Here is a 55,059-nt window from a genome sequence, read left to right as displayed (position 1 = left end):
GAGCGGTAGTTCAGTTGGTTAGAATACCGGCCTGTCACGCCGGGGGTCGCGGGTTCGAGTCCCGTCCGCTCCGCCAACTTACATGAAGCCTCGTCAGAAATGACGGGGCTTTTTTGTATTTCTAGCTCCCGAAAGTACTGCGTACTTTGGGTCGCTTCGAATGGCTACCCTGTATGGCAGGGCGTCTTGTACTGCCGCATTCTTCCTTAACAGCCCAGTTCGGCATCAGATAAGCGGTTGTCTGAGCGCCTTGGATACATTGAAGGACTGGAACTCTGGCAACGACCAACCCTTTTGTTCACATATTCTTTAAACCATGGACTGAGTATCGTCTCATTTTATGGCCTTGAAACCTCGAGAGCGCCGGTCAGAGTGACCGTTTCAACGGATATTGGGTGAAGAAGATACTGGAAGGTGTGGTATCTAAACTGAACATGCAGTTTGTCCCTTTGCTCGTTTAACTAAGCAAATATTATTGCGATGTTCTAACTGATTGCTGGGTGTTAAACCGAGCGGCGCACTACTAAACCAAGACTACCTACACCAGGATAAGCATTAGGCATCTTCAGCGCTGTCCCAGGCGGTTGTATGTCAGTTACGTGCGGCGTTGGTGCTTGATAGACTAATCGGCCATTAAACAGCTTTTGGGGCCGCTCTGCTCGGGGCTAGTCAGCAGCTGTGAGAGACAACTTATGCCGTCAATTGGGCACCCGCTGGGCGCAGTAAGCTGCATGTAATGATAAACAGACCTTTGTGGCTGAAAAAGCCGCAAACAAGCGGTTTTCATTAAAAAAGTGCTTTACCTTTAGGGGGGCTTTTTGCATAATGCCCTCCGTCAACAGGGGTGTAGTTCCAATTGGTAGAACAGCGGTCTCCAAAACCGATGGTTGCGGGTTCGAGTCCTGCCACCCCTGCCACATACCAGAAAGGCCGTTCAGAAATGAACGGCCTTTCGTCTTTTCAGCGTTTGCTAACTCTTTGCTTGCCGTGCTCAACTGCACTTTGTTAGTGCGTTATTCCTCCAGCAGGCTTCTTAGCATCCAGGCATTTTTTTCATGGATACTGACTCTTTGGGTGAGCAAATCCACTGAAGCTTCATCGCCACTTTCTGCTGCCAGTGGAATGAGGGTTCTGGCGCTGCGGATAAGGATCTCCTGGCCTTCTATCAGGCTGGCAATCATCTCTCTGGCATTCAGGCCGCCAGTGTCTTCCTGGATGTCGGTTACTGCGGCAAAGGCGCTGTACGAACCAATGGCTTTTACCCCCAAGGCCCGAACCCGTTCGGCAATACTGTCCACAGCAAGGGCAAGTTCGGTATACTGCTGCTCGAATAACAGATGCAGGCTGGTGAACATAGGGCCGGTCACATTCCAGTGAAAGCTGTGGGTCTTGAGATACAGGCCATAGCTGTCCGCCAGTAGTTTATACAGACCTTTGGCGATGGCGAGGCGATTTTGTTGGTCGATACCGTTGTTGATCATAATAGTCTCCTCCTGTTTTTGATTTAATCAGAATAATGAATCAATCTTGCTGTTTGAAATTGAAATAATAGATTGGAATGTTCGATTCGATAAATAGGAAGGGCAATGGAAAAAGCGGCATATCTGGATGCTATGGGCATAGTCCGTTGGCGTGAGGCTGGCAAGTCTGCGCCATTGTCGCCTGAGTTGGTGCAGGCTCTGAAAAAGATGCTCGAGCATCCCTTATTTGCTGAACTTACGTTTACCGACCTTAACTGCCAGGGAGCGGAAGCATCCATTCTACTTACGCCAGCAACAGGTGATGCTGTTTCATTGCCGATTGAGGCGCTCGACACTGCACAAGGCAAGCGTGCGCTCTGGCGTGCGCTGGGCCGCTGTGGAGTTCTGTGATGAAGATTGAGACATTGCAACAGCAAGACGCGCCCAAAATGGCGCTCATTGAGTCTGAGGCACATTCCCATCCGATGTCTGAAGGCTCGCTGGCCGATTGCTTTGGTCCGCTATACCGCTGCAACGGACTCTTTCACGATGACACGCTGCAGGGATTTACCATAGTGCAGCAGATTGTGGATGAAGCAACTCTGTTTGATATCTGTGTATTGCCCTCGGCACAGGGCAAGGGCCTGGGCAAGTTGCTGCTGCAGCAGGTGATAGCCGATGCGAAATGCCATGGCGCACAGGTACTGATGCTTGAGGTTCGGGCCTCCAACATGGCAGCGATTGGCCTGTATCAGCGGTTGGGATTTATCGAGATTGGTCGGCGTAAGGGCTATTACCCCACGGCTGACGGCCGCGAAGATGCGGTACTGATGGATTTAAGGCTTGAGCAAGGCTAAGCCTGTTCTGCACGGATAACCCAATAAAAAACGGCGCTAATGCGCCGTTTTTCAGTTTTAAAGCAGGCTTAATGGCAAACCTGCTTATTTGACTTCCTTGCCCTGGGCCTGCAGATCGGCATGGTAGCTAGAGCGTACCAGCGGACCACAGGCGGCGTGGCTGAAGCCCAAATCTTCGGCAATGGCTTTCAGCTCATCGAATTCCTGTGGGCTTACGTACCGCTCTACCGGCAGGTGGAACTTGGAAGGCTGCAGGTACTGGCCCAGTGTCAGCATGTTCACGTCGTGGGCACGCAGATCTTTAAGTACCTGAATGATTTCTTCGTTGGTTTCACCCAGACCCATCATCAAACCTGATTTGGTTGGAATATTGGGGTGACGCTCTTTAAAGCGCTTGAGCAAATCCAGCGACCATTGGTAGTTGGCGCCCGGGCGAGCCTTGCGGTAGTGCGCCGGCGCGGTTTCCAGATTATGGTTGAACACATCCGGTGGATTGGTGCTCAGGATATCCAGCGCGACATCGATGCGGCCACGGAAATCGGGCACCAGGGTTTCAATCTGAATGTGCGGATTCAGAGCTCGGATTTCGCGGATACAGTCGGCAAAGTGCTGGGCGCCACCGTCACGCAGGTCATCGCGGTCAACCGAGGTGATCACCACGTATTTGAGCTTCATATCGCGGATGGTTTTGGCCAGTTTGACCGGCTCATCGGCGTCAGGTTTGAGTGGGCGGCCATGGGCTACGTCGCAGAATGGACAGCGGCGGGTACAAATTGCACCCAATATCATAAAGGTCGCGGTACCGTGATTGAAGCATTCTGCCAGGTTGGGGCAGGAGGCTTCTTCACACACAGAGTGCAGGCCGTTGCTGCGCAGAGCCTGTTTGATTTCGGTGATGCGCTGATTGGAGGCTGGCAGTTTAACTCGCAGCCAATCTGGCTTTCTGAGCATGGTTTCACGCTCGGAAGGCATGATTTTTACCGGAATTCGGGCGACTTTGTCTGCGTCACGCAGTTTGACGCCCGGCTGCAATCTTTCGGGTCTGTTCATTTTATTCTGCTAATCCTTGGTGATGTACCAGGTGCTCGTAGCCAAGAAGCTGACTGAAGCTTGTCGTCAGTTTTTCTCCGGCTTCGGTTACCGTCTGTGGACCGCCCAGCGACTTGCACTGAACCATTTCCAGTCCGGCATAACCGCAGGGGTTAATGCGTTGAAAGGGGGTGATGTCCATATCGACGTTGAGTGCAAGACCGTGGAAGGAACAGCCACGGCGGATCCTAAGGCCCAGTGAGGCCACTTTGCGCTCGTCAACATACACGCCGGGGGCATCGGCCTTGGCATAGGCATCCACGTTATAGCCTTTTAGCATCTCAACAATGCTCTGCTCTATGGTGGTGACCAGATCGCGCACACCGATTTTCAGGCGTTTGATGTCCAGCAGGGGATAAGCAACCAGTTGGCCCGGACCGTGGTATGTCACCTGGCCGCCGCGGTCTACCTGAATAACGGGAATATCGCCCGGATTCAGGATATGTTCGGCCTTGCCAGCCTGACCCTGGGTAAATACAGGCGGATGCTCGACCAGCCAGAGTTCGTCGTGGCTGTTCTGATCCCGGTTGTCGGTATAGTGCTGCATGGCGTGCCAGACAGTTTCATAGTCCTGATTTCCCAGGTGTCTGATATGCAGAGTCTTGGCTTGCAAGGGCAACCTCTCCCCCTCAGATTCGGCTTGGCGGCATTATACGCCGCGACAGTCGAAATGTAACACAGATCACGCTTTGCCTATGCGTGAGAAACGTTAAAGTACCCGCTTTACGCCGTCGATGGCGGCAAGCGCGGTGTACAGGGTCTCGATGTGCTCTTTGCTGGTCACAGTCACGCGAATGGTGACAGACACATAGGTGCCCTTGCTGGAGGCTTTGGAAGTGGGGCTGTAGTCGCCGGGGGCATGTTGCTGCACCACGGCTACCACGCGATCGGCCAAAGTATCGCTGGCGTCGCCTACCACCTTAAAGGGGAAGGAACAGGGAAACTCCAGGTACTGGTCAAAAGTGGTATTCAACATCGTCATCTATCTCAATCATGGGCTCGAGGCTCAAATATGGCGGCGATTATAGCCCAATCAAGGCCTGGGGGCGAAAAAAATGCCACCCGAAGGTGGCATCTTTTCAATCCTTAGCTGAACCAGCTGGCGAAGAGTTGCTTGAAGTAGTCCATCAGTTTGGAGAACCAGCTGCCTTCGTTCACTTCCTGGAGGGTGACCAGTGGGAACTGGGCAATGTCTTTACCATCCAGCTGGAAGTAGACACGGCCAACTACTTCACCCTTGGCGATAGGGGCTTCCAGTGGTTTGGTCAGCTCAAAGTTGGCTTGCAAATCTTTGCCTTTGCCGCGGCGGATGGTCAGTGGCGTATCGGTGGCCACACCCAAATCAACGCTTTCACGATCGCCGTACCAGATTTTCTGGTTAACGAAGCTGTCGCCGGCTTTGTATGGGGTTACGGTTTCGAAAAAGCGGAAACCGTAAGACAGCAGCTTTTTGCTTTCGGCCTTACGGGCGGCTTCGCTCTTGGCGCCCATTACCACAGAGATCAGGCGCATATTGTCCTGGGTCGCGGAGGCCACCAGATTATAACCAGCGCCTGAGGTGTGACCGGTCTTGATGCCGTCCACGTTCATGCTCTTGTCCCACAACAGGCCGTTGCGGTTGTATTGCTTGATACCGTTGAAGGTAAATTCCTTCTCGGCGTAGATCCGGTACTCGTCTGGAACATCGCGGATCAGCGCCGCGCCAAGAATCGCCATATCGTAAGCGGTGGTCTTGTGATTGTCTGAGTCCAGACCATGGCTGTTTTCAAAATAGCTGTCTGTCATGCCCAGTTGCTTGGCCCAGGAGTTCATCATATCGACGAAGGCATCCTCGGTGCCGGCAATGTGCTCGGCCATGGCCACACAGGCATCGTTACCCGACTGAATGATGATGCCGCGGTTGAGATCTTCGGCTTTGACCGTTTTACCCACCTCGATAAACATCTTGGAAGAGTCTGGGAAGTTCTTCGACCAGGCATTCTTGCTGATCTGCACATCGTCCTCGGGGGAGATATTGCCCACTTTCATTTCATGACCAATTACATAACTGGTCATCATCTTGGTCAGACTGGCAGGGTTAAGCTGCTCGTAGGCATGCTCTTCTGCAATGATCTGCCCGGTGTGATAGTCCATCAGCACATAGGCCTTGGCGGCCACCGAAGGCGCCTCAGGTACAACGGTCGGTGGTGCTGCAAAGGCGCTGGCGGAGACGATTGCCAGGAGCAACATCGATTTTGGCGTGGTACGTTTGAATGCTTTCATCATTAACTACACGTTTTCTCTGAAGGTTTTTGAAGCGGTCGGAAACTTGCCGAGTGTAACATTAATAGACACAGGTTTGCAGTGAAGGTTCCTTCATGTTCAGGATTTGGGTTCACTGACCAGATACCCCGTGGGGTAGCCCTGCTGGCGAATTTGCTGCAGCAGCTTGCTGGCAATGCCTTCGTGGCCCAGCGGCCCAAGCTGCAACCGGTACAAATCGCCGCTTTGCTGCAAGCGGTAGCCCAGCTGGTAGCGGCTTGAGAGTTCTTTACCCAGGTTGTTGAGCTTGTTTTTATCGCCGGAGGCCACCAACTGGATGAAGTAGTTGTTGGGGTCCGTCGCCGATGCCTGAATTTCAGACGCGGGTGAGGGGAAGTAAATAGTTTCAATCACCACCCGCGCAGTGCCGGTTTTAAGCATATCCAGCTTGTGGGCCGCGGCGTAAGACAGGTCGATAACCCGTCCTTCGTGGAAGGGACCGCGATCGTTCACCCGCACTATCACTTCTTTGTTGTTATCTATGTTTCGCACTTTCACAAAGCTTGGCAGCGGCAGTGTCTTGTGGGCTGCGGTCATGGCATACATGTCGTACACCTCGCCATTGGAGGTGTGATAGCCATGAAATTTGGTGCCGTACCAGGAGGCGATACCCGATTCACGAAAGTTGGCCGCGCTGGCGAGCACCTGGTAGGACTTGCCCCTGACGGTGTACGCCTTATTGCCTTTGCGGCTGTATGGCTCGTAGCGGGGCACGGCATCCGCCACCTGGCTGACGTCCGGCGCCGAATCGGGGTAGGCATCGTCTTTTAAGTGATAACGATCGCCGTTGGATTTTTTGCCACTGGGCGCTGCTTTTTCATCGGGGGCCGACGAACAGCCACCCAGCAGTGCCAGTGCTATCCCACCGGCCAGCCACAGGGAGGTTTTACGGTTTTGCATGGGCATGTTTGAGCTGCTCACTGAATTCATAGGCCGCCATGGCATAAAGAGGGCTTCGATTATAACGTGTTATCACGTAAAAATTCTTAAGACCAAGCCAATATTCGTTGCTGTTTTCCTGCTCGAGCTTCACCAGCATGGCAGGTTGCGCCGCATTCAGATCGCGGCTGTCGGACAGCCCCAGGTCTTTTCCGAGCACCTCTGCCACCGACATCGACAGTGGCTTACCATCCCACACTCTGGCATCGGGGCTTGTGTCTGTGCGTGGCACCACCCGGATGGCTACCGGGGCACCTGGCTGCCAGCCATGTTGGTGGAAGTAATTGGCTACGCTGCCAATGGCATCATCGACACTGCCGAGCAAGTCCCGCCTGCCATCACCATCAAAATCCACAGCGTAGTAACGGTAGCTCGATGGCATAAACTGGCCAAGGCCCATGGCGCCTGCGTAGGAGCCCTTGAGTGTTGCTAAATCCAGTTGTTCGTCTTTTTCGAGCTGCTGCAATTCCGCCAGCTCTTTCAAAAAGAAGCTTGCCCGCGGTGGGTAGTAAAAACCAAGGGTGTAGAGTGCGTCACGCACCGGGAAGTTGCCCATGGTTTTACCGTAATGGGTTTCGATACCTATGATGGCCACTATCATTTGCGGCTCAACGCCAAAGGTTTCAGCGGCGCGGCTAAGGCTTGCTTCGTTGGCTTGCCAGAATGCCAACCCGGCCTTGAGGCGGGCCTCAGTTAAAAAGCGCGGCCGATATTGATGCCATGGCTTGGCCTCCCAGGGGCGGCTGATGGCATCTATCACTTTCTGGTTGTATTGCACCTTGACCAGAAAATCGTTGATTTGTGTTTCGCTGAAGCCGAGCGCAGTCTGGCGGGCGACAAAACTCGCCTTGGCGCTGTCGATGGCGGCCGGTTGTCCGGCCAGGGCGGGAAATATACAAGCGAGCAGGCCGGGCAGCGCAACCCGGCGCAAAAAGCGTTGCATCGGCAGTCCTTATCGGTCGATGAAGCGTCTGTGAGTCTGAATGCTCATTAGGATGCCAAAACCTGTCATCAATGTCAGCATGGAGGTGCCGCCGTAGCTGACCAGTGGCAGAGGCACGCCCACCACAGGCAAAATGCCGCTGACCATGCCGATGTTCACGAAGATGTAAACGAAGAAGGTCAGGGTGATGGAGCCGGCCAGCAGGCGGGCAAAGTTGGTTTGCGCGCGGGATGCAATCACCAGACCGCGGCCAATAATGTAGACATACATGGCAAGCAGGATGATGGCGCCAATCAGGCCAAACTCTTCACCAATCACGGCGAAGATGAAGTCGGTATGGCGCTCTGGCAGGAATTCCAGCTGCGACTGAGTGCCCTGCAGCCAGCCTTTGCCATCGAGACCGCCGGAGCCGATGGCAATTTTTGATTGGATAATGTGGTAGCCCTTACCGAGGGGATCCGATTCGGGATCCAGCAGCATCATCACCCGCGAGCGCTGGTAATCGTGCATCAGGAAGTACCACAGGATTGGCAAAAACATCAGCACGGCGGCCACAAATCCCAGCACTATGTACCAGCTCATGCCGGAGAGAAACAGTACGAAAATGCCTGAGGCAGCCACCAGAATTGAGGTGCCGAGGTCAGGCTGCTTGGCAATCAGCAGCGTGGGGATCAGCATGATAACCGCCGCTGCAGCCAAATAACGCTTCTTCGGCGGCAAGGTATATTTGCTGATAAACCAGGCCATGGTGATGGGGAAGGCAAGCTTAATCAGCTCCGATGGCTGGAACTCCATAAAGCCCAGGTTGAGCCAGCGCTGCGCCCCTTTATTGATTTCGCCAAAGAAGTGCACCCCGAGCAGCAAAATGATCCCGGTGACATAAATCGGCAGTGCCCAGCGGCGCAGGATCTCCGGGTTAATCTGAGCCATAAACAGCATGATGCCCAGGGACAGACTCATACGCACCAGTTGGCGCTCCATCATGCCAGGGTCTTCACCCGAGGCCGACCAAATCACGAACAGGCCAAAGCCCATCACCGCCAGGATCCCCAGCAGCAACGGCAGGTCGATATGCATCCGTTGCCAGATGTTTTTGCGGGCGTGATCTGTGCTCATGGCCGTACTCATGGCTGTACCTTCCACTGCTCGTGCAGCATAAATTCATCCAACATGGCGCGGGCCACCGGGCCTGCATTGGCGCCGCCCCAACCAGCGTTTTCCAGCACCACCGACAGTACAATTTTCGGATTTTCAAACGGCGCATAGGCCACAATCAGGGCGTTATCGCGCAGGTGCTCGGCCACCGAATCATGGTCGTACTTGGCGTCCTGTGCCACCGAGAACACCTGAGCCGTACCTGTTTTCATGGCGGCGGTGTAGCTGGCATCGGTAAAGCGCGACTTATGGGCGGTTTGACGCATGGCTTCGTTGATGATTTCCCAGTTGCGCGGGTTTTTCAGGCTTACCGGCGGCATTTCTTCCGGTGGTCGCTCGATTTTAGCGCTTTGGTCTTTCATCGCTTTAAGCAAATGCGGTACATAGCGTTTGCCGCGGTTGGCCAGAATGGCGGTGGCATTGGCAAGCTGGATTGGCGTTGCGGTCCAGTAGCCCTGACCGATACCCACAGAGATGGTATCGCCGGGATACCAGGGCTGATTGTGGCGAATACGCTTCCAATCTGAGGACGGCATGATGCCGGCGGATTCTTCAAAAATATCCACGCCGGTACTTTCACCAAAACCAAACTGATTCATAAAGTTGGCTATCTTATCGATACCCATTTTATGCACCATGTCGTAGAAGAAGATATCGCAGGAATCGACGATGGCATGGTAAACGTCCACATAGCCGTGGCCCCATTTTTTCCAGTCACGCCATTTGCGCTCAACGCCAGGCATTTGCCAGTAACCCGGATCCCAAATGCGGGTGCGTTCGGTAATCACCTGCTCTTCCAGCCCCAATAGCGCCATGTGCGGCTTGATGGTGGATGCGGGGGCGTACAGGCCTTGTGTGGCACGATTAATCAGCGGCCGAGACTTGTCGTTCAGCAGTGCACTGTAGTTTTTCGAGCTGATCCCCTGCACAAACAGGTTGGGGTCGTAGGACGGGCTCGACACCAGCGCCAGGATGCCTCCGTCCTGGGGATCTATGGCCACTATGGTGCCGCGCCGACCGGACAGCAGTTCCATCGCCTTTTTCTGCAGATTGATATCCAGGGTCAGATACAGATCCTGGCCAGGCTCCGGCGGCTCGGTTTTCAGGGTGCGTATGGTGCGGCCACGGTTGTTCACCTCTTCTTCGAGATGCCCTGGCTTGCCGTGAAGCAGGTTTTCGTAATACTTTTCAACGCCTTGCTTACCGATGTCTTTGCTGGCGGTGTAGTCGCCCCAGCGGTCGGCCCGCTCAAGCGCGGCTCTGTCCTTGGCGTTGATTTTGCCTACAAAGCCCAGCACGTGGGTTAAGAGTTCACCATGGGGGTAAAAGCGCTTCAGACCGGCTTCCACTCTGACACCGGGGAAGTGGTGTTGATTTACACTGAAAGCGGCCACTTCGGCCTCAGTGAGGTTGTTTTTCAGTGTCAGGGGCTTAAAGCGACGGTGGTATTTGAGCGCCTCGAGAAAGTCCTGCTGCTCTTCATCGCTTAAAGGGATAACCTGCGACAGGCGTTCCAGCACCTCTGGGACATTTTTTACTTTCTCGGGCACCAACTCGAGGGAATACACCGGCTGGTTTTCTGCCAGCAGCACGCCGTTACGGTCGTAAATCAGGCCGCGGCTTGGCGCGACCGGCGTGATCCGGATGCGGTTATCGTTGGAGCGGGTGGTGTAGTCGGCGTAAGAGGTCACCTGCAGGTGATACAGATTGGTCAGCAATAGCCCAAACAGTGCCAGCACACACAGAAAGGTAAAGATGGCCCGTCGCCGAAACAGAGCTGCCTCGGCGGCGTGATCGTGCATGGCTACCCGTTTTCTTGGCGTCACTCAGCGTCTCCGGTGCAAATGCGGCCCCACAGGTTGGTTATTCCCTGTGGTACGGATGATTGTTGTTGATGCTCCAGGCCCGGTAGAGGCTCTCGGCCACCACCACCCGCACCAGCGGATGGGGCAGGGTCAGGGCTGACAGGCACCAGCTTTGGGCTGCGGCTTGTTTGCAAGCCGGGGCCAGGCCTTCTGGGCCGCCAATCAGCAGGCTGACATCGCGGCCATCAAGTTGCCATTTTGACAGGGCCGATGCAAGCTCGGGCGTGGTCCAGTTTTTGCCGGGAAGATCCAGGGTAACAATATGATTACCTTTGGGAATGGCTGCCAGCATCTGCTCGCCTTCCTTTTGCAGGATACGGGCGATATCGGCATTTTTACCGCGCTTGCCGGCGGGGATCTCCACCAGTTCCAGCGCCATATCCCGCGGGAAGCGGCGCTGATATTCTTCAAATCCCCGGGTGACCCAGTCGGGCATCTTGGTGCCCACGGCAACGAGTTGTAATTTCATCAGGCGTGTTCTTGCCAGAGTTTTTCAAGCTGATAGAAGTCGCGGGTCTGATCCTGCATCACATGCACTATCACATCGCCCAAATCCACCAGTACCCATTCGCTGGCGTCTTTACCTTCACTGCCGAGGATTTCGATACCGGCTTCACGGGCCTTGGACATCAGGTTTTCGGCAATCGCGCGTACGTGGGTCTTACTGGTGCCTGAGCAGATCACCATGTAATCGGTGATATCGGATTGCTTGCTGACATCCAGAACCACCAGATCCCGGGCTTTGAGATCGTCAACTTTATCTACCACAAATTGCTTGAGCTGCTCGCTTTGCACGCCAGATTACCTCATGTGTTCCACAAAAAAGAGCGGGGCAGTATAGCAGCCCGCAACCGAGGAATACACCGCCTAGCGGTAAAGTCCCCGGGTGTTGATGATATCCATCACCCCCTCGGGCAGCCATTGGCTCACATCTTCGCCGCTTGCGATGGCTCGGCGGATTTGGGTGGAGGAAATATCCCGCTCCAACACCTCGGTGAGTAAAATGCGGCCGCAGGGCTCGGATGGTAACTCGCTGCTCTCATAGTGCTTTTGCGCCAGACAGCTGGCCATGGGATGGGCGCTATCCAGCCGATAGCCCGGCCGTTTGCATACCAGTAAATGACACAGTGAAAACAGCTCCTGCCAGCGGTGCCAGCTGGGCAGGTTCAAAAACGAATCCATGCCCATCACAAAGTAGAACCTGCGGCTGGGATAAAGTTCCTTGAGCCGTTTCAGGGTTTCGACCGTGTAGCTTGGGGTGTCGCGCTTAAGCTCGATATCACACAGGGCAAACATCGGCTGCGCGGCAATAACGGCATCCAACATAGCAAGGCGAGCGTCAACGTCAGCATGGGTGCCTTGTTTGTGGGGCGGAATGTGATTGGGCAGCAGCCAGCAGTCATCAAACTGCCACAGGTTACAGGCGGCAAGCAGAGGCTCTATATGGCCAAGGTGTGGCGGGTCAAAGGTGCCGCCAAGGATAGCCGTATGGCGAATGGCGTCAGTCATGGACGGCAATCAGGCGTTGATGGGCGTTGGGGTCAAACAGCAGACACAGGTGCATCAGCAGAGTCCAGTCTTCTTCGCCCGCTTGCTTGAGCTTAAGTTCAAGCTGAGACGAGAGCGCCAGCATTGCCTCGATTTGCTTGAGGCTCAGGCGTCTGAGAGCCCCTTCATACATGGGTTTGCGTTTGTCCCAAATCCGCAGTTTAGACCACAGCGGCGCCAGCGACTCGCGCTCGTCCATGGCCGATTTCAGCGTCAGCAGGGTGGTCAGCTCCCTGAATACCGCCCACAGCACTATTGGCATGGCAGTGCCTTCAGCGCGCAGCTGAGCAAGCATATGGGCGGCTCTGTCCTGCTGGTTGGCGAGTAGGGCATCGGCAAGTTGAAACACGTTGAAGCGAGACTGATCTTCAAAATATTGCCCAAGTTCTGCGGCGCCCACCATACGGCCCTGGGTGAGCAGTGCCAGCAGTTGCAGCGCCTGCTCGGCCGCCAGCAGGTTGCCTTCGTACAGGCTTGCGAGCAGCGCTTTGGCGTCGGGCTGCAATTGCAGCCTATGAGCCTGGATGCGGCCATCGAGCCAGCGGCTGAACTGTGGCCCTTCGGGAGTATTGCAGGGTAGGTAGACACCTGCTTTATCGAGCGCTTTGAACCACTTGCTGTTGGTTTGTTCGCTGGCAAGTTTGGGGCCGCGGACTATCAGCAGCAGATCGGGGTTGGGCTGGGCCATCAGGCTTGCCAGCATGGCGCTGCCGTCAGTGCCAGGCTTGGCCTGGGGCAGGGTGAGTTCGATAATGCGGCGGCTGGCAAACAGGCTCATGGCAAGCCACTCATTCTCGAGTTCCTGCCAGTTAAAGCTGTTTTCCTGCTCCAGGCTTATCCGTTCTTCAAATCCCTGTGCCCGTGCTGCGTCCAGCAACTGGCTGCGGGCGCTTTCTATCAACCAGGCTTCATCTCCAAACAGGCAATAGCACTGGGCCAGTGGCGACAGGTGGCGGCCAAGCTGCTCAGGATACACCCGCATCAGTTTTCTCCGATGGCGGCCAGGGTTTGGATCAGGTTATCGGCGGCCTGCTGGCGCATTTCTTTGACCAGCAATTCCATCTCGCGGCTTTTGGCGAGTGCGGTGCGGGGGTCGTCCAGATAGTCGCGGCGAATTTCCACGTTGAAGGGCTTGGCTTCTTCGCCGGGAATGGCCACGGCAAATTGCACGTGATAAATAAGCTCGTATTCGGCCACGTTACCCGTGGGGTAGAGCGATAGCGTAGTGCGCTCCAGGGTGTCTTTTATCAGCCGCACCGAAGGGATTGTGGCGTCAGATGCCACTACCTGCACGCCGGACAGACGCAGGCGGTCTTTTACCAGCCGGGTCAGTTCACTGTATTCATCGGCGCTGTCGACGCTCAGGGTCTTGAGACTGGTTGGGATCTTATAGCTGCCCTGTAAGCGAAATCCGCAGCCGGTGACTACTGTGAGCAGCGCCAGACTCAAGATGGCGGTGAGCAATATTCTAACCATGGCGTAATGCTTATTCCTTGTATGTTAAGCGGAAAAACCCGCCGAGGCGGGTTTTCCTGGTGCCTTACAGTGTCGCAGGCGTGCCCTTAGTTGGCAACGATGCTGAGCAGTTTACCGGGCACGTAGATGACCTTACGAATAGTCAGGCCATCGGTGTGCTTGGTGACTGCTTCCTCAGCCAGACCCAGAGCTTCAACCTGCTCCTTGGTGGCATCGGCGGCGACGGTGAGCTTGGCGCGCACCTTACCGTTAACCTGCACCACAATAAGCTTGCTGTCTTCAACCAGTGCAGACTCGTCGGTGGCTGGCCAACCGGCATCTTCAATGGCACTGCTGTTACCCAGCTCGCGCCACAGGTTGAAACACACGTGCGGTGCGATGGGGTAGAGCAGACGTACCACGGCAGACAGGGCTTCGTTCATCAGCGCCTTGTCCTGGGCAGACGCCAGCGACGCCTTTTGCAGGTGGTTCATCAGCTCCATCACGGCGGCAACGGCGGTGTTGAACATCTGACGGCGACCCAGATCGTCGGTCACCTTGGCGATGGTCTTGTGCAGCTCGCGGCGCAAGGCTTTTTGATCGGCATTGAGTGCAGCGACATCCAGCGCTTCGGTGGCAGGTGCCGCACTGTACTCGGAGGCCAGCTTCCACAGACGCTTAATAAAGCGGTGCGCACCTTCCACGCCGGATTCCTGCCATTCCAGGGTCAGCTCCGGTGGTGAGGCGAACATCATAAACAGACGCACAGTGTCGGCGCCGTATTTTTCCACCATCACCTGAGGGTCGATACCGTTGTTCTTGGACTTGGACATCTTGCTCATGCCGGTATACACCAGCTCATGGCCTTCGTTGTCCACGGCCTTGATGATGCGGCCCTTGTCGTCTTTCTCAACCACAGTGACATCGAGGGGCGATACCCATACGCGGGCGCCTTTCTCGTTGTTGTAGTAGAAGGCATCGGCCAGCACCATGCCTTGGGTCAGCAGACGCTTGGCAGGCTCGCTTGAGTTCACCAGGCCAGCATCACGCAGCAGCTTGTGGAAGAAGCGGAAATAGAGCAGGTGCATACAGGCGTGTTCGATACCACCTATGTACTGATCCACTGGCAGCCAGTAGTTGGCCTTGGCCGGGTCGAGCATGGCATCGGCTTTGGGCGAGCAGTAGCGGGCGTAGTACCAGGATGACTCCATAAAGGTGTCGAAGGTATCGGTTTCACGCAGAGCGTTCTGACCGTTCACCTGGGTCTTGGCCCACTCTTTGTCGGCCTTGATGGGGCTTTGTACGCCATCCATCACTACGTCTTCCGGCAGAATAACCGGCAGCTGGTCTTCAGGAGTTGGCATTACGGTGCCATCTTCCAGAGTCACCATAGGGATAGGAGCGCCCCAGTAACGCTGACGGCTCACACCCCAGTCACGCAGACGGAAGTTCACCTGACGCTTGCCTTTGCCTTCGGCGGCCAGCTTGTCGGCAATCGCCTTGAAGGCACCGTCGAAGTCCAGATTGTCGAACTCACCTGAGTTAAACAGCACGCCTTTTTCGGTGTAGGCGGCTTCAGAGATATCCACCTCGCCATCGGCAGGCTTAATAACTGCCTTGAGGGCCAGACCGTATTTCTTGGCAAACTCGTAGTCACGCTGGTCGTGGGCCGGAACCGACATCACAGCGCCGGTGCCATAGTTCATCAGCACGAAGTTGGCAGCCCATACAGGCACTTCTTCACCGGTCAGCGGGTGAATGGCGTACAGGCCAGTGGCCACGCCTTTTTTCTCCATGGTGGCAAGCTCGGCCTCAGAAGTGCCGCTTTGCTTGCACTCTTCCACGAAGGCCGCCAGCTCTGGATTGTTCAGCGCGGCTTTCTCGGCCAATGGGTGACCGGCAGCAATCGCCACGTAGGTCACGCCCATCACGGTATCGGGGCGGGTGGTGTAGATGTCGAAGCTGTCGTCAGAATCTTTGACCTTGAAGGTCATTTCCACGCCTTCGGAGCGACCAATCCAGTTGCGCTGCATGGTCTTCACCTGCTCAGGCCAACCTTCGAGGGTGTCTATGTCGTTCAGAAGCTCTTCGGCATAGGCAGTGATTTTGATAAACCACTGTGGAATTTCTTTTTGCTCAACCGGAGTGTCACAGCGCCAGCAGCAACCGTCCTGCACCTGCTCGTTGGCCAGTACAGTCTGGTCGTTCGGACACCAGTTCACCGCTGAGGTCTTTTTGTAAACCAGACCTTTTTCATACAGCTTGGTGAAGAACCACTGTTCCCAACGGTAGTATTCCGGGGTACAAGTGGCTATTTCACGGCTCCAGTCGTAGCCAAAACCCAGCATTTTCAGCTGGTTTTTCATGTAATCGATGTTTTCGTAGGTCCAGGGGGCCGGCGCGGTGGCATTTTTGATGGCCGCGTTTTCGGCAGGCAGGCCGAAGGCATCCCAACCAATGGGCTGAAGTACGTTCTTGCCCTGCAGACGCTGGAAACGGGCAACTACATCACCTATGGTGTAATTACGCACGTGACCCATGTGCAGCCTGCCGGAAGGATAGGGGAACATGGAGAGACAGTAGAACTTCTCTTTGGCAGGATCTTCAGTAACTTCAAAGGTTTTGTTTTCGGCCCAGTATTTCTGTACCTCGGCCTCGATTTCCGAATGGATGTATTGCTCTTGCATCAATTTTTCCGGCATTGCCGCCTGTTTGTTTGATCACGCGCTTGGTCTGCGCTGCGGGATCTGCATAGAATAAACCAGAAGCGGTTCATTAAAAAGGTTCCCTTGAAGGAGTATTGACGATGACGAGCAGAAGCACGGTTCTATTGGCCCTGTATCAGGATCTTACAAAGGATTTGGCCACTCACTTTGAGGCAAACCCCGACCTTAATGCCAAATACCTCTATCGGTTGATGACCACGGGGGAAGCCTTTGGCAGGCTCAAGGCTCAGGCCGATGAGGAAGAGCTGGCCTTGGCGCTGGAGTTTTTAAAGCGGGATATCGCCACTTTTTTGCAGGAAAAGAATCAGGACGCCCTGTCCCACAGTCCATCGTTTATCGCCATGGAAAATACCCTTTGGCATTGGCTGGCGGAAATTACAGATCGCAGCCAGGTGGAATGGCATGAGCTGGCGCAGGACTTTAAGCACCATGGCTATTACCAGAGCGGTGAGATTGTCAGTCAGGGGCGGATGGTGTGCACCAGTTGCGGCCATGGCATGGATATCGAGTTCCCATCGGTTGTGCCCGACTGCCCCGAGTGCGACAACGAAGAGTTTATTCGCGAGGCGCTGACGCCCTGAGTCACTGCGTTAGCCTGCCTTGCTTGCAGGCCTTACATATCGTTTTTTACATCTGGCTCGCCCATCAGCCTTTAAAGTGGCGGATGGGCACAACTTTATTGCCGCCAAACTGGCGCTGCCAGCTCTTGTACCAGGCGCCCAGGGTCTCAAGCGGCCTTGGCATACTGATAAGATACCCCTGCAGCACCAGCCGCGGGTAGGTTTCCATCAAGAACTTAAGCTCACTTATCTGCTCAATGCCTTCGGCTATCAGGGTGATGTTGAGCTGCTCGGCGATGTCCGAAAGGCCGGTTACTATCGCCTGGCAGAAACTGTCGCGGTGGATATTGATGATGAGTGAACGGTCGATTTTTACTTCCGTGTAGGGCAGGTTTCTCAGCTGATTAATGTTGGTAAAGCCGGTGCCAAAGTCATCCAACGACAGCCCAAAGCCCCGTAAACGCAGCCGGTTCAAACACTCCAGCTGTTCGTTGTTTTGAATGGTTTCCTCTTCTGTAAGCTCCAGGATAAGTTCGCTGTTGTCATGTCCCGTTTGCTGCCAGATGGCTTCAATGGTGTCGGCAAGCTGGGTGTTTTTAAGCTCTTCCGGGCTTAAATTCAGTCCAAGTTTTACCTGTTTGCCGAGTAATTCCTGGATGTGGTCAAAGTCTTTGGCGGCCAGGGTGAGCATGCGCGCAGAGAGTTCTTGCATTAAGCCTGCGGCGCTGACCGTGGGCAAAAAGCGGAACGGGCGCACTGCATTGATTTCTCCGGGCAGTTTAAGCCTGACCAGTGCTTCAACGCTTTCCACTTCCATGTTGGCGAAGTTCACCTTGGGTTGGTAGTAAGGCACTATCCAGCCTTGCTCAAAGGCCTCATGAACTTGCTCAAGGCTTAAGGCACTGTGATCCGGCAGGTTGCCCGCAAGCAGTTCGTCGGCCTTTTGTACCAGTGCGGTAATGTCGTCCAGTTGAATGGGTTTACTGATACAGCCAATCAGGCGCAGGCGATGGTTGCGGGCGATGTCAGCGGCGAGACTGATAATGCGCTTATCCATTTCCGAGATAATGGCTACTGCACCTGAGTACCCCAGTTCGCCCAGGCGGCGCAGCACCCCAAGACCATCGATATTGGGCATTCGCAGGTCGGTCAGTACCATGTAGATGTCGTCCGGACCACGGGCAATGAGGTCCAGTGCTTTATAGGCCGAGGTCATGGCGGTGATATGTTCAAACCCCAAGCGGCTCAGCATAGTTTTCATGACCATCAGGATGGCTTCAGAATCATCGATGACGACGATATGTTTATCGGCAAACATGTCCGTGTTTCTCCGGCTGCTGGCACATCTCTTTTAAGACTAGAAAAGGATGCCTAAAACGCAAAATAAACCAAATGAGAGACGGTAAAGAAAAAGCGGCCTCGGGGGCCGCTTCTGCATTCATTCTTGCCAGGGTGTTACTGGGGGGAGGGGTTTGAGCGGCGGCGCTGCAGCGCGGGTATCAGCCCAAGTAACAGCCCAAGTAACAGCAGCAACCCACAAAGCAGTTGCAGTGGCAGGTGGCCGAATTTGGCAAACAGGGTGATCCCTTTTACCAATGGCACTTCGGCGCTCAGCACCGCAGTTTCAAACTGGGGCAGCAGATGGGTTACTTGACCCTTTTCATCCACCACCGCCGTGACGCCATTGTTGGTAGCGCGAATAAGCGGCCTGCCAAGCTCTGCCGAGCGCATACGGGCGATTTCCATGTGCTGCAGAGGGCCGTTGGATGCACCGAACCAGGCGTCGTTGGAGACGGTCAGCAGCATATCGGTATTTGCGCTGAAGTTGGCTCTGAGCTGCTCTGGAAAGGCGATTTCATAGCAGATGGCTGGTGCGAATGAGTAACCCGCCGCTTTCAGATTGGGCTGCTGATAGTCGCCGCGGTTAAAAGATGACATCGGCAGATTAAAGAAGGGCGCCAGTGGCCGCAGCAGTGATTCCAGCGGTACAAATTCACCGATGGGCAGTAGGTGGTGCTTGCGGAATTCATTACCACCACCACTGACATAATCCGGGCTGCCCTGCTGTTTGGCGTTATGATTCCCAAGCACAATCAGCGAGTTGTACCAGCGCTCGTTTTGACGGCTGATAATGCCCGTGATGATGGCGCTATCGTTTAAGTTGGCCACCCGGTTGGCGTTATCCAAAAATTCCTGCACCATATATTCGGGGGCCGGAATGGCCGCCTCCGGCCACAGAATGATATCAGCATCCAAATGTGGTCGGCTTAAATCCAGGTATTTAACCATGGTGGGCCATAGCTGCTCTGGCTCCCATTTCATGCTTTGGGGCACATTGCCCTGTACCAATGCTACCTTAACCGACTCGCCGCTGCGCTCGATAGAGGAGGAGAGCATAGCTCCCCATACCGACAGTGCCAGCAGCGGCAGCAGTACCATAAGTGGGATAATTTTACGTTGGGCAAGCAGCGCCAGCGCGCCGGCAACAATCAACACAGCAAAGCCAATCCCCTGTACGCCAATGACCTGAGCAAGCGGCAACAAGGGGCCGTCGGTTTGGCTGTAACCTGCCCACAGCCAGGGGAAACCGGTGAGCATCCAGCCGCGCAAAAATTCCGTTAAGATCCACAGCACCGGAAACAGGCCGAGCAGATTAAAGACAGGGCTTGCGCCTTTCAATCTTGCATAGAGGGCGCCAGCCAGGGCGGGATAGAGCGCCAGATACAGGGCCAACAGCCCCATCAATGACAGCGACACAGGCAGCGGTAAACCGCCGAATTGGTCGATGCTGACATGTACCCAGCTGATGCCAAATACAAAGGCGCCAAAACCAAAACTGAGCCAATGCCAGAAGGCAGCTTTGGGGCCATGTTCACGGCCAAGCAGTAAGGTAAAGGCGATGGCGAGGGGATAAATCGGCCACAGGGCGTAAGGGGCAAAGGCCAAAGAAGTCGAAGCCCCTGCCAAAAAGGCAAGGGCTGCACTGAGCCGACGTGAGCCGGCGATACGGGTCATCCAATCCACTTGTTGCTATCTTTCCCGGTAAGCGGGGCCATCAAACCGTATTGATTGGTGATGGCCCGTTGAGGATCAGCCTTCCTGGGCTTCCAGCTGCTCGGGATCCGGAAACTTTACCCTGAGTTGGATAAGTCTGCGGGTATCGGCGCTGATAACCTTGAATTCGATGCCGTCGATACTGATCTGCTCGTTGCGCTCTGGCAGGTGGCCAAAGGCGTGAGCGACCATGCCGCCAACGGTATCAAACTCTTCATCAGAAAAGTTGGTGTTGAATTCTTCATTGAAATCCTCGATAGGGGTTAACGCCTTCACCATATATACGGTGTTGTTAACCTTACGGATTTCGGTTTCTTCCACGCTGTCGTGATCGAATTCATCTTCGATTTCGCCAACGATTTCTTCGAGAATATCCTCGATGGTTACCAGGCCGGATACGCCGCCGTATTCATCCACGACTATGGCCATGTGGTAACGCTGGGAGCGAAACTCTTTAAGGAGTACATCCACCCGTTTGCTCTCTGGCACTACGACAGCGGGGCGAATAACCTTTTCCAGAGCGAAGGGCTCGTCGCTGTTGTTAAAGCCGTATTGGAGCAGATCCTTGGCCAGCAGAATGCCTTCGATATGGTCTTTATCGTCGTTAACCACAGGGAAGCGGGAGTGAGCCGAACTGATAACGGTTGCCAGCAGTTCTTCGACAGTGCTGTCGATTTTAATGGCCACAATCTGGGCGCGGGGGATCATGATGTCACGTACCCGCAGGTCCGAGACTTCCAGTACACCCTGGATCATTTCCCGGGTGTCTTCGGTGATGAGGTCGCGTTGCTCGGCATCGTGGATCACTTCCACCAGATCGTCACGATTTTGAGGTTCGCCCTGGAATAACTGACTAACGCGTTCAAACCAGCCTTTCTTTTGGGCGTTGCTACTCGGGGGTATGTCGTCACTCATAGTGATTTCACGGCTATCAATAAGCCGATTATTGCTCCTTATAGGGATCGGGAAAACCGAGGCCGGTAATGAGTGTCGTTTCCAACGACTCCATTTCTTCGGCTTCGGCGTCTTCAATATGGTCATAACCTAGCAGATGCAGGCAACCATGTACAACCATGTGAGCCCAGTGGGCCTCCAGGGCCTTTTGTTGCTCAAGGGCTTCATTTTCAACGACAGACGCACAAATGACAAGATCCCCAAGCAGAGGCAGCTCGATTCCGGGAGGCGCCTCAAAGGGGAACGACAGCACATTGGTCGGCTTGTCTTTGCCGCGGTAATCGTGATTCAGCTGCTGGCTTTCGCTGGCATCTACAATCCGAATGGTCAGCTCGGCTTCATCCAGGGTATCGCCAAGGGCAACCCGCACCCAGGTTTCAAACTGAGCCTGGGTTGGCAAGTTGTCTGGTTTTACTGCGTATTGCAGGTCGAGCGCCAAATCAAGCGCCATGCTCTTGCCCCTCTTTTACCCCGGTAGCCGGGGCGGCATCATCGCCCAGACGATATTGGCTGTCGTGGCGGCCTTTGCTCGCCTGCTGTTTGGCTTCGAACTCTTCGTAGGCCTCAACGATACGGGCAACCACGGGGTGGCGCACCACGTCTTTGGACTGGAAGAAGTTAAAGCTGATTTCATCCACATCGCCCAGCACTTCAATGGCGTGACGCAGACCGGACTTTTGATGCTTGGGCAAGTCAATCTGGGTGATGTCCCCGGTGATCACCGCCTTGGAGTTAAAGCCGATACGGGTGAGGAACATCTTCATCTGCTCCACTGTGGTGTTTTGGCTCTCATCCAGAATAATAAAAGCATCGTTGAGGGTGCGGCCACGCATGTAGGCCAGCGGCGCAATTTCAATCACGCTGCGCTCAATCAGGCGCTCTACCTTCTCAAAACCGAGCATCTCGAACAGCGCATCGTAGAGCGGGCGCAGGTATGGGTCGACCTTTTGGCTCAAATCACCTGGCAAAAAGCCCAGTTTTTCACCGGCTTCCACCGCAGGACGGGTCAGCAGAATGCGACGGATTTCCTGACGTTCAAGCGCATCCACGGCGGCGGCAACGGCAAGGTAAGTTTTACCCGTACCGGCTGGACCAATACCAAAGGTGATGTCGTGGCGCACTATGTTGACCACGTACTGGCTTTGGTTGGGGTTACGGGGCTTAATCACACCGCGGCGGGTCTTGATGTAGTGCTCTTTCTGATCTTCGTGCTCGTCTTCGGCTTCAAGGGCGATAGCCTCCTGAATGGCAATATGCACTTGATCGGGCTCCAAATCCGGCGTGCTGCCTTTTACCGGCGCGGTTTCCACATAGAGGGACTTGAGCAGGTTATTGGCGGTCAGGCAGTTGCGCGGCTGACCCACAATCTGGAAATGGTTGTTGCGATAGCTGATTTCAACGCCGATGCGGCGCTCCAGCTGCTTGATATTGTCATCGAAGGGGCCACAGAGGGATGCCAGACGGCGGCTGTCTGCCGGCTCCAAATACAGGTTCATGGTGGTGAGTTTACTGGCCAATCAATACTCCGGCGTAAATATCCATACAGTTGGGCAAATGCCCAACGCCATAAGCTGAAATATACTGCGTTTCGCGGCTGTGATGCAAAGCAGTATGGGCTAAAAACGATAAGGGCGACCCGAGTCGCCCTTATGTATTCTTTGCCATCAAGGCTGGAACTTGGTCACGCCCAGGTCATCGGCCTTCTGGTGTTTGGCGAGAATGTCCTCAGGGCGCAGGCTCTTGCGCAGGTCCATTTCGTCTTCGCCGCGGATAAACTTGCCGCGCAGTGAGTTGGGGAACACGTCCACAATTTCCACATCCACGAAAGTGCCTATGTGCTTGTGCAGGCCTTCGAAGTTCACCACCCGGTTGGTTTCGGTGCGGCCGCGCAGCTCCATCGGGTTTTTCACCGAGGGACCTTCCACCAGAATGCGCTGCACTGTGCCCATCATCTGACGGCTGTAGCGCATGGCCTGCTGGTTGATAAGCTCCTGCAAATCAGCGAGGCGCTGCTTTTTCTCTTCCATATCCACATCATCCGGCAGATCGGCGGCCGGCGTACCCGGGCGGGCACTGTAGATAAAGCTGAAGCTCATATCGAAGTTCACGTCTTCAATCAGCTTCATGGTGTCCTGGAAGTCCTGGGCGGTTTCGCCGGGGAAGCCCACGATAAAATCAGAGCTGATTTGAATATCCGGACGGGCCTTGCGCAGGCGGCGGATAATCGACTTGTATTCAATTGCCATATGGCCGCGCTTCATGGCGGTCAGAATGCGGTCAGAACCCGACTGTACCGGCAGGTGCAGGAAGCTCACCAGCTCAGGGGTATCTTCGTAAACGTCGATGATATCCTGAGTGAATTCAATCGGGTGGCTGGTGGTAAAGCGCAGGCGGTCGATACCGTCGATGGCGGCAACATAACGCAGCAACTCGGCGAAGGTACAGATTTCACCATCGTGCTTGGCACCGCGGTAGGCGTTTACGTTCTGACCGAGCAGGTTCACTTCGCGCACGCCTTGCTCGGCGAGTTGAGCGATTTCGAGGATGATGTCATCCATCGGACGGCTCACTTCTTCACCGCGGGTGTAAGGCACCACGCAGAAAGAGCAGTACTTGCTGCAACCTTCCATGATGGATACAAATGCGGTTGGGCCTTCGGCGCGGGGTTCCGGCAGACGGTCAAACTTCTCGATTTCCGGGAAGGACACGTCAATCACGGCTTTTTCACCGCTGCGAACCTGGTCAATCATTTCCGGCAGACGGTGCAGTGTCTGAGGGCCAAAAATGATATCCACGCACTGGGCGCGGTCTTTGATGGCCTTGCCTTCCTGAGAGGCCACGCAGCCACCCACGCCGATGATAAGATCGGGATTCTTGTCTTTCAGGGTTTTCCAGCGACCCAGCTGATGAAACACCTTCTCCTGCGCCTTCTCACGAATTGAGCAGGTGTTCAGCAGCAGAATGTCTGCTTCCTCGGCATCTTCGGTCAAGGTGTAGCCCTGATATTCGCCCAGCAAGTCAGCCATCTTGGATGAGTCGTACTCATTCATCTGACAGCCCCAGGTCTTAATATGGAGTTTTTTACTCATCAGTTTGCGTCGCTCTTGGAACCACATAAAAAATAGCGCGACATTTTACCCATTGATACCCCCGGTGGCTAGGGTGTGAGGGCATTTATTCGGGTGTTTTTTATCCGCGGCAAGTCAGGCGGGGCAAAGCCCACAAGGCAATTAAGGACATAGCACCCGCTGGCAATATGACCTTTAATCGCCCATCGGGCTTTTTACTGGTGAGCGGTAAGCCCTTATTGAGGGGCTGTCATCCGTCGGGCGGTGTTGTCCGCTTGTGGAGCGTCCGACGAGATGCGGGTGAGCGCCAATGGCGACATTGTGCTGAAGGCTATGGCCATCTCATTGAGCTGTTCGTGGGCATCGATGCGGATGCTTTCGCCATGTTTGGCATGAAACACGCCCAACATTTCCGCCTTTTGTTGATATAAGGCATAATCCAGCGGGCTTCGGTAGATTACAGTCAGGGTTTCCATTGGCGCGGCGACCACAGGTGCGGCGAGGATGGCTGAGCCGATTAATGCGGCGGTCAGGGCGAAGACTTTCATGGTGTACCTCCGTTACTGCCAAAAGTTGGCGTCTTTACTGACTGAGACAATCTCAGTGTATGCAGAGGTTGAGTGTCACACTGTTTGCCTTTGTAACCAGTTGTGGCTAAACCGGGATCCAGAAACAATTGCATACGCTTGTGAGCAGGAATTTACATAACGCAGAGGAGCGGGTTTTGACAGCCTTGATTGAGCAGGATGTTGTTGTCATCGGTGGTGGCATGGTTGGGGCGGCGGTGGCCGCAGGTCTCGCCGGGGCCGGGTTGTCTGTCACCCTGGTGGAAACGCACTTGCCCGAGCCCTTTGAGGCGACGCAGCCGCTGGATGTGCGGGTGTCGGCGCTCAGTGTTGCCAGTGAAAAGCTGCTCGAACAGCTGGGTGCCTGGGCGGGGATCCCGGCGCGTCGGTGCGTGCCTTATCTGGGGCTGGAAACCTGGGAGCTCGAAGGTTTTATTACCCAATTTCATGCCAGCCAGATTGGCGCTTCCCATCTTGGTCATATCGTTGAAAACCGGGTGGTGCAGCTCGCTATCTGGGATGTATTCGACCGGCTGGATAGCTTAACCGTGAAAGCCCCTGCCAGGGTTGCGAGCTACCAGCGAGTCAGCGAAGCTGAGCTTGAGGGCGGTGCAATTGATGTGCATCTGGAGTCTGGTGACTGTATCCGGGCGCGACTGCTGGTTGGCGCAGATGGCGCCAACTCCCAGGTGCGCAGCTTTGCCAATATCGGGCTGACCGGTTGGGACTATGCCCAGTCGGCGATGCTGATTAACATTGCCACCGAGTCTGAGCAGCAGGATGTGACCTGGCAGCAGTTTACCCCCCAAGGGCCGCGCTCACTGCTGCCGCTGCCCGGCAAACATGCCTCTTTGGTCTGGTACGACGATGCCGGTAAGATTGCCGCGCTCGCCAAACTGTCCAATAAAGAGCTCGCCGAGGCGATTCGTCAGCAGTTCCCATCCCGGCTCGCCCCCGGGTTTGAGGTGTTGGATAAGGGCCATTTCAAACTGACCCGCCGCCACGCCCAGCGCTATTTTGACCCGAACCTGGTGCTGCTGGGTGATGCGGCCCACACCATCAATCCACTGGCAGGGCAGGGAGTGAACCTCGGTTTTAAAGATGTGGCTGTGCTTGTTGAGGAAATTCGTGCGGCCATGCACAAAGCCGAGCCTTGGTTTGGAGAGTCCGTGTTGTCTCGCTATCAGCAAAAACGCTGGCGTGACAATCAGTTGATGATGTCCACCATGGATGCCTTTTACGCATCATTCAGCAATGATTTGCTGCCGCTGAAGCTTATTCGTAACGCGGCGCTGAAACTTGCCAATATCGACAGCCCCATTAAGCGTGAGGTGCTCAAGTACGCTATGGGCCTTAAATAACCCACAGCGATTTCCGATTTGGCGCCTGCGGGCGCCTTTTGCTTTTAAGGCCTGTCTCCCCGCCAGCTTCGCTATTTGTTGTGCCTTTTATTTGTTGGGGCGTGCAATTGGGTGTTAAAATGCGCCGTTTTCAACACCAGTGCCCGATTTCTGGCTTAGCCTGAAACGGGTGCAGGACAAGAGTTCTGTTATCCATGTGCGATATTAAACTGATTGTGGGCCTGGCCAATCCAGGGGCTGAATATGCCCAAACCCGCCATAATGCGGGTGCCTGGTATGTTGAGGAGCTTGCCCGCATCGCCAATGTCAGTCTGGCGCCGGACCCCAAGTATTTCGGTTTAACGGCAAGGGCAATTTTGTGTGGCAAGGATGTGCGGCTGCTTATTCCGTCTACTTTCATGAATTTGAGTGGAAAGTCGGTGGCGGCGCTGGCCAATTTCTTTCGCATTGAGCCGGAGCAAATTCTGGTGGCTCACGATGAGCTGGACATGGAGCCCGGTGTGGCCAAGTTTAAGCTCGGAGGTGGTCATGGCGGTCACAATGGCCTGAAAGACATCATCGCCAAGATGGCTAACAACAAGAATTTCTATCGCTTGCGGATTGGTATTGGCCATCCCGGCGACAAGAACAAGGTCAGTGGCTATGTGCTCGGCAAGGCGCCGGCAACCGAACAGGGGCGGATGAATGCCGCCATCGATGAAGCGGTTCGTGCCACTGAAATCCTGTTCAAAGAAGATATGACCAAGGCCATGCACAGGCTGCACAGCTTTAAGGCCGAATAATTCAGTTACGCTGCAACAGTTAAGAAAAGGGTTAATTTTATGGGTTTTAAATGCGGGATCGTTGGTCTGCCCAACGTCGGTAAATCAACGCTCTTCAACGCGCTGACCAAGGCTGGTATCGAAGCGGCAAACTTTCCATTTTGTACCATCGAGCCAAACACCGGCGTAGTGCCTATGCCAGATCCGCGTCTGGACGAGCTGGCTGCCATCGTTAACCCTGAGCGTGTTATCCCAACGTCCATGGAGTTTGTGGACATCGCCGGTCTGGTTGCCGGTGCCTCCAAGGGCGAAGGCCTTGGCAACAAGTTCCTGGCTAACATCCGTGAAACCGAAGCTATTGGTCATGTGGTGCGCTGCTTTGAAAACGAGAACATTGTGCACGTGGCCAACCGCGTTGATCCTGCCGGTGATATCGAAGTGATCAACACCGAGCTGGCACTGGCCGACCTCGACAGTGTAGAGCGCGCCATTGTGCGTCAGCAAAAGCGTGCCAAAGGCGGCGACAAAGAAGCCAAGTTCGAAGTGGAAGTGCTGGAAAAGCTGCGTCCAACGCTGGATGAAGGCAAAATGCTGCGTTCGCTGGAGCTGTCAAAAGAAGAACTGGCAGCCGTGGCTTACCTCAACCTGCTGACCCTGAAGCCGACCATGTACATCGCCAACGTGGCGGAAGACGGCTTCGAGAACAACCCGCATCTGGATGCGGTACGTGCGATTGCGGCTAAAGAAAACGCAGTGGTTGTGCCTGTGTGCGCCGCTATTGAATCTGAGCTGGCCGAAATGGACGCCGAAGAGCGCGACGAGTTTATGGCTGATCTCGGTCTGACCGAGCCAGGCCTGGATCGCGTTATCCGCGCCGGTTATGAGCTGCTCAACCTGCAAACCTATTTCACCGCCGGTGTGAAAGAAGTGCGTGCCTGGACCGTGTCTGTGGGAGCGACTGCACCTCAGGCGGCCGGTAAAATCCACACCGACTTCGAGCGCGGCTTCATCCGTGCCCAGGTGATTTCCTTCGACGACTTTATCGCCTATAAGGGCGAGCAGGGTGCCAAGGAAGCGGGCAAGATGCGTGTGGAAGGTAAAACCTACATCGTCAAAGACGGCGATGTGATGCACTTCCTGTTCAACGTCTAAGTCTTTGGACTTGCGGGTAACGGTAAATTTTGCTTATCTGTTGCCCGCTTTGATGAAGGATTAGGCGAACGGTGTTGCTGGGCAGAATTGTGCTAAAAAAGCTGTTGACCTGTCTTCGGTGAATCAGCATAATACGCCCCGTTCCTCGCCGAGAGGGACGTGAAAAAACGTAGTGGCTATGTAGCTCAGCTGGTTAGAGCACAGCACTCATAATGCTGGGGTCGCAGGTTCAAGTCCCGCCATAGCTACCATCTTCTCAGGATGTAAAAATGAGACCAAAGCGGGAGTGGTGAAATTGGTAGACACGCCAGATTTAGGTTCTGGTGCCGCAAGGTGTGAGAGTTCAAGTCTCTCCTCCCGTACCATTTAACTAAGCTTTCGCTTAGTCGGAGTTAAGTGCTGTTGGGGTGTCGCCAAGCGGTAAGGCACCGGGTTTTGATCCCGGCATACCTAGGTTCGAATCCTAGCACCCCAGCCATCTTCTCCCTCAAAAATTGGGGTGTCGCCAAGCGGTAAGGCACCGGGTTTTGATCCCGGCATACCTAGGTTCGAATCCTAGCACCCCAGCCATTTGGGGTGTCGCCAAGCGGTAAGGCACCGGGTTTTGATCCCGGCATACCTAGGTTCGAATCCTAGCACCCCAGCCATAACATCAAGCCCGTCCATTGGACGGGCTTTTTGTTTTGGTGATTCGTGCTTGTCAAAGCTAAATCAACAGTTAATATAAGGGTATTATTATAATACGGCAGATTGTATGACTATCCTTAGTAAACTCAAGGATATGGCTACAAGTAGCTGGCTGTTTACCCTGTTGTTTGCGGCCATGGTTCTGCTGGTTACCCTGACATTGTTAAGCGAGTATTCGACCATTGGACTCAGGGTGCTGTCCCTGCTGTTTGCGGTAGAATTACTGGTGGCCTGGTTTGCCACCGGCATTCATCGATTTGCCAACGCCATGGGTGCCCTGACGGTTCTGCTGCTGCTTTGTATCCTGTTCCCGTTAGACATTGAACTGATTGAAGAGGCCTTTGTATTGGTGCCTCTCCTCTTCGTTATGCTATTCCCCGCCAGCCTTTGGCCATTGGCTACTGCGCCGCTATTGCTGCTCACCTATCTGCCCTCTGTTGAAGCCCATGCCTTATCTGAATGGCTTGAAGATGCCGTTGAGCTGCTTGTTATTGGCAGCTTCGCCTGCGTGATGAGCTACTTCTACTCCAAGAGCCAGGCCCAGGTGCATCACTTCGCCAACTTAAGCCGTACTGACGATTTAACTGGCTTGGGTAATCGCAAGGCGTTTCGTGAACACATGGCCCGGCTGTTTGCGGCGGTATCGCAGAATAAACTCGCAGGCTTTGCGCTTATTATGCTGGATGTGGATGCCTTCAAGCGGGTAAACGATCAGTATGGTCACAGCGGTGGCGATCAACTGCTCAGTGAGCTGGCGGCCCGATTACAGCAGGCAGCCGGGCGCAATATCCATAGCTACCGGATTGGCGGCGATGAGTTTGCGGTGTTGTTTGAGCTCAGTGAAGGCGCCATGGCGGGCACGGCGAAGGCAGAGGCAGAGATCCTGATGGAACGCCTGGAGGCCCCTTACCGGGTGTTCAGTCACCTGATCCAGGTGCAGCCCTCCATGGGTATCGCCATTGCCCCCTGGGACAGTAACGATGCCGAGTCCTTGTGTCGCAACGCCGATTTGGCGCTCTACTCAGCCAAACGCCAGTTGCAGAGCGCCATCAGCTTTTTTGATGCCAGCCTGCATCAGGAGTCCCTTGCCAATTATGAGATTGAGCGGCAGTTGCGGCTTGCCATTGAAGAAAATGAGCTGCATCTCGAATACCAGCCCAAGGTGTGTATGCAGACCGGCGCGATTAAGGGCGTTGAGGCGCTGCTGCGCTGGCACAGTAAAGAGCTGGGAGTGGTTTCACCGGCCAGGTTTATTCCCATCGCCGAGGCCAACGGCACCATAGTACCCATTGGCCGCTGGGTGCTGCGCGAGGCCTGCATGCAGCTCAAGGGCTGGCAGCAGCGTTATCAGCCATTCTTTTTATCGGTCAACATTTCCATGGTACAGGTGCAGCGTGATGATCTGCTGACGCTGGTGGATGATGTGATTGCCGAAACCGGCATCGATGCCAGCTGGCTTGAGTTTGAGCTGACTGAAACCGCGGTAATGACAGCGCCGCTGGAATATATCGATATGTTGCAGTCCCTCAAAAGCCGTGGGATCCGCATTGCCATTGATGACTTTGGTGTTGCCTATTCATCACTTGCTTACCTGGCGCGGCTGCCGGTGGATACACTGAAGGTGGATAAATCCTTTGTGGATCACTGTGACAGCAGTAAGCCCGATCTGCTGATTGTGCGTACCATAGTACAGTTGGCCCACAGTCTGGGGCTGGTGACCGTGGCCGAAGGGGTGGAAACCGATGCCCAGCGCCAGGCGTTGCAAAAAGAAGGTGTGGATCGCTATCAGGGCTACCTGTTTGCCAGGCCTCAGCCCAGTGACCAGATTGAAACGCTGTTGTCGGCCAGTTTGCGGCTGGTGCCGGTTTGACCTTAAGTATCGCTTGAGTAGCAGACATAAAAAAACGCACCTCAAGGTGCGTTTTTTTGAAGCTTAAGCTGTGGGCTCAGGCGTATCAGTGCTGAAACATCGCAGAGATAGACTCTTCGTTGCTTACACGGCGGATAGCCTCGGCCAGCAGGGCAGACATGGTCAGCTGGCTGACTTTGCCTACTTTCATCATCTCTTCGCTCAGAGGTACTGTATCGGTCACAATTACTTCATCAATCACTGAGTTCTTGATGTTTTCTGCAGCCTTGCCAGAGAACACTGGGTGAGTGGCGTACGCGAACACGCGGTTGGCACCATGTTCTTTCAGGGCTTCGGCGGCTTTACACAGGGTGCCACCGGTATCAATCATGTCGTCAACGATGATGCAGTCACGGCCTTCAACGTCACCGATGATGTGCATTACCTGAGCCACGTTGGCCTGTGGGCGACGCTTGTCGATGATAGCCAGGTCGGAATCGTTCAGCAGCTTGGCAACGGCGCGGGCGCGTACAACGCCACCGATGTCCGGAGATACAACCACAGGGTTATCCAGCTTCTTGGCAACCATGTCTTCCAGCAGCACTGGGCTACCGAACACGTTGTCTACCGGTACGTCGAAGAAGCCCTGGATCTGCTCGGCGTGCAGGTCACAGGTCAGTACTCGGTCAACACCTACGCTGGACAGGAAGTCGGCAACTACTTTGGCGGTGATAGGCACACGGGCAGAGCGCACGCGGCGGTCCTGACGGGCATAACCAAAGTAAGGGATTACGGCGGTGATACGACCTGCTGAGGCGCGGCGCAGGGCGTCTACCATCACAATGAGTTCCATCAGGTTGTCATTGGTAGGGGCGCAGGTGGATTGAATGATGAAAACATCAGCACCACGTACATTTTCGTTGATCTGGACACTGATTTCACCGTCACTGAAACGGCCTACCTCAGCCTCTCCAAGTTTGCAAAATAAACGGTCGGCAATCTTTTTCGCGAGACTGGGGGTAGCATTCCCAGCAAAAAGCTTGATGTCGGGCACTGTATGAACCTCAGGCGTTTGCTTGATATTTTAGTGTAGCTGCTGCATTGCATTCCCTGGCGTGCAGCGCAGAAGTCGGTTAAAGCTGAGCGAGCCTCAACTCCAACGGCGAACGATTCAGTCCTTTCGCAACAAAGCCCTGCATATCAGATGGCTTTTGAGCCAACGCCTCCAGCGCGGCCTGCTGCGAGTCGAACTCCCCGAACACGCATGCACCGGTTCCGGTCATTCTGGACGGCGCATATTCTACCAGCCAGCTTAACGCATTGGCAACTTGGGGGTATTTGGATGCAACTAAGGCCTGACAGTCATTTGACCAGTTTTCCGGCCCCAGTGAAGCCATGTCCAGTTTAGGGGTATTTCTTGGTAAATCAGGATGCTGGAACACTTCGGCGGTGGAAACGTGGGCGTCAGGGACCAAGACCAGATACCAGGGCTCGGCGACTTCGACCGGCTGCAATTTTTCGCCTACGCCTTCTGCGAAGGCGGCTATGCCATTAATAAAAACCGGTACATCGGCGCCCAGTTTCAAGCCTATGTTCATCAGGGCTTTTTTATCCAAACCCAGCTGCCACAGGGCATTGAGGGCCACAAGCGTGGTGGCTGCATCCGATGAACCGCCGCCAAGGCCGCCGCCCATGGGCAGACGTTTGTCGAGCCAGATCTCAGCGCCCTGGCTGCAACCTGTGACGCTCTGCAAAGATTTTGCGGCTTTCAGAATTAAGTTATCGCTATCGGGGACAACCTGGCCCAAATTGGAGTGCAGTGTCAGCTCGGGCGTGGCGGTCACTTTAAAATCCAGCCAGTCGCCATGGTCGATAAATTGAAACAGGGTTTGCAGTTCATGGTAGCCATTGGGCAAACGGCCATTGATGTGCAAAAACAGGTTCAGTTTTGCCGGGGCCGGCCAGGCAAGGGATACAGGCATCATCGGGCTCCTTTGGTACCTTGGGCACTGGCCAGTGCCTGCCACTCATTGGTTTGTAACTTGATGCTGGCGCTGGCGTGCTTAAGTTCCATCATCCGTGGCACCGAGGCGCCGCTCTGGGTTTGCCAGCTGGCAATCTTGATGCTCCATTGGCCATCGGCGCTGATGATGGTTTTTGGACGGTTGAGTTCGTCATATTCGACGCTATCGCCGTCCATCGCCTGACCGGTAATCCAAAAGGGCAGGGCATCGATGGGCAGGGTAAAACCACTTAGGCCATCGAGCAGCCGCTGTGGGCTGGGGTCCGAATACGTTTTGCCATCCACTTCCAGGGTGGCGCCTTCAGCGGTTTGGGTCAGCAGCAGCACAGTGGTGCCCAGCATGCTGGTGAGCCGTAATTCGGTATTGTCCGGTCCATTAAGCCAATAGAGGTTGGTTGATACCTTGTCTTCAGGGGTGCGAATGAGCAGCTTTCCCTTAAGCTCCCAGGCCTTAGCATCGCTGCTGCTGGCAACGATGACAGGGACCAGTGGCTGCTGTGGCGTGAGGCTACAACCACCGAGCAAGGAAAGGGCAGTCAGGCCAGCAAGAGTGAATTTTGTGAATCGGCGCAAGTTAATCATCTATGACTGAATTAAATAAGTCCTTATGATACGAGGGCTTTAAAAATTATACCAATGGCCTTACCCGCTTTTTGCCCGCCTTCGCCTATTTGGCCAACATTGATGGAAAAAGCGGATAACAACAGAGATCTTTATTCGGTTTTGTTAAGCCTATTCTGTTTTTAATGGCCCCAATTCAGTAGAATGGCGTAATTCACTCAAGCGCCGCACAGGATCCAGAAACAGTCAGATGAGCCTTGTAGCAATCGGGATAAATCACAAAACGGCCACGGTCGACCTGCGAGAAAAAGTCGCCTTCTCCCCGGACAAGATCCATGATGCGATGCGAAGCCTTGCCTGCACCACCTCGTCCAATGAGGCGGTGATTGTCTCTACCTGTAACCGTACCGAGCTGTACTGCAATAACGCCCAGGCCAGCGACATCATTCATTGGCTTGAGTCTTACCATGGTCTGAGCCACGAAGAGCTGATGCCCTGCGTGTATCATCATCAGGGCCAGGAAGCGGTGCGGCATTTGATGCGGGTGGCCTCAGGACTGGACTCCCTGGTACTCGGTGAGCCGCAGATTTTAGGTCAGGTCAAACAGGCCTTTGCCAAGGCCAAAGAGGCCGGCACTGTGGCCGTGACTCTGGACCGCCTGTTCCAGAGCACCTTCTCCGTTGCCAAAAAAGTGCGCACTGAGACCGAAATCGGCAGCGCCGCCGTTTCTGTGGCCTTTGCTGCGGTCAGCATGGCCAAACATATCTTCTCGTCACTGGCGTCAACCAAGGTGCTGCTTATCGGCGCCGGGGAAACCATTGAGCTGGTGGCCCGGCACCTGAAAGAAAATGGTGTCACCTCCATGGTGGTGGCAAACCGCACCGTGGAGCGCGCCGAAGCCATGTGCGAAGAGTTTGGCGCCACTGCAATTACGCTTTCGCAAATTCCAGAGTATCTCCCCAAGGCCGATATCGTGATATCCTCTACCGCCAGCCCGCTGCCTATCCTAGGCAAGGGCATGGTAGAAAAGGCACTCAAGCAGCGGCGCCATCAGCCTATGTTATTGGTTGATATCGCTGTTCCCCGTGATATCGAAGCAGAAGTCGGCGAGCTCGACGATGCATTTTTGTACACGGTGGACGACCTGCAAAGCATTGTCGAACAGAACATGGCCTCCCGAAAGGAGGCGGCCGAGCAAGCCGAGGTGATAGCTCAGGAGCAATCTTTCCTGTTTATGGATTGGATCCGCTCCCTGGAGTCGGTGGACAGTATTCGTGAATACCGGACCGCCAGCATGGCAATCAAAGATGAAATGGTAGAGCGTGCCCTCAATAAACTGGCGCAGGGGGCCGATGGCGAGCAGGTTATTCTGGAACTGGCCAACAAGCTCACCAACCGTTTGATCCATGCACCTACTCAGGCCCTCACGGCGGCGAGCCGTCAGGGTGACCTCAATACACTGGGGCAACTTCGGACCGCGCTCGGCCTGGATAAACACTGAGATTTTTTGAGAGCTAAATGAAGGAATCCGTCATCCGCAAGCTGGAAGGCTTGCTCGAGCGCAACGAAGAAGTACTGGCGCTGCTCAGCGATGCCAGCATCATTGCCGATCAGGACCGTTTTCGTGCCCTGTCCAAGGAATACGCCCAACTCGAAGATGTGGTAAAGGGCTTCAAGGCCTACCAACAAGCCGTCGCCGATCTGGATACCGCCAAAGAAATGCTCGAGGAAGATGATCCTGAGCTGCGCGAGATGGCCCAGGAAGAGATGAAATCCGCCAAGGCGGCACTCGAGCATCTGGAAGCCGAGCTGCAAATCCTGCTGCTGCCCAAAGACCCCAACGATGAAGCCAATGCCTTCGTGGAAATTCGCGCCGGTGCCGGTGGTGACGAAGCGGCGATTTTCGCCGGTGATCTGTTCCGCATGTACAGCCGTTATGCCGAGGCACAGCGCTGGCAGGTGGAAATCGTCAGCGCCAACGAAGGTGAGCACGGCGGTTTCAAAGAAGTGATTGCCAAGTTCAGCGGCGATGGCGTGTACGGCAAACTCAAGTTTGAGTCCGGTGGTCACCGGGTTCAGCGGGTGCCGGAAACTGAATCCCAGGGCCGGGTACATACCTCTGCCTGTACCGTAGCTGTGCTGCATGAAGTGCCTGAAGCCGAAGCGGTGGAAATCAATCCATCCGAGCTGCGTATCGATACCTTCCGCGCCTCAGGTGCCGGTGGTCAGCACGTCAACAAAACAGACTCAGCTATCCGTATCACCCACCTGCCAACTGGCCTGGTGGTGGAATGCCAGGACGAGCGCTCGCAGCACAAGAACAAGGCCAAGGCCATGTCTGTGCTGGTGGCTCGTTTGCAGGCGGCTGAAGATGAGAAGCGTCGCAGCGCAGAAGCCACGACCCGGCGTAATCTGGTGGGCAGCGGCGATCGCTCTGAGCGCATCCGTACCTATAACTTCCCTCAGGGACGGGTGAGCGACCATCGCATCAACCTGACCCTGTATCGCCTCAACGAGGTGATCGAAGGGGACCTTAACGCCCTGATTGACCCCATTGTGCAGGAATATCAGGCCGATCTGCTGGCCGCGTTGGCCGACGAGCAGGGGTAAGATTTGGCTTCCCAATCCAGTATAGGTGAGGCCCTGCAATGGGCCTTTCGCACATTGGCCAGCTCATCCGAGTCGGCCAATATCGATGCCGAAGTGCTGCTGCAGCACTGCCTCGGTAAAAACCGCACCTTCCTCTACACCTGGCCTGAGCGGCAGCTGTCTGCCGAGCAGTGGAAACGCTTTGAGCAGATGATTGCCAGGCGTGCCAAGGGGATCCCGGTGGCCCACATCGTCGGTGAGCGGGAGTTCTGGTCGCTGCGCTTTATGGTGAATGCCACCACACTTATTCCACGGCCCGACACCGAGATCCTGGTGGAAACCGCACTGAATCTGCCCCTGCCGGACAACGCCAGGGTGCTGGATCTCGGCACCGGCACAGGCGCTATCGCATTGGCGCTGGCCAGTGAGCGACCAAATTGGCGCATCACCGCGCTCGATAAGGTGGATGATGCAGTGGCACTGGCCACGGCAAACCGCGACAACCTTGGTTTCAGTCAGGTGGACGTGCTGCAAAGCGACTGGTTCAGTGCGGTCAAGGATGGCGATTTCGATTTGATCGTCTCCAACCCGCCATACATAGATGAGCAGGACGAGCATCTGGCCATGGGCGATGTACGCTTTGAGCCCTTAAGCGCCCTGACCGCCGCCGATGAAGGTTATGCTGACCTCAACCATATCGCCATGCACGCCCGTGAACACTTAAAAGTAGGGGGGTATCTGCTGCTTGAGCACGGTTACGCCCAGGCGCTGCGCCTGCGGGAAACCCTGTCTGGCCTTGGTTACCACAAGGTTGCCACCGTTCGGGACTTTGGCTCAAACGATCGCTGTACTCTTGGCCTCTGGCAGGGCGAATAATGGCTTTGCGCGCACCGCCACCAATAGCAAGGGCGGTGCGATTCGGGTACACTATCGCCTTTCGTTTACGGGGAACCTACTTGAGCCATGGAAACCATTAACAGCCTGTATCCCTTTGTGAAGCACCTGCATTTGACCCTGATTGCTGTCAGCGTGTTGTTCTTTGTGGTGCGTTTTGTGCTTAAGCTGAAAGAATCAGCTCTGCTTGAGAAAAAGCTGCTGAAGATAGCACCGCATATCATCGACACCTTCTTGCTGCTGTCCGGCCTGTCGCTGTGCTTCTTAATCAAACAGTATCCATTTGTTGACCCCTGGCTGACCGAGAAAATCCTCGCCGTGGTCGCATATATACTGCTGGCCTTTATGGCGATGAAGTCCAACCGTAACAAATTCTTCCGTTTCTTTGCCTTCCTGGGTGCCATTGCCTGGGTGGTGTACGCGGCCAAGATGGCCGTGATCAAACAGGCCATTATGCTGGCATCATGAGTGATTTTTCGTTAGAAGGCGGCATCTCCTTACCGGAGACGCCGCTGGCACTTATTGAACATTTGGGGCTGGCTTCCCGCGAAAAAGCCGAATGGGCCTGGTATGAAATTGCTGGCGGTGTGCTGAGTCATTATCTGGTAGATCAGGAGGCGCGCTTAAAGGCGATGCTGAACTGGTTTTATCGTGATTTGGGCTTTTGCGCCCGCGACGATTATTTCAGCCTGGAGGCTGCAAGCCTTGCCCATGGCTTTTTATCCCGCAGTGGCAACAGCACTGTGCTGGCCACCATCATTATGCTGCTGGCCAAGCAACTGGACTTAAAGCTTGAGCCTATTTTGCTGCCGGGCAACACCTTGCTGTGTTGGCAACGGGGTAAGTCGCGGCTGATTTTGGACCCTTTGAGCGGCGAGTTTATCGACCGTGCCCGGGTTCATGCGCTGGTGCGCGGCGAGCTGGGCAATTGGGCGCGGATGAAACCTGCCTATGTAAAGCCCTCCAGCGTTAAAGAGCTGATTGCCCGTATGCTGCATGAGCTTAAGGCCGGAGCCATAGTTCAGCAGCGTTTTGATGTGGCATTGGCGTGCTGTAACCTGCTGATGGACTGGTATCCGGACGAAACCATGCTGATCCGTGAGCGGGCCTTTATCGCTCAGCAGCTCGGTGCCCATAGGGTGGCCGAAGCCGACCTTCGGCAGTTTATCGATTTAAGCCCCCACGACCCTGTGGTGGAGCTGGTGCGGATGCAGCTGAGGGAATTGGGCGAGCACCAAGATATACTTCATTAAAAATAATACCTTACAACATAATAACGACTTCGGGGGAAGGGAAGATGACAACGGCGCCTTTGGTCACCAACGACGCAACCGTGCTCGGCTTTTTGGCCATCATTCTGGGATTTGTGTTTTACACCAACAATCATCCCAGCTGGCAAAAATTCTATAAGTTTGTGCCGGCACTGCTGCTGTGTTACTTCCTGCCCTCGCTGCTCAATACCTTTGGCATTGTCGATGGCCATGCCTCCAAGCTTTACTTCGTCGCCACCCGCTATCTGTTGCCCGCCTGTCTGGTGCTGCTGATTTTGTCGGTGGACCTCAAGGCCATCATGGGCCTGGGGCCCAAAGCAGTAGTGATGTTTCTCTGCGGTACCCTGGGGATTGTGATTGGTGGCCCGGTAGCCCTGCTGCTGGTCTCTGCCATCGACCCATCCCTCACGGCTGACATGGGGCCGGACTCGGTTTGGCGCGGCATGACCACCCTGGCTGGCAGCTGGATTGGCGGCGGTGCCAACCAGGCGGCCATGAAGGAAATCTACGAAGTGGGCGGCAACGTGTTCTCGGTGATGATCACCGTGGATGTGATTGTGGCCAACGTCTGGATGGCGGTGCTGCTGTTTATGGCCTCCCGCGCCAAAGAAATCGACGCCAAAACCGGTGCCGATACCACTGCCATCGAAGTGCTGAAAGCCAAGGTGGAAAAATATAAGGCCGAAAACGAGCGTAACCCCAGCCTGACCGACTTGATGCTGATGTTGGCGGTGGGTTTTGGTATCACGGGTTTTGCCCATATCGCCGCCGATTTCCTGGCGCCTTTCTTCCTGGAAAACTTCCCCTGGACCAAGCAGTACAGTCTGACGTCAGGCTTCTTCTGGCTGGTGGTGATTGTGACCACCGCGGGCCTGGCCTTGTCCTTTACCCCGGTGCGCCATCTCGAAGCGGCTGGCGCCTCCAAGGTGGCATCGGCGTTCCTGTATGTGCTGGTGGCCACCATCGGCCTGCACATGGACGTGAGTGAGATTTTCAATACCCCGATATACTTCCTGCTGGGGATCACCTGGATGCTGGTGCACGCAGGCTTTATGTTACTGGTGGCCAAGCTCATCAAGGCGCCGCTGTTTTATATGGCGGTTGGCAGCCAGGCCAACGTGGGCGGCGCTGCGTCCGCACCTGTGGTGGCTGCGGCTTTCCATCCGTCATTGGCCCCGGTAGGGGTGTTGCTGGCGGTATTTGGTTATGCCCTCGGCACCTACATGGCCTGGCTGTGCGGCCAGTTCCTGCAGTTGGTGGGATAAGCGGTAAACAGGATTTATCAGCAAAGACCTGAGGCTTTCCTCGGGTCTTTTTTTTAGCAGCACTATCTGGCAACCGCAGAACAGAGCGTATGGCAGCGTGAGGAGTGATGGGCTTGAGTTCTTTCGTGGTATTCGGCGTAGCATGGTCCCAACGAGTAGGTGCGGCATGCCTTTACGAGTATCCACAAGGCCGTGGCTTCCTTTGGCCAAAGCTGCGCTTTGCCCGATAGCAGGGCGGCAGGGATTCAGGGTATACTCTCCCTCCAATCAGATTCTGTATCGATGCCCCGGGGCGTCGGCCCACTAGAGAGACAGTGTGATGACCAACAAAACCATCCATCTGAACGCCATCGAAATCGCCAACGACAAGCCATTTGTGCTGTTTGGCGGTATGAACGTGCTTGAATCACGCGATCTGGCCATGAGCATTGCCGAGCGCTATGTTGAAGTGACCCAGAAGCTTGGGATCCCCTATGTATTCAAGGCCTCTTTTGACAAGGCCAACCGCTCATCCATCAACTCCTATCGCGGTCCGGGGATGGAAGAAGGGCTGAAGATTTTCCAGGAAATCAAAGACACCTTCAATGTGCCGCTCATTACCGACGTTCACGAACCCTATCAGTGCGCCCCTGTGGCCGAAGTAGTCGACATCATCCAGTTACCGGCGTTTCTGGCACGCCAGACCGATCTGGTGATTGCCATGGCTAAGACAGGTGCCATCATCAACGTGAAGAAGCCACAGTTTCTGGCTCCCCACGAAATGCGCCACATCGTGAAGAAATTCAACGAAGCCGGTAACGACGAAATCATCCTGTGCGAGCGTGGCAGCTGCTTTGGTTACAACAACCTGGTGGTGGACATGCTGGGCATGGATGAGATGAAGCAGAGCGGTTATCCAGTGATTTTCGATGCCACCCACGCGCTGCAGCGCCCAGGTGGCCGTGAAGATTCTGCCGGTGGTCGCCGCGCCCAGGCAACCGAGCTTGCCCGCAGCGGTATGGCGCTGGGTCTGGCCGGTCTCTTTATCGAAGCGCACCCGGATCCGGACAATGCCAAGTGCGATGGCCCCTGCGCCCTGCCTCTGCATCAGCTGGAAGGCTACCTCAGTCAGATGAAAGCGGTGGACGACTTGGTGAAATCTTTTCCTGCTCTGGACACCAGCAAGTAAACCTCAGAGCCAATCGGCTATGTTATGCTCAAACGCCCGGCTTTGCCGGGCGTTTTTGTCTGCGTTTTCGGGAGCATACAGACATGTGGGTTTTCTTCACCCTGATGGCGGCCTTTATGCAGGCCTGGCGTAACGCCTTTCAAAGTGAGCTCAGTCGCGATGTGGGCGTGCTTGGGGTGACCCTGGCGCGTTTTCTCTATGCCGGCCCGCTGGCGGCGCTGTATCTGACTGGGCTGTACCTGTGGCAGGATGCGGCCATTCCCACCTTCGGCGTGGATGCGCTGGGGTTTATTCTCGGGGCGGCGCTGATGCAAATTCTGGCTACTGCCTTGATGGTAAAGCTGTTCCAGCTTAAAAACTTCGCCATAGGGGCCGGGCTTGCAAAGAGCGAGGCGCTGGTGGCCGCTATCCTCGGGGTGGCCTTTTTTGGCACCAGCCTGTCGCTCTTTGGCTGGCTTGGGGTGATTGTGGGCACTGTGGCGGTGTTTATGCTCTCAAGTAAGGGCGGCCTTAGTACGCTTTCGCCCAAAACCTTGCTGCTGGGCCTTGCCAGCGGCAGCGCCTTTGCGCTCACGTCGCTGTGGGTTCGTGAAGCCAGCCTCTGTCTTGATGTGCCTTTTCCCCATCGTGCTGCCTGGGTGCTGTTGCTGGTTATTGTTATTCAAACGGTGATTTTGCTGCTGTGGCTGCTGATAAGAAAGCCTGACGAGCTTAAGGCTATGATGGCAAGAAACCGGCTGACGTTGGCTATCAGTGTCAGCAGTTGCCTGGGCTCCATTGGCTGGTTTTCGGCCATGTCGCTTACCGCTGTCCCCTATGTGAAAACCCTGGGGCAGGTGGAAATCTTCTTTATGATGCTGGTGTCGAGCTGGTATTTGAAACAAAAGGTGCAGGTAAAGGATATGGCCGCGCTGGTGCTGATTGCGATAGCTGCCATCATGGTGATGTGGCCTCAATAGCCTTGCTTAAAAGCCTTGCTCAAGCGCGTGAATGGCATCGACGAGCGCCTTGTTGGCGGGCGTCGCTATATGATGGCGATTGCCAAGGCTCACCAGATAGCCATTGATGGCATCAATCTCGGTTTTGCGCCTTTGGTCCACATCCTGGCGCATTGAGGAGCGATTGGCGGCGGTAAGGCGAATGACCTCATACACACGCTCAGATAGGCTTTCTTCCTGTAACTCAATGCCCTGAGTCTTGGCTACCTCAACCAATTCACTCAACACCGCGCTAATAGTCGCTTGATAGGCATTATCTGCCAGTTCGCCATTACAGACACCATGAATTGCTGTGAGCGGGTTAATGCAGGCATTGACCGCCAGCTTTTGCCATAGTGCGGGCAGTATCGCCTCCACCCACTCGCTGCCGGGAATGGCGCTGAGCAGCGCCGCTTTTAGCTCAGGCGCCATGAGAGGGCCTGCACAGTGGCCAAATTGCGTCAGGCCTCTGCCGGTTTGTTTGAGTTGGTGTTTACTAAGACGCAGCGCGCCCTGACTGGTGGTACCCAGGGTCAGGCTGCGGCCATCAAGATGGGGAATAAGGGCTTCATGGGGGCCAAGGCCGTTATGAAGCAGCAGTAAATGGCAGTTACGACTGAGCCTAGGCAGCAATGGCCGCAAAGCGTCCATCACCTGATAGGCTTTTACGGTGACAATCAGTAAACCGATACTTGCAACGCCAGCAGCCTCAGGGCCAGATCCCTGAAAACCAGAGCCGCCAAAGCATTGCTGAGTTTCTTCGCCTGCAAGTGAGATAAAGCCAAATGGCTCAATCAGCGGCTGATAATCCCGCCCAAGCAAGGTAGGCCTGATCCCGGCATGGGCCAATTGATGCGCTATCAACTGACCGACGGCGCCGGCGCCGAGAATTGCAATTCCCTCTGGCGCCTCAGTGCTCATGACTGCTCGAACCTGGCCGCCATCAGATATCGGCGATACAGCCAGTGGGTAAAGAAGAAGGCGGCAACACCGGCCAGGTCGGCAGCAATGTCGCCCCAGGACGCGCTGCGATAGGGCAGACGCGACTGCACAATCTCAATCAGTCCGGCATAGGCGGCCAGGGCGCCGAGCATCAGGTACCACCGAGGACGAAACGCCAACTGGGTCAGCCAGGCCAGGCCAAAGAAGGTGGTGAAATGGCCTACTTTGTCCAAATGCGGAATGGACTGGGGATAGCTGGGCTTGGAGAAAACCAGATAACTGGTGATACACAGCGCGATCACCAGCACGATTTTAAACAGGAACTGCCGATTCTTCACACGAGACTTTTGTTGCCGGGTTAAGGCGCCCATCATAGGGAAATGTGGCGCCAAAGTCATCCACCCGGCTGTAAATCTCTGTGTCAGTTCTGCTACAGCGGCCAAGGCTTCACCTTAGTGAGGTGGGCAGCTAAACTAGGGGCTGTTTTGCATTTTTGTTTTTTAGGGGTTATTCGAACATGCCTTCATTCGATATTGTGTCGGAAGTGGATGCGGTAGAGCTTAAAAATGCCGTGGAAAACACCCGTCGTGAAATGGACGGTCGCTTCGACTTTCGTGGCGTTGAGTACAGTGTGGATTTTAAGGACATGGTGGTTATCCTGCGTTCCGAGTCGGATTTCCAGTGTCGTCAGATGGTGGATATTCTGCGTGGTCAATTGGCCAAGCGGAATGTGGACGCCAAAGCCATGGAAGTGGATGACAAGATAGTGCACACCGGCAAAACCTTTGCGCAGAACGTAAAATTCAAGCAGGGTATTGAGCAGGATGTGGCCAAAAAGCTCATCAAGCTGATTAAAGACAGCAAGGTCAAGGTGCAGGCGCAAATTCAGGGCGATTCGATTCGGGTTACCGGCAAGAAGCGTGACGATTTGCAGGCCATTATGCAGCTGGCCCGTACGTCTGAGCTGGGGCAGCCTTTCCAGTTCAATAACTTCCGCGATTAAGCGGTAGCTGATTCAATGAAAAAGGCAGTCACCTGGTGACTGCCTTTTTGCTTTGGGCACTTGGTACTGAATTCATGTGGTTTTTAATCACTCAGCGCACTTGCTCGTCGGTTGACGCTTCAGCCGGTTGTGTCTGCTTGTGGGGCACAGTTTTATCGACCAGCCATACCAGCAGCAGTACCGGCAGGCCAATCAGGCTGGCGGTGATGAAAAAGTTCACATAGCCAAAGGCATCAACCCAGGCGCCGGAGAAACCGGCAATAAACTTGGGAAACAGCAGCATGATGGACGACAGCAGCGCGTATTGGGTCGCGCTGTAGCCGGAGCTTGTCAGACTGGAGAGATAGGCAATAAAGGCGGCCGTTGCTATGCCGCCGCTGAAATTATCGATGGAGATGGCGATGGTCAGCAGCTGCATGTCGTAGCCTACCACCGCCTGCCAGGCAAACAGCAGATTGGTGGTCGCCACCAAAAGACCGCCCAGAAACAGGATTTTCATGGTGCCGTAGCGGGCAAGCAGAATGCCGCCAAAGGCTGCACCAATGAGGGTCATAATGAGGCCATATACCTTGCTTAGAAACGCAATTTCCTCTTTGGAAAAGCCCATGTCCACGTAGAACACGTTGGCCATAATGCCCATCACGATATCGGAAATCCGGTAGCAGGAGATCAGCGCCAAAATCAGGATGGCGCTTTTACCATAGCGCTTGAAAAAGTCGATAAAGGGCGCCGCTACGGCGCTGTATACCCAGGAGAGTGCCGCCGCCATTTTTGGCGAATAACGGCTGCTGAGTTTTTGCCGCATCTCGGCTTCATCGGCATTGGCTTGCCCCGCATCCACTTCGGGCTCTTTGGCAAACAGGGTGGTGATGATACCAATCAGCATCAGTCCGGCCATCGCCATGTAAGCGGTTTGCCAGGATGCCAGGCGATAACCGGTTTCCTCCGGTGCAACCCAGGCGGCAATGGTCAGCGCTCCGGCGGTGGCGACAATCATGGCGCTGCGATAACCGATTTGATACGCCGCCGCCATGGCAGCCTGCATCTCTTCCGGCGCCGAATCGATACGAAAGGCGTCGATGACAATATCCTGGGTGGCAGAGGCGAAGGCTACCATCAGCGCGCACACCGCCATGTAGGTAAGGCTCTCTTTGGGGTCGCTCAAGGCCATCCCCATGATGGCAGCAACCAGGGTGAGCTGGGCAAACAGCATCCAGCCACGGCGCCGGCCAAACAGCCGCGAGAACAGCGGCAGTGGCATGCGGTCAACCAATGGTGACCAGAGCCACTTAAAGGCGTACAAAATGGCAATCCAGCTGAAATAGCCGATGGCAGTACGGTCGACGCCCGCTTCACGCAGCCAGAACGACAGCGTGGAGAACACCAGCATCAACGGCAAACCGGCGGAGAAGCCGAGAAACAGCATCACCAACACCCGGCGGTGGCGGTAAACTGCGAACAGATCCCAGAGTTTGGTAAAGGTATCGACGATAATCGGCATGGCGGCCAGGGTCTGGAAAAGATGCCCTAGGATAACTTACTTGGGCAAGCCAAGGTCAAGGTAAAGGTCGAGCTAATTGCTTGTTGTGCTTAAAAGTCGTGCTTTGGATGACGCAGGTTTGGCAATGTGCGGGCAAAAAAAGACCCGCCTTGGCGGGGTCTTTGTGGGACTGGCTCAGGATGCCGGGCGGATCCCGATACAGCCGCCGGGAAGCTCGCCGCCAATGCTCAGAAACTCACAGCAATCGTGCAGCTGCTTTCGCAGAAACTGATTGCCGCGCAGTGTCCAAACGGGCCAACGATCAAAGCAGTGTATCAGGTGCCAGAACACCTTTTCCGTGTCGGTTTGCGCTTCACCCTGTGGGTTGAGTTGTTGCCACTCTTCCAGGGTATCCCATAAATACAGCTGGATCTCGCGATAATCGAGCTGGTCACTCAAGAACGCTCTTCCATACTGAGCTAATTGGGGCGCCTTGGTGTCGATGAAGTCCATTGGGGTCATCGGATCGCCTCCATGTTGTTGCTCAGTGAGTATAGCTAAGTCCTGAGCATTAGCTCAAAACACAGTTTATTTTCTTGGCAACAATTTTGCCGACTTAAGGATGATTGGCGTTACCGGCACATCGGGCCAATTGAGTTTGGCGTTGTGCTCGGTGGGTACGACGGCCATGGCTTCCAGCACTTCGCGACCTTCAACCACTTCACCAAACACCGCATAACCCCAGCGCCGCTTGGACGGATCGAGCTTCTTGTTGTCGGCCACATTAAAGTAAAACTGGCGGGTGGCGGTGTGGGGATCGTTTTCCCGCGCCATGGCGATGGTGCCAAAGCTGTTGGACAGGCCATTGCCGGACTCGTTGAAGATAGGTTTGTCTTCGGCTTTTTCTTCAAGCTTGGGGTCGAGACCGCCGCCCTGCACCACAAATTCGGCAATAATGCGGTGGAAAATGGTGTTGTCGTACTCGCCCTTTACTACATAGGTGAGGAAGTTATCGACCGTAATGGGCGCGCGGGTGCGATCAAGCTCCACCACGATTTTGCCCATGGTGGTTTGCATTTCAACCTGGGGGTAGAGGTTATCGGGCTGAATATCTACCTTGGCGGCACTGGCCAGGCTCGAAAGGGTCAGCATCAGTGAGGCGACTATCCATTTCATGTTGTTTTCCTTATTGTTATTGCATCAAAAACTGATTCAGTTCGGGGTCGTTGACTATGTCAGCCGCCAGACGGGTGATGAGCTTATTCATCTCCAGCTCGAGGGTGGCTAAATCCAGGCTGAAAGGGCCTTTCATCGAACCTTTGGCGCTATAGCGCTTGGAAAATATCTGCTGGCTGTTGCGGGCATAGGCACTGATCACGATTTCATTGGCCGCTTCGTAGCCAATCAGGGTCTCATTGATGTCAGAGTGCAGCCGCTCGAGTTTGAATTCGAGCAGATTGGTGGCCGCCGGATCCAATGTAAAGCCGGCCTGGCGGTAGGCGCTGCGAAACAGCTCGCCAAGCTGCTGTGCCGGAGGCTCGCCTGTGCCCATCAATGTGGGCGCTTCGTCGCCCTTGGTAATACGTACCGCATCCATGCTGGTGCGCGCATCTTCGGTGGTCAGAGCAATACGCCCCTGGGCCGCCGAAGCCACGGCAGGCACGTCTGGGCTCAATGCCAGATAATTGGAAGGACTGCCTGCGCAGCCGCCAAAAAGCAGTACGGCGGCCAGTAAACTTACGGATTTTTTCATCATCTTTCCTGCCAGAGACAAAAGTCGCATCAGAATACCAGATTTGGTCTGTATCGCCAGTCGCAGGCCGATTCAGTCGGCATACAGCTCACTGCTGGCAAGCTTGAGCCGGAACACACTGACCTTACGGGGAAAAAATGAAAACAGCAGTAGCAGTGGGGCTGATAAGCAGCCTGATGTTGGGCAGTGCAGTGGCTGGCGAAAGCCCGCATCTGCTCGGCGGCAGCTTAGGGTATGGAGCCAAGGAGTTTGAAAGCAAGGACGGCCAGCTTTACGACGGCGGCGATGGCGTGACCTGGGATATCTGGTATCGCTATATGCTGAACAATTACTGGGGGCTGGAGCTGGGATACGCCGGTGGCGATGGCGGTATCATGAGCGCCCTGATTGATACCATCAGCGAGGTACGCGACCTGAGTTACAGCGGTGGACGGGTGTCTGTGCTGGGGCAGTATCCTATTTACCCTGGTGGCAGCCTTTATGCCAAGGCAGGTTATGGGGTGCATCAGGTTGATTACGAGTACCAAAAGCTGCGTCAGGATGAAAACGATCAGGGGTTTGTCGGTGCGCTGGGGTATCAGCACAGGTTCAGAAGCGGTTTTGGTCTGCACGCAGAATATCAGTACACCCCGATGGAAAAACTGTCGGTAACCAGCTTCAACCTTGGCTTGTCGTGGCAGTTTTGATTTCCCTCAGGCTGGTTTACACCCAATAAGTTAGGCCCTCGACCAGAGGGCTTTTTTGTGGCCGTTTGCCAGCAACTTTTACAGGGTAAACCGATGAACGCTCACTTCAAACGGCTGTTATAAAAATGTATCTGAAAGGCTTTAATCGCTGCCCGAATGGCGCTAGAGTAAAAAACCAAAAACAATAACAACACCCAGCAACAAGACCGCGATGAACAAGCAAAGTAACTCAGTGCAAAGCCGCTCTGCGCAGGTTAATGCTGAGCAAAGCCACAGCGCTCCGGCCGGGCAGCCGGCCATGAATACCCTCGGGCTGCAGGACTGCCTGATGGCGGCCGGTCGTCCCTGTTTTGGCCACTTTGATGGCCCGGTTGCCGATTTGGGGCTGGATAGGTTTTTACTCACCAACGACATGGACGCCCCCGCCAGTGGCTTTCAGCGCTACTTTGGCTACAAACAATTTGAATTTATTGCCATTCATACCCCCAACTACCTGATAGGCCTGGCGCTGGCGGATATCCGTTATCTGGGCAGTGGCTTTTGCTATGTGTTTGATATTAGGAGGGGTAGCTTGCATGAGCGCCATTGGCTACGGCCGCCAAAAGCCTATGCGCTGGCGCCTTCACCTGTGTCTGGCAGCAGTGAAATGGCTGGCGTGCGCATCCACCGTGAGGATGGCCTCTGGCAACTTGGGCTCAGTTTGGAATTGGAGGGGCTTACGCTCGATGCCGATGTAAGCCTTAAACCGTTGCCGTTGTCATTGCCGATGGCCATGTGCTCCCCAACAGGTTACAGCGGCTGGACCTACACCCAAAAACACAATGCCCTGTCGATAACTGGTGAACTCAAGGTAAATCACGAACCCCAGCCGCTCTCAAGGGCGCTGGCAGGCTACGACTTTTCCGCAGGCTATATGCGCAGGGAAACCAGTTGGCGCTGGGCGTCCATCAATGCCATGGCCGCGGATGTGCGTTTGGGGCTGAATCTCGCCGCCGGTGTTAACGAAACCGGCAGCAGCGAAAATGTGCTCTGGCTCGATGGGGTGCGCCGCCATCTTGGTCCTGTGCATTTTGAGTTTGACCGCAAGGCGCCTGCGGGTGGTTCCTGGCGAATCTGGTCAGAGCGAGACGAGCTGGAGCTGCTGTTTACCCCCATGGGATGCCGCTCCGAGAAGCTGAACCTGTGGCTGCTGAAAAGTAATTTTCGCCAATATCTGGGGCAGTTCAGCGGCTGGGTAACGGATGGCGACGGCAATAAACTGCGCCTCGATGGGGTAAACGGACTGACAGAAGATCACTTTGCAAAGTGGTAGTCACAGGAATAAGACAATAAAAATAACAGGGACTTAAAATGAATATCGATGAGCTGACCCAGCACCCTGAGCTACTGTTGATTGCGCTGGCACCGATTTTTTTACTCTGCATGGGGCTGGAATGGCTGGTAGCCAATGTGCGTGGCAAATTGCCGGACACCGCCCGATATCGGTTGCCTGAGCTTTTGTGTAACTTAAGTCTTGCCGGCATGCACCAGCTGGCGGATCTTTTGACCGGTTTCGCTGTCGCCAAGCTGTACCTGTGGCTGTTTGGTTGGCGCCTGTTTGATATCGAGATGAACTGGCAGAGCTTTTTGCTGCTGTTGCTGGCCCAGGACTTTTGCTACTACTGGTTCCACCGTGCCAGCCATCGCTGCCGCTGGATGTGGGCCGCCCATGTGGCACATCACAGCTCGGAAAACATGAATTTTTCCACCGCGTTTCGTCAAAGTTTGATGTACCCGGTGGCTGGCATGTGGCTGTTTTGGATCCCGCTGGTGATTATCGGCTTCGATCCCAACTGGGTGGTGTTTTCAGTGTTGGCGAGTCTGGGGTTTCAGTTTTTTGTCCATACCCAGCTGGTGGACAAGCTTGGGCCGCTGGAGTGGCTGTTCAATACTCCCAGCCACCACAGGGTGCATCATGGCTCCAACCCCCAATACATAGACAAAAACTACGCCGGCGTGCTGATTATCTGGGATCGGCTGTTCGGCACCTTTGTTAAAGAAGAAGAAACGGTGCGCTACGGCATTACCAAGCCGGTACACAGCTTTAATCCGTTGGTGGTGACCTTCAGTGAGTGGCGCGATATGTTGCGGGACGCCAGTGCGCCGGGACTCTCGCTCAGGCAGCGGCTTGGGCAACTTTTTGCGCCACCCGCCAGTACAAATTCCACCGAATGAGCCTTCTGGCCTGTGCGCCTCTGGGGTATGCTTGGGCCACTCATTGAATTCAGGAATGGTTATGAAACTCTTTGTTTTTGAACATTGTCCTTATTGTGTACGTGCCATGATGCTGGTGGGCTACAAGCAGCTGGATATTAAGATTGAGGTGCTGGCCAATGATGATGTGGAGAGTCGCATTCGCATGGTGGGGGCCAATATGGTGCCTATTCTGCAAAAGGCTGATGGCAGCTTTATGGGCGAGAGTCTGGATATTGTTGCTTATCTCGATGCGTTGGAGGGGCAGCCGGTTCTTGCGCCCGCCCGCCATGAGGCCGCTATTCAGTCCTGGCTCAAAGAGGCCGGTGCGTACAGCGCCCCCTTGCTGCATCCACGCAATGTGCGTCTTGGGCTGAAGGAATATAACTCAGCGGCTGCCATCGCGTGGTATACCCAAAACAAGAGTGCTGCCATTGGCATGAGCTTTGACGAGGCCTTTGCCAACTCATCTGAGCTGATTGCCGCCCTGAACCCGCTGTTTACCGGTCTTGAGTTTATCCCGCTGCCATCTGCTCGGGAAAACCGCCTCGGTTACGATGACATTCTGCTGTATCCCACCCTCCGGAATCTTACCGCAGTGAAGGGGTTGGAGTTTGGTGACCATGTGCGCCGCTATATTAATGAAGTGACCGCGCTGACCAACGTCAGGCTGTTTGACGACATTGCCATTTAAGGCCATTTAAAGCCTTTTAAGTGCCCATCACTGATATAAAGGGGCGCCACACCTCTGATATTCGTGAGCGCCCTGGCCCCTTAACACTGTGACGGCTCGCCGAATTTCGCTGCAAGTTAAACTTCTGCCTGATGGTTTGACTGTATGCCATGTCTTATCCTGTTAAACGTTGGATCCCTGGCATCCTGTGTGGTGCCGCTGGCTGGAACCATTAGGGAAAAATGGCGGCAATGGGATTGGCAAGGAGAGCAGTTATGGCAATCGTCAGTGCGAAAGAATTTGCGGACTGGCTGTACCGGCATTTTGAATCTGTCGGCCCCGGCGTTAGCCTGAGCCGTGAAGATATCAATAGTCTGACCGGCAGACAGCGGTTTTCACTGGGTTTTGTCCACGATATTCACTATGAGCTGATGCGACATGGCATCGCGTTTGTGACCGACACTTCCCGGGAAAACTTTTACATGGTTAAAGTGTGCGACCGACCCTGGCGAGAACTGCTGAATCAGGATTACGAGAAGGAAATCTTCTCAAATGTGGTGTCGCTTAACCTGTCGTTTAAGAAAAGCTGTTGAAGAAAAGGGCGCTCGGCGCCCTTTTTACTTTATGGATTGCAGAATAACAAACTTGCCATTGCTGGCGATGGTTTTGCAGTTGCCAAACAAGCGCTTAAGTTTAATGTGATAGCCAAGGTGACGGTTGCCGACGATGTGCAGCATGCCACCTTGCTTGAGGCGGCGCTTGGCGTCGTTGAACATTTGCCAGGCGATATGGTCGGTGATGGCCTCACCCTGGTGGAACGGCGGGTTGCACAGCACCAAATCGGCGCTGATGTCGGCATCCAGGTGACTGAGGCAATCGTCCCAGTGAAACTCAGCCAATTCGGGGTTCAGCTCGTTCAATGCCCAGTTGGCGCGGGCGCTTGCCACGGCCATGGCAGATTCATCCACAAAATGGATATGGGCATCGGGGTAAGACTTGGCTGCCTGCAGACCCAGCACGCCATTACCACAACCCAAATCAATCACTCGCCTGAAATCTCCCGCAGGCAGGTGATTCAGCATTAACCGCGCGCCAATATCGAGTTTGTTGGCGGCAAACACATTGCTGTGGTTTTCGAGCATCAGTCCAAGCTCAGGTACCGGCCAGCGGCTTGGTTTGGCGAGTGGCCTTGGTATGCCATCGGCGATGACGGTAATAACACGGGTCTTTTTCCAGGCCAGGCTGGCACTGGCATTGCCCAGCTGTTTTCCGATAAGTGCGAGCACTGACTGGTTGATGTGTTTGGCTTTGGCACCAATCAACACTTGCTGACCGGCTTTAAGCGTTTGACTTAACTGACTTAAGGTATCAGCGAAAAAGTTAAGATTTTTCGGCAGTTTCATCAGTATTGCGGCATCGCTGGTCAGTGTGTGCAACTGGCTGCAGTCGTGAAATCCAATGCCATTTTGGCTCATTGCGTTCTCTTGCAGGTTTTCAATGGCGCCTAAATGGCAGGTGCGACCATCGGCGGCAAAGTCGATTGCTGCATCAGCGAAACGGGCTCGCAGTGCACAGGTGAGGGCACCGAAGCTATCGTTAATTAACAGCCAGCGTTGGGGTGACATACCGGAATCATCCAGGTGTTTCAGCAAATGTTCGTCGGCGGCATCCCAGGCTTGCAGGTTGGCATCGCTGCTGTCGGGGTAGCGCTTGAGGATAAGTTCGTTATCCAGGCCGGGAAGCTGGGCTGAAAATCGGGTCGTCATATGTCACAGTATCCTTGATTGGGGGCGGAATTATCGCAAATTGCGGCGCCGATTGGTATTGAGATTGATATTGAGATTGGTATCAGTGACCGGAAATAAAGGACGGTAGGATTGGCAGAGCAGTTTAACCTTGGTTTTTCAGATGGCATTCCAGGTGATGATGCGCCGCCCATCACCCATATCACCGGCTATCTGTCGCCTGAGCAACGCCAGGCGCTGCTCACCGAAGCCGCGGAGTACGCCTTTAGCTCGCCCGAGGTTCAGGTATATGGAAAGTGGCATAAAATTCCTCGCGAGCAGCTGTGGCTCGGTGATGAAGGCTGCCAATATCAATACTCATCCTTGCTGATTGAGCCAGCGCCCTGGCCCAGGTATGCACTGAAATTGAAAGAGAAACTCAACCGCGAGTTTGCCGCAGGTTTTAATGGCTGCCTGGTGAATCATTATCGCAATGGCCGCGATGCCATGGGGTTTCATGCCGATAATGAGCCCGAGCTGGTGGCCTCGGCACCGGTTGCCATTGTCAGTCTGGGGCAGGCCAGACCCTTTGTGATGCGCCGCCGAGCCGATGGGCACAAGGTGAGGCTGATGCTGCAAAGCGGTGATTTACTGCTGATGCACGCACCGATGCAGGCGCTGTGGGAGCATGCCATCCCGCGTTCGGAGCGGCCGATGGATGCGCGGCTGAGCTTTACCTTCAGACGTTTGTCTGCTTTTTATCACCGGGCCCGCTGATGGTTTTTTATGGCTGAAGGCCTTAGTCCGCTGATGGCTCTTGAGCGCTGAAGGCTTTGATTGGCTGAAAGCTCTCGCTGGCTGAAGGCTCCGGATTCTGTGCACTTGACCACAGAAGTACCCGCACGGCAGGGTTACAGTGAACAGGGTATGGGTGAAATATGGCGATGGTTAAGCCGTGTGCCCGGGGTATTGCAGGAGGCTTTCAATGAAAATTCAATTCATTTCCACCGTGGTTGGTCCCCTGGGGCCTGATGTGCTTAAGTCTCTCGCGACACTGAGCCGTGAATGTGGCGCCGAATGGCTGTCGAGTAAGCTCATAATGCTTGATGGTCAGTTTGCCGCCATGATGCGGGTCAGCATTGATGATGATAAAGACGCGCAGCTCAGAACCCGTCTTGAGCAGGCCTTTCCCAATGTGAGTTTTGTGTATGCGCCTGTGGTGGCCGCTGCCGATGAAGCCGAGGCGCTGACTATCGAGCTTGATTGCAGCGACAGGCCCGGCCTGACCCGGGATATTAACGATATCCTTGCCAATCTCGGCATTGGCGTAACCCAGATGGAAAGCCACAGGTTGCAGGTGACCAGCTTGGGGCGCACTGTGTTCAACGCCAATATGCAGCTCAAAGTACCGGCCGGTGTTGATACGGCCACCCTGGTGGCAGCCCTCGAAGCGGTTGAGCCCAACGCACGGGTTTATCCAAAATCAGCGGCTGTTTGACCTTTTGCGGCGGCAGCGCTAACCTGCCGCCATCTATTTATTGTGTGAACTTCCTATGTCTGTCGCCGATATTATCCATGCAAAATTGACCGAAGCACTTGCCCCTGTGCACCTTGAGGTTATCAACGAAAGCCATATGCACAATGTGCCCAAGAACTCTGAGACGCATTTTAAAGTGGTGATTGCCAGCGCGGCCTTTACTGGTCAGCGACTGATTGGCCGCCACCGTGCTGTCAACGCAGCCTTGGCCGATGAACTGGCCGCAGGCGTGCATGCCTTGTCGATGCACACTTATACGCCGGAAGAGTGGCAGGCGCTGGAGGCGGTGCCATCCTCGCCCAAGTGCAGAGGATAAACCTGTCTCTCGTTGAAGGTGCCCGCAGATGCGGGCATTTTTGTTTCTCCCCCGTCTATCCGCGCATCAGCGCATCCTCAGACCATTTGCTGGTTTCTTCTGTGTGTATTTTCTGTTATCAATAGGTTGCATTGATAACGATAAAAAGCATCAACAAAAACAGTATTATGGGAAAAATAATTCAATTTCTTGAAGGGCTTGGTGAGTCCCTTGGTCGGCTCGTGGGCTGGTTTACCCTTGCTATGGTGATCCTGACTCTGGCGGTGGTGCTGTTGCGTTATGTCTTCTCCACCGGCGCCACGGCAATGCAGGAAACGGCCCTTTATCTTCACGGCGCTGTGTTTACCCTGGCGGCTGGTTTCACTTTAAAACGCGAAGCCCATGTGCGGGTGGATGTGTTTTATCGCCAGTTTTCCGAGCGCACCCGCCATTGGGTCGACTTCGTCGGCACCCTGGTGTTCCTGCTGCCACTTTGTGGTGCCATCTTCTATTTCTGCCTCGACTATGTGCTGCGCTCCTGGCGCATCCACGAAGCTTCTATCGAAGCCGGTGGTTTGCCATTTGTGTATCTGCAAAAAACGCTGCTGCTGGGGCTGTGTATCAGTTTAATTATCCAGGGGCTGTGTGAGCTGTACCGCCATGGAAAGGCGCTGTTTGGCAAGGAGGCTTGCTGATGGCGCTTTTGCTGTTTGCGATTATTTGTCTGGTGTTGATGCTGGGTTACCCGGTTGCCCTGACGCTGGGAGGCGTAGCCTTTTTATTTGCGGTGGTGGCAAGCTTTTTCGGCGCCTTCGACATGGGGCTGTTTGGCCTGCTACCGAACCGGATTTACGGCATTATCAACAATGAAATCTTGATGGCGGTGCCGCTGTTTGTGTTTATGGGCGTAGTGCTGGAGAAGTCCCGTATCGCCGAGCAGCTGCTGACCACCATGAGTGACCTATTCGGCCGCTTGCGTGGTGGGCTGATTTTCAGTGTGTTTTTGGTGGGCATGTTGCTCGCGGCCAGCACGGGGATCGTCGGTGCGACTGTGGTCACCATGGGCCTGATGAGTCTGCCGACACTGCTTAAGCGCGGCTACAGCCCTGAATTCAGCGCCGGTGCCATTTGTGCCACCGGCACCCTGGGACAGATTATTCCGCCTTCCATTGCGCTGGTGTTGCTTGGGGATGTGCTCTCCAACGCCTATCAGCAGGCGCAGCTGAAAATGGGGATTTTTAACCCCAAGTCGGTGTCGGTGGGCGATTTGTTTGCCGGTGCCCTTATCCCAGGACTCATGCTGGTGGCGCTGTATGTGCTCTACACCCTGGTGCGGCTGTGGCGCCACCCGCAAGATTTCGGCAGCGAAGTCGCCGATGTCCGCGAACCTATTTCCATCTCCCGGGTTGTATCGGCGCTGCTGCCACCTTTGGTGCTGATTTTATTGGTGCTTGGGTCCATTCTCACCGGCATTGCGACTCCTACGGAAGCCGCTTCGGTGGGCGCCGCCGGGGCGCTGTTTATTGCTATTGGCAAACGTCAGCTCAGTATGCTGGCACTGAAAGAAGTGATGCAGAGCACGGTGAAAATCACCTCCATGGTGTTTCTTATACTGATAGGCGCGTCGGTGTTTTCA

The 55,059-nt window shown here is 54.8% G+C and carries 58 protein-coding genes and 6 tRNA genes (1 of these 64 only partly in view); 32 read left to right on the top strand and 32 right to left on the bottom strand.

Annotated features, from left to right (window positions below):
- Nucleotides 1–840 precede the first annotated feature (840 nt).
- Nucleotides 841–917 (top strand) — tRNA-Trp (locus MJ923_RS15555).
- A 96-nt stretch (nucleotides 918–1,013) separates the two neighbouring features.
- Here MJ923_RS15555 and MJ923_RS15550 read toward each other — a convergent pair.
- On the bottom strand, nucleotides 1,014–1,481 hold the full coding sequence (locus tag MJ923_RS15550; protein ID WP_240591865.1) for a Dps family protein: 468 nt from the start codon (nucleotides 1,479–1,481) through the stop codon (nucleotides 1,014–1,016).
- A gap of 105 nt (nucleotides 1,482–1,586) precedes the next feature.
- Here MJ923_RS15550 and MJ923_RS15545 point away from each other — a divergent pair, with 105 nt between their 5' ends.
- The gene (locus tag MJ923_RS15545; RefSeq protein WP_240591864.1) at nucleotides 1,587–1,871 is read left to right on the top strand and encodes a hypothetical protein; all 285 of its coding nucleotides are present in this window, start codon (nucleotides 1,587–1,589) and stop codon (nucleotides 1,869–1,871) included.
- Entirely contained in the window at nucleotides 1,871–2,317 is a 447-nt protein-coding gene (rimI, locus tag MJ923_RS15540) for a ribosomal protein S18-alanine N-acetyltransferase (RefSeq protein WP_240591863.1), read from the top strand. The genes MJ923_RS15545 and rimI overlap by 1 nt, the downstream gene beginning before the upstream one ends.
- Before the next feature lie 84 nt (nucleotides 2,318–2,401).
- On the opposite strand, the gene lipA is transcribed toward rimI, so the two are convergent.
- The 14 genes from lipA to leuS all read right to left on the bottom strand — a co-directional run bounded on the left by lipA (nucleotide 2,402) and on the right by leuS (nucleotide 16,299).
- Entirely contained in the window at nucleotides 2,402–3,367 is a 966-nt protein-coding gene (lipA, locus tag MJ923_RS15535) for a lipoyl synthase (protein ID WP_220065269.1), read from the bottom strand.
- A 1-nt stretch (nucleotide 3,368) separates the two neighbouring features.
- The gene (lipB, locus tag MJ923_RS15530) at nucleotides 3,369–4,019 is read right to left on the bottom strand and encodes a lipoyl(octanoyl) transferase LipB (RefSeq protein WP_240591862.1); all 651 of its coding nucleotides are present in this window, start codon (nucleotides 4,017–4,019) and stop codon (nucleotides 3,369–3,371) included.
- Between the two features lie 96 nt (nucleotides 4,020–4,115).
- Nucleotides 4,116–4,382 (bottom strand): DUF493 family protein YbeD, encoded by a 267-nt coding sequence (gene ybeD, locus MJ923_RS15525; RefSeq protein WP_126167756.1) that lies wholly within the window; start codon nucleotides 4,380–4,382, stop codon nucleotides 4,116–4,118.
- 110 nt (nucleotides 4,383–4,492) lie between these two features.
- Nucleotides 4,493–5,668 (bottom strand): serine hydrolase, encoded by a 1,176-nt coding sequence (locus tag MJ923_RS15520; RefSeq protein ID WP_240591876.1) that lies wholly within the window; start codon nucleotides 5,666–5,668, stop codon nucleotides 4,493–4,495.
- Between the two features lie 99 nt (nucleotides 5,669–5,767).
- Nucleotides 5,768–6,613: a septal ring lytic transglycosylase RlpA family protein gene (locus tag MJ923_RS15515; protein ID WP_240591861.1), complete on the bottom strand. Its 846-nt coding sequence runs from the start codon at nucleotides 6,611–6,613 to the stop codon at nucleotides 5,768–5,770.
- A complete protein-coding gene (gene mltB, locus MJ923_RS15510; protein ID WP_240591860.1) occupies nucleotides 6,594–7,589 on the bottom strand; it encodes a lytic murein transglycosylase B in 996 nt (331 codons plus the stop codon). Before mltB ends, MJ923_RS15515 begins: the two co-directional genes overlap by 20 nt.
- Before the next feature lie 9 nt (nucleotides 7,590–7,598).
- On the bottom strand, nucleotides 7,599–8,705 hold the full coding sequence (gene rodA, locus MJ923_RS15505; protein WP_126169504.1) for a rod shape-determining protein RodA: 1,107 nt from the start codon (nucleotides 8,703–8,705) through the stop codon (nucleotides 7,599–7,601).
- Nucleotides 8,706–8,713: 8 nt separating this feature from the next.
- Nucleotides 8,714–10,570, bottom strand: a complete 1,857-nt coding sequence (gene mrdA / locus MJ923_RS15500; RefSeq protein ID WP_240591859.1) for a penicillin-binding protein 2 — start codon at nucleotides 10,568–10,570, stop codon at nucleotides 8,714–8,716.
- Nucleotides 10,571–10,607: 37 nt separating this feature from the next.
- Entirely contained in the window at nucleotides 10,608–11,078 is a 471-nt protein-coding gene (gene rlmH / locus MJ923_RS15495; protein ID WP_126167752.1) for a 23S rRNA (pseudouridine(1915)-N(3))-methyltransferase RlmH, read from the bottom strand.
- A complete protein-coding gene (rsfS, locus tag MJ923_RS15490; protein WP_126167751.1) occupies nucleotides 11,078–11,404 on the bottom strand; it encodes a ribosome silencing factor in 327 nt (108 codons plus the stop codon). Before rsfS ends, rlmH begins: the two co-directional genes overlap by 1 nt.
- 72 nt (nucleotides 11,405–11,476) lie before the next feature.
- Nucleotides 11,477–12,118 carry a nicotinate-nucleotide adenylyltransferase gene (gene nadD, locus MJ923_RS15485; protein ID WP_240591858.1) on the bottom strand — a complete coding sequence of 214 codons (642 nt, stop codon included), beginning with the start codon at nucleotides 12,116–12,118 and terminating at the stop codon, nucleotides 11,477–11,479.
- A complete protein-coding gene (gene holA / locus MJ923_RS15480; RefSeq protein ID WP_240591857.1) occupies nucleotides 12,111–13,139 on the bottom strand; it encodes a DNA polymerase III subunit delta in 1,029 nt (342 codons plus the stop codon). The genes nadD and holA overlap by 8 nt, the downstream gene beginning before the upstream one ends.
- Complete coding sequence (locus MJ923_RS15475) at nucleotides 13,139–13,633, bottom strand: LPS-assembly lipoprotein LptE (protein WP_240591856.1); 495 nt, start codon at nucleotides 13,631–13,633, stop codon at nucleotides 13,139–13,141. Before MJ923_RS15475 ends, holA begins: the two co-directional genes overlap by 1 nt.
- Nucleotides 13,634–13,719: 86 nt before the next feature.
- The gene (gene leuS, locus MJ923_RS15470; protein ID WP_240591855.1) at nucleotides 13,720–16,299 is read right to left on the bottom strand and encodes a leucine--tRNA ligase; all 2,580 of its coding nucleotides are present in this window, start codon (nucleotides 16,297–16,299) and stop codon (nucleotides 13,720–13,722) included.
- 119 nt (nucleotides 16,300–16,418) lie between these two features.
- Here leuS and MJ923_RS15465 point away from each other — a divergent pair, with 119 nt between their 5' ends.
- On the top strand, nucleotides 16,419–16,919 hold the full coding sequence (locus MJ923_RS15465) for a zinc ribbon-containing protein (protein ID WP_240591854.1): 501 nt from the start codon (nucleotides 16,419–16,421) through the stop codon (nucleotides 16,917–16,919).
- A gap of 64 nt (nucleotides 16,920–16,983) precedes the next feature.
- Here the strand turns inward: MJ923_RS15465 and MJ923_RS15460 are convergent, their stop codons facing one another.
- From MJ923_RS15460 to MJ923_RS15430, 7 genes are all read right to left on the bottom strand, one after another.
- Entirely contained in the window at nucleotides 16,984–18,216 is a 1,233-nt protein-coding gene (locus tag MJ923_RS15460; protein WP_240591853.1) for an EAL domain-containing response regulator, read from the bottom strand.
- Between the two features lie 137 nt (nucleotides 18,217–18,353).
- Nucleotides 18,354–19,913: an apolipoprotein N-acyltransferase gene (gene lnt, locus MJ923_RS15455; protein ID WP_240591852.1), complete on the bottom strand. Its 1,560-nt coding sequence runs from the start codon at nucleotides 19,911–19,913 to the stop codon at nucleotides 18,354–18,356.
- A gap of 75 nt (nucleotides 19,914–19,988) precedes the next feature.
- Entirely contained in the window at nucleotides 19,989–20,867 is an 879-nt protein-coding gene (gene corC, locus MJ923_RS15450) for a CNNM family magnesium/cobalt transport protein CorC (protein WP_240591851.1), read from the bottom strand.
- 28 nt (nucleotides 20,868–20,895) lie between these two features.
- Entirely contained in the window at nucleotides 20,896–21,357 is a 462-nt protein-coding gene (ybeY, locus tag MJ923_RS15445; RefSeq protein ID WP_240591850.1) for an rRNA maturation RNase YbeY, read from the bottom strand.
- Entirely contained in the window at nucleotides 21,347–22,423 is a 1,077-nt protein-coding gene (locus tag MJ923_RS15440) for a PhoH family protein (RefSeq protein WP_240591849.1), read from the bottom strand. Before MJ923_RS15440 ends, ybeY begins: the two co-directional genes overlap by 11 nt.
- A gap of 147 nt (nucleotides 22,424–22,570) precedes the next feature.
- Entirely contained in the window at nucleotides 22,571–23,995 is a 1,425-nt protein-coding gene (gene miaB / locus MJ923_RS15435; protein ID WP_240591848.1) for a tRNA (N6-isopentenyl adenosine(37)-C2)-methylthiotransferase MiaB, read from the bottom strand.
- Between the two features lie 215 nt (nucleotides 23,996–24,210).
- Nucleotides 24,211–24,522 (bottom strand): hypothetical protein, encoded by a 312-nt coding sequence (locus tag MJ923_RS15430; RefSeq protein WP_240591847.1) that lies wholly within the window; start codon nucleotides 24,520–24,522, stop codon nucleotides 24,211–24,213.
- Between the two features lie 221 nt (nucleotides 24,523–24,743).
- On the opposite strand from MJ923_RS15430, the gene MJ923_RS15425 reads away from it, so the two are divergent.
- The 9 genes from MJ923_RS15425 to MJ923_RS15385 all read left to right on the top strand — a co-directional run bounded on the left by MJ923_RS15425 (nucleotide 24,744) and on the right by MJ923_RS15385 (nucleotide 30,371).
- Nucleotides 24,744–25,901, top strand: coding sequence for an FAD-dependent monooxygenase (locus MJ923_RS15425; RefSeq protein ID WP_240591875.1), 1,158 nt, complete (start codon nucleotides 24,744–24,746; stop codon nucleotides 25,899–25,901).
- A gap of 194 nt (nucleotides 25,902–26,095) precedes the next feature.
- A complete protein-coding gene (gene pth, locus MJ923_RS15420; RefSeq protein ID WP_126167738.1) occupies nucleotides 26,096–26,683 on the top strand; it encodes an aminoacyl-tRNA hydrolase in 588 nt (195 codons plus the stop codon).
- Nucleotides 26,684–26,722: 39 nt separating this feature from the next.
- Entirely contained in the window at nucleotides 26,723–27,814 is a 1,092-nt protein-coding gene (gene ychF, locus MJ923_RS15415; RefSeq protein ID WP_126167737.1) for a redox-regulated ATPase YchF, read from the top strand.
- A 174-nt stretch (nucleotides 27,815–27,988) separates the two neighbouring features.
- A tRNA-Met gene (locus MJ923_RS15410) sits at nucleotides 27,989–28,065 on the top strand.
- A 29-nt stretch (nucleotides 28,066–28,094) separates the two neighbouring features.
- Nucleotides 28,095–28,179: transfer RNA gene (locus MJ923_RS15405), tRNA-Leu, on the top strand.
- A gap of 38 nt (nucleotides 28,180–28,217) precedes the next feature.
- Nucleotides 28,218–28,292 (top strand) — tRNA-Gln (locus tag MJ923_RS15400).
- 17 nt (nucleotides 28,293–28,309) lie between these two features.
- Nucleotides 28,310–28,384, top strand: a tRNA-Gln gene (locus MJ923_RS15395).
- A 2-nt stretch (nucleotides 28,385–28,386) separates the two neighbouring features.
- Nucleotides 28,387–28,461: transfer RNA gene (locus tag MJ923_RS15390), tRNA-Gln, on the top strand.
- 107 nt (nucleotides 28,462–28,568) lie between these two features.
- Nucleotides 28,569–30,371: a putative bifunctional diguanylate cyclase/phosphodiesterase gene (locus tag MJ923_RS15385; protein WP_240591846.1), complete on the top strand. Its 1,803-nt coding sequence runs from the start codon at nucleotides 28,569–28,571 to the stop codon at nucleotides 30,369–30,371.
- Between the two features lie 85 nt (nucleotides 30,372–30,456).
- Here MJ923_RS15385 and MJ923_RS15380 read toward each other — a convergent pair whose 3' ends face one another.
- The 3 genes from MJ923_RS15380 to lolB form a co-directional block, all read right to left on the bottom strand.
- Complete coding sequence (locus MJ923_RS15380) at nucleotides 30,457–31,404, bottom strand: ribose-phosphate pyrophosphokinase (RefSeq protein ID WP_011760679.1); 948 nt, start codon at nucleotides 31,402–31,404, stop codon at nucleotides 30,457–30,459.
- Nucleotides 31,405–31,483: 79 nt separating this feature from the next.
- Entirely contained in the window at nucleotides 31,484–32,335 is an 852-nt protein-coding gene (gene ispE, locus MJ923_RS15375) for a 4-(cytidine 5'-diphospho)-2-C-methyl-D-erythritol kinase (protein ID WP_420854490.1), read from the bottom strand.
- A complete protein-coding gene (gene lolB, locus MJ923_RS15370) occupies nucleotides 32,332–32,955 on the bottom strand; it encodes a lipoprotein insertase outer membrane protein LolB (protein WP_240591844.1) in 624 nt (207 codons plus the stop codon). Before lolB ends, ispE begins: the two co-directional genes overlap by 4 nt.
- A 229-nt stretch (nucleotides 32,956–33,184) precedes the next feature.
- On the opposite strand from lolB, the gene hemA reads away from it, so the two are divergent.
- The 8 genes from hemA to MJ923_RS15330 all read left to right on the top strand — a co-directional run bounded on the left by hemA (nucleotide 33,185) and on the right by MJ923_RS15330 (nucleotide 41,080).
- Nucleotides 33,185–34,435, top strand: coding sequence for a glutamyl-tRNA reductase (hemA, locus tag MJ923_RS15365; RefSeq protein ID WP_126167733.1), 1,251 nt, complete (start codon nucleotides 33,185–33,187; stop codon nucleotides 34,433–34,435).
- Nucleotides 34,436–34,452: 17 nt separating this feature from the next.
- Entirely contained in the window at nucleotides 34,453–35,544 is a 1,092-nt protein-coding gene (gene prfA / locus MJ923_RS15360) for a peptide chain release factor 1 (RefSeq protein WP_126167732.1), read from the top strand.
- 3 nt (nucleotides 35,545–35,547) lie between these two features.
- On the top strand, nucleotides 35,548–36,399 hold the full coding sequence (gene prmC / locus MJ923_RS15355) for a peptide chain release factor N(5)-glutamine methyltransferase (RefSeq protein ID WP_240591843.1): 852 nt from the start codon (nucleotides 35,548–35,550) through the stop codon (nucleotides 36,397–36,399).
- An 87-nt stretch (nucleotides 36,400–36,486) separates the two neighbouring features.
- On the top strand, nucleotides 36,487–36,885 hold the full coding sequence (locus tag MJ923_RS15350; protein WP_126167730.1) for a SirB2 family protein: 399 nt from the start codon (nucleotides 36,487–36,489) through the stop codon (nucleotides 36,883–36,885).
- The gene (locus MJ923_RS15345) at nucleotides 36,882–37,670 is read left to right on the top strand and encodes a transglutaminase family protein (RefSeq protein ID WP_240591842.1); all 789 of its coding nucleotides are present in this window, start codon (nucleotides 36,882–36,884) and stop codon (nucleotides 37,668–37,670) included. Before MJ923_RS15350 ends, MJ923_RS15345 begins: the two co-directional genes overlap by 4 nt.
- A gap of 44 nt (nucleotides 37,671–37,714) precedes the next feature.
- Entirely contained in the window at nucleotides 37,715–38,953 is a 1,239-nt protein-coding gene (locus tag MJ923_RS15340) for a DUF819 family protein (protein WP_240591841.1), read from the top strand.
- A gap of 319 nt (nucleotides 38,954–39,272) precedes the next feature.
- Nucleotides 39,273–40,121: a 3-deoxy-8-phosphooctulonate synthase gene (gene kdsA / locus MJ923_RS15335; protein WP_126167727.1), complete on the top strand. Its 849-nt coding sequence runs from the start codon at nucleotides 39,273–39,275 to the stop codon at nucleotides 40,119–40,121.
- An 83-nt stretch (nucleotides 40,122–40,204) separates the two neighbouring features.
- Nucleotides 40,205–41,080 carry a DMT family transporter gene (locus tag MJ923_RS15330; protein WP_240591840.1) on the top strand — a complete coding sequence of 292 codons (876 nt, stop codon included), beginning with the start codon at nucleotides 40,205–40,207 and terminating at the stop codon, nucleotides 41,078–41,080.
- Nucleotides 41,081–41,086: 6 nt separating this feature from the next.
- Here the strand turns inward: MJ923_RS15330 and MJ923_RS15325 are convergent, their stop codons facing one another.
- Together MJ923_RS15325 and MJ923_RS15320 are read right to left on the bottom strand one after the other, a co-directional pair.
- Entirely contained in the window at nucleotides 41,087–42,019 is a 933-nt protein-coding gene (locus tag MJ923_RS15325) for a ketopantoate reductase family protein (protein WP_240591839.1), read from the bottom strand.
- Nucleotides 42,016–42,378 (bottom strand): VanZ family protein, encoded by a 363-nt coding sequence (locus tag MJ923_RS15320; protein ID WP_476748702.1) that lies wholly within the window; start codon nucleotides 42,376–42,378, stop codon nucleotides 42,016–42,018. Before MJ923_RS15320 ends, MJ923_RS15325 begins: the two co-directional genes overlap by 4 nt.
- A gap of 179 nt (nucleotides 42,379–42,557) precedes the next feature.
- On the opposite strand from MJ923_RS15320, the gene MJ923_RS15315 reads away from it, so the two are divergent.
- Nucleotides 42,558–43,043, top strand: a complete 486-nt coding sequence (locus tag MJ923_RS15315; RefSeq protein ID WP_011760666.1) for a YajQ family cyclic di-GMP-binding protein — start codon at nucleotides 42,558–42,560, stop codon at nucleotides 43,041–43,043.
- Nucleotides 43,044–43,134: 91 nt separating this feature from the next.
- Here MJ923_RS15315 and MJ923_RS15310 read toward each other — a convergent pair whose 3' ends face one another.
- The 4 genes from MJ923_RS15310 to MJ923_RS15295 form a co-directional block, all read right to left on the bottom strand.
- On the bottom strand, nucleotides 43,135–44,544 hold the full coding sequence (locus MJ923_RS15310; protein WP_240591838.1) for an AmpG family muropeptide MFS transporter: 1,410 nt from the start codon (nucleotides 44,542–44,544) through the stop codon (nucleotides 43,135–43,137).
- Nucleotides 44,545–44,718: 174 nt separating this feature from the next.
- A complete protein-coding gene (locus MJ923_RS15305; protein WP_126167721.1) occupies nucleotides 44,719–45,045 on the bottom strand; it encodes a hypothetical protein in 327 nt (108 codons plus the stop codon).
- 66 nt (nucleotides 45,046–45,111) lie between these two features.
- On the bottom strand, nucleotides 45,112–45,699 hold the full coding sequence (locus MJ923_RS15300) for a peptidylprolyl isomerase (protein ID WP_240591837.1): 588 nt from the start codon (nucleotides 45,697–45,699) through the stop codon (nucleotides 45,112–45,114).
- Nucleotides 45,700–45,715: 16 nt separating this feature from the next.
- On the bottom strand, nucleotides 45,716–46,276 hold the full coding sequence (locus tag MJ923_RS15295; RefSeq protein ID WP_240591836.1) for a YajG family lipoprotein: 561 nt from the start codon (nucleotides 46,274–46,276) through the stop codon (nucleotides 45,716–45,718).
- Between the two features lie 137 nt (nucleotides 46,277–46,413).
- On the opposite strand from MJ923_RS15295, the gene MJ923_RS15290 reads away from it, so the two are divergent.
- The 5 genes from MJ923_RS15290 (at nucleotide 46,414) to MJ923_RS15270 (ending at nucleotide 50,460) form a co-directional block, all read left to right on the top strand.
- Nucleotides 46,414–46,962, top strand: coding sequence for a porin family protein (locus MJ923_RS15290; RefSeq protein WP_240591835.1), 549 nt, complete (start codon nucleotides 46,414–46,416; stop codon nucleotides 46,960–46,962).
- Between the two features lie 328 nt (nucleotides 46,963–47,290).
- On the top strand, nucleotides 47,291–48,274 hold the full coding sequence (locus tag MJ923_RS15285) for a DUF2804 domain-containing protein (protein ID WP_420854492.1): 984 nt from the start codon (nucleotides 47,291–47,293) through the stop codon (nucleotides 48,272–48,274).
- 38 nt (nucleotides 48,275–48,312) lie between these two features.
- Entirely contained in the window at nucleotides 48,313–49,176 is an 864-nt protein-coding gene (locus MJ923_RS15280) for a sterol desaturase family protein (RefSeq protein ID WP_240591834.1), read from the top strand.
- Nucleotides 49,177–49,237: 61 nt separating this feature from the next.
- On the top strand, nucleotides 49,238–49,888 hold the full coding sequence (grxB, locus tag MJ923_RS15275; protein ID WP_240591833.1) for a glutaredoxin 2: 651 nt from the start codon (nucleotides 49,238–49,240) through the stop codon (nucleotides 49,886–49,888).
- 254 nt (nucleotides 49,889–50,142) lie between these two features.
- Nucleotides 50,143–50,460: a hypothetical protein gene (locus tag MJ923_RS15270; protein ID WP_126167715.1), complete on the top strand. Its 318-nt coding sequence runs from the start codon at nucleotides 50,143–50,145 to the stop codon at nucleotides 50,458–50,460.
- 24 nt (nucleotides 50,461–50,484) lie between these two features.
- Here the strand turns inward: MJ923_RS15270 and MJ923_RS15265 are convergent, their stop codons facing one another.
- Nucleotides 50,485–51,633: a methyltransferase gene (locus MJ923_RS15265; protein ID WP_240591832.1), complete on the bottom strand. Its 1,149-nt coding sequence runs from the start codon at nucleotides 51,631–51,633 to the stop codon at nucleotides 50,485–50,487.
- A 111-nt stretch (nucleotides 51,634–51,744) separates the two neighbouring features.
- Between MJ923_RS15265 and MJ923_RS15260 the strand changes: the two genes are divergently transcribed.
- The 5 genes from MJ923_RS15260 to MJ923_RS15240 form a co-directional block, all read left to right on the top strand.
- The gene (locus MJ923_RS15260; RefSeq protein ID WP_240591831.1) at nucleotides 51,745–52,368 is read left to right on the top strand and encodes an alpha-ketoglutarate-dependent dioxygenase AlkB family protein; all 624 of its coding nucleotides are present in this window, start codon (nucleotides 51,745–51,747) and stop codon (nucleotides 52,366–52,368) included.
- A gap of 208 nt (nucleotides 52,369–52,576) precedes the next feature.
- Nucleotides 52,577–53,089: a glycine cleavage system transcriptional repressor gene (locus MJ923_RS15255; RefSeq protein ID WP_240591830.1), complete on the top strand. Its 513-nt coding sequence runs from the start codon at nucleotides 52,577–52,579 to the stop codon at nucleotides 53,087–53,089.
- A 55-nt stretch (nucleotides 53,090–53,144) separates the two neighbouring features.
- Entirely contained in the window at nucleotides 53,145–53,444 is a 300-nt protein-coding gene (locus MJ923_RS15250; RefSeq protein WP_126167711.1) for a BolA family protein, read from the top strand.
- A gap of 167 nt (nucleotides 53,445–53,611) precedes the next feature.
- Nucleotides 53,612–54,118, top strand: coding sequence for a TRAP transporter small permease subunit (locus MJ923_RS15245; RefSeq protein WP_126167710.1), 507 nt, complete (start codon nucleotides 53,612–53,614; stop codon nucleotides 54,116–54,118).
- Nucleotides 54,118–55,059 carry the 5' portion of a TRAP transporter large permease gene (locus MJ923_RS15240; protein WP_240591829.1) on the top strand. The gene runs 423 nt beyond the window's last position, so only the first 942 of its 1,365 coding nucleotides appear in the window; its start codon is at nucleotides 54,118–54,120; its stop codon lies beyond the right edge, outside the window. The genes MJ923_RS15245 and MJ923_RS15240 overlap by 1 nt, the downstream gene beginning before the upstream one ends.

Source organism: Shewanella zhuhaiensis (assembly GCF_022484835.1).
Taxonomy (GTDB): domain Bacteria; phylum Pseudomonadota; class Gammaproteobacteria; order Enterobacterales; family Shewanellaceae; genus Shewanella; species Shewanella khirikhana.
Note: the sequence above shows the minus strand (reverse complement) of the source record. Positions and strands in the feature narration are given on the sequence as shown.

What these genes read in the sequence shown, in the direction of transcription:
- MJ923_RS15550 (WP_240591865.1), bottom strand. Translation starts at nt 1,481, where the DNA reads ATGATCAACAACGGTATCGACCAACAAAATCGCCTCGCCATCGCCAAA.
- MJ923_RS15545 (WP_240591864.1), top strand. Translation starts at nt 1,587, where the DNA reads ATGGAAAAAGCGGCATATCTGGATGCTATGGGCATAGTCCGTTGGCGT.
- rimI (WP_240591863.1), top strand. Translation starts at nt 1,871, where the DNA reads ATGAAGATTGAGACATTGCAACAGCAAGACGCGCCCAAAATGGCGCTC.
- lipA (WP_220065269.1), bottom strand. Translation starts at nt 3,367, where the DNA reads ATGAACAGACCCGAAAGATTGCAGCCGGGCGTCAAACTGCGTGACGCA.
- ybeD (WP_126167756.1), bottom strand. Translation starts at nt 4,382, where the DNA reads ATGTTGAATACCACTTTTGACCAGTACCTGGAGTTTCCCTGTTCCTTC.
- MJ923_RS15520 (WP_240591876.1), bottom strand. Translation starts at nt 5,668, where the DNA reads ATGAAAGCATTCAAACGTACCACGCCAAAATCGATGTTGCTCCTGGCA.
- MJ923_RS15515 (WP_240591861.1), bottom strand. Translation starts at nt 6,613, where the DNA reads ATGCCCATGCAAAACCGTAAAACCTCCCTGTGGCTGGCCGGTGGGATA.
- mltB (WP_240591860.1), bottom strand. Translation starts at nt 7,589, where the DNA reads ATGCAACGCTTTTTGCGCCGGGTTGCGCTGCCCGGCCTGCTCGCTTGT.
- rodA (WP_126169504.1), bottom strand. Translation starts at nt 8,705, where the DNA reads ATGAGCACAGATCACGCCCGCAAAAACATCTGGCAACGGATGCATATC.
- rlmH (WP_126167752.1), bottom strand. Translation starts at nt 11,078, where the DNA reads ATGAAATTACAACTCGTTGCCGTGGGCACCAAGATGCCCGACTGGGTC.
- nadD (WP_240591858.1), bottom strand. Translation starts at nt 12,118, where the DNA reads ATGACTGACGCCATTCGCCATACGGCTATCCTTGGCGGCACCTTTGAC.
- holA (WP_240591857.1), bottom strand. Translation starts at nt 13,139, where the DNA reads ATGCGGGTGTATCCTGAGCAGCTTGGCCGCCACCTGTCGCCACTGGCC.
- MJ923_RS15475 (WP_240591856.1), bottom strand. Translation starts at nt 13,633, where the DNA reads ATGGTTAGAATATTGCTCACCGCCATCTTGAGTCTGGCGCTGCTCACA.
- leuS (WP_240591855.1), bottom strand. Translation starts at nt 16,299, where the DNA reads ATGCAAGAGCAATACATCCATTCGGAAATCGAGGCCGAGGTACAGAAA.
- MJ923_RS15465 (WP_240591854.1), top strand. Translation starts at nt 16,419, where the DNA reads ATGACGAGCAGAAGCACGGTTCTATTGGCCCTGTATCAGGATCTTACA.
- MJ923_RS15460 (WP_240591853.1), bottom strand. Translation starts at nt 18,216, where the DNA reads ATGTTTGCCGATAAACATATCGTCGTCATCGATGATTCTGAAGCCATC.
- lnt (WP_240591852.1), bottom strand. Translation starts at nt 19,913, where the DNA reads ATGACCCGTATCGCCGGCTCACGTCGGCTCAGTGCAGCCCTTGCCTTT.
- corC (WP_240591851.1), bottom strand. Translation starts at nt 20,867, where the DNA reads ATGAGTGACGACATACCCCCGAGTAGCAACGCCCAAAAGAAAGGCTGG.
- ybeY (WP_240591850.1), bottom strand. Translation starts at nt 21,357, where the DNA reads ATGGCGCTTGATTTGGCGCTCGACCTGCAATACGCAGTAAAACCAGAC.
- miaB (WP_240591848.1), bottom strand. Translation starts at nt 23,995, where the DNA reads ATGAGTAAAAAACTCCATATTAAGACCTGGGGCTGTCAGATGAATGAG.
- MJ923_RS15430 (WP_240591847.1), bottom strand. Translation starts at nt 24,522, where the DNA reads ATGAAAGTCTTCGCCCTGACCGCCGCATTAATCGGCTCAGCCATCCTC.
- MJ923_RS15425 (WP_240591875.1), top strand. Translation starts at nt 24,744, where the DNA reads ATGGTTGGGGCGGCGGTGGCCGCAGGTCTCGCCGGGGCCGGGTTGTCT.
- pth (WP_126167738.1), top strand. Translation starts at nt 26,096, where the DNA reads ATGTGCGATATTAAACTGATTGTGGGCCTGGCCAATCCAGGGGCTGAA.
- ychF (WP_126167737.1), top strand. Translation starts at nt 26,723, where the DNA reads ATGGGTTTTAAATGCGGGATCGTTGGTCTGCCCAACGTCGGTAAATCA.
- MJ923_RS15385 (WP_240591846.1), top strand. Translation starts at nt 28,569, where the DNA reads ATGACTATCCTTAGTAAACTCAAGGATATGGCTACAAGTAGCTGGCTG.
- ispE (WP_420854490.1), bottom strand. Translation starts at nt 32,335, where the DNA reads ATGATGCCTGTATCCCTTGCCTGGCCGGCCCCGGCAAAACTGAACCTG.
- lolB (WP_240591844.1), bottom strand. Translation starts at nt 32,955, where the DNA reads ATGATTAACTTGCGCCGATTCACAAAATTCACTCTTGCTGGCCTGACT.
- hemA (WP_126167733.1), top strand. Translation starts at nt 33,185, where the DNA reads ATGAGCCTTGTAGCAATCGGGATAAATCACAAAACGGCCACGGTCGAC.
- prfA (WP_126167732.1), top strand. Translation starts at nt 34,453, where the DNA reads ATGAAGGAATCCGTCATCCGCAAGCTGGAAGGCTTGCTCGAGCGCAAC.
- MJ923_RS15350 (WP_126167730.1), top strand. Translation starts at nt 36,487, where the DNA reads ATGGAAACCATTAACAGCCTGTATCCCTTTGTGAAGCACCTGCATTTG.
- MJ923_RS15345 (WP_240591842.1), top strand. Translation starts at nt 36,882, where the DNA reads ATGAGTGATTTTTCGTTAGAAGGCGGCATCTCCTTACCGGAGACGCCG.
- MJ923_RS15340 (WP_240591841.1), top strand. Translation starts at nt 37,715, where the DNA reads ATGACAACGGCGCCTTTGGTCACCAACGACGCAACCGTGCTCGGCTTT.
- kdsA (WP_126167727.1), top strand. Translation starts at nt 39,273, where the DNA reads ATGACCAACAAAACCATCCATCTGAACGCCATCGAAATCGCCAACGAC.
- MJ923_RS15330 (WP_240591840.1), top strand. Translation starts at nt 40,205, where the DNA reads ATGTGGGTTTTCTTCACCCTGATGGCGGCCTTTATGCAGGCCTGGCGT.
- MJ923_RS15325 (WP_240591839.1), bottom strand. Translation starts at nt 42,019, where the DNA reads ATGAGCACTGAGGCGCCAGAGGGAATTGCAATTCTCGGCGCCGGCGCC.
- MJ923_RS15315 (WP_011760666.1), top strand. Translation starts at nt 42,558, where the DNA reads ATGCCTTCATTCGATATTGTGTCGGAAGTGGATGCGGTAGAGCTTAAA.
- MJ923_RS15310 (WP_240591838.1), bottom strand. Translation starts at nt 44,544, where the DNA reads ATGCCGATTATCGTCGATACCTTTACCAAACTCTGGGATCTGTTCGCA.
- MJ923_RS15305 (WP_126167721.1), bottom strand. Translation starts at nt 45,045, where the DNA reads ATGACCCCAATGGACTTCATCGACACCAAGGCGCCCCAATTAGCTCAG.
- MJ923_RS15300 (WP_240591837.1), bottom strand. Translation starts at nt 45,699, where the DNA reads ATGAAATGGATAGTCGCCTCACTGATGCTGACCCTTTCGAGCCTGGCC.
- MJ923_RS15295 (WP_240591836.1), bottom strand. Translation starts at nt 46,276, where the DNA reads ATGAAAAAATCCGTAAGTTTACTGGCCGCCGTACTGCTTTTTGGCGGC.
- MJ923_RS15290 (WP_240591835.1), top strand. Translation starts at nt 46,414, where the DNA reads ATGAAAACAGCAGTAGCAGTGGGGCTGATAAGCAGCCTGATGTTGGGC.
- MJ923_RS15285 (WP_420854492.1), top strand. Translation starts at nt 47,291, where the DNA reads ATGGCGGCCGGTCGTCCCTGTTTTGGCCACTTTGATGGCCCGGTTGCC.
- MJ923_RS15280 (WP_240591834.1), top strand. Translation starts at nt 48,313, where the DNA reads ATGAATATCGATGAGCTGACCCAGCACCCTGAGCTACTGTTGATTGCG.
- grxB (WP_240591833.1), top strand. Translation starts at nt 49,238, where the DNA reads ATGAAACTCTTTGTTTTTGAACATTGTCCTTATTGTGTACGTGCCATG.
- MJ923_RS15270 (WP_126167715.1), top strand. Translation starts at nt 50,143, where the DNA reads ATGGCAATCGTCAGTGCGAAAGAATTTGCGGACTGGCTGTACCGGCAT.
- MJ923_RS15265 (WP_240591832.1), bottom strand. Translation starts at nt 51,633, where the DNA reads ATGACGACCCGATTTTCAGCCCAGCTTCCCGGCCTGGATAACGAACTT.
- MJ923_RS15255 (WP_240591830.1), top strand. Translation starts at nt 52,577, where the DNA reads ATGAAAATTCAATTCATTTCCACCGTGGTTGGTCCCCTGGGGCCTGAT.
- MJ923_RS15250 (WP_126167711.1), top strand. Translation starts at nt 53,145, where the DNA reads ATGTCTGTCGCCGATATTATCCATGCAAAATTGACCGAAGCACTTGCC.
- MJ923_RS15245 (WP_126167710.1), top strand. Translation starts at nt 53,612, where the DNA reads ATGGGAAAAATAATTCAATTTCTTGAAGGGCTTGGTGAGTCCCTTGGT.